The 56194-nt window shown below is 60.1% G+C and carries 58 protein-coding genes and 1 pseudogene; 30 read left to right on the forward strand and 29 right to left on the reverse strand.

Annotated elements, in window-relative coordinates; translation table 11 throughout:
• Positions 1–39 precede the first annotated feature (39 nt).
• Genes flhB through J9788_RS08625 form a run of 3 tightly spaced genes read left to right on the forward strand, consistent with a single transcriptional unit; the run spans position 40 to position 3666 of the window.
• Complete coding sequence (flhB, locus tag J9788_RS08615; protein ID WP_019452962.1) at positions 40–1191, forward strand: flagellar biosynthesis protein FlhB; 1152 nt, start codon at positions 40–42, stop codon at positions 1189–1191.
• The gene (flhA, locus tag J9788_RS08620; RefSeq protein ID WP_103085412.1) at positions 1184–3262 is read left to right on the forward strand and encodes a flagellar biosynthesis protein FlhA; all 2079 of its coding nucleotides are present in this window, start codon (positions 1184–1186) and stop codon (positions 3260–3262) included. The genes flhB and flhA overlap by 8 nt, the downstream gene beginning before the upstream one ends.
• Complete coding sequence (locus J9788_RS08625; protein WP_033643530.1) at positions 3262–3666, forward strand: flagellar protein FlhE; 405 nt, start codon at positions 3262–3264, stop codon at positions 3664–3666. Before flhA ends, J9788_RS08625 begins: the two co-directional genes overlap by 1 nt.
• Positions 3667–3668: 2 nt before the next feature.
• On the opposite strand, the gene J9788_RS08630 is transcribed toward J9788_RS08625, so the two are convergent.
• The 5 genes from J9788_RS08630 to flgA all read right to left on the reverse strand — a co-directional run bounded on the left by J9788_RS08630 (position 3669) and on the right by flgA (position 6137).
• Positions 3669–3971, reverse strand: a complete 303-nt coding sequence (locus J9788_RS08630; protein ID WP_182264260.1) for a DNA-binding transcriptional regulator — start codon at positions 3969–3971, stop codon at positions 3669–3671.
• Positions 3964–4338 carry a type II toxin-antitoxin system RelE/ParE family toxin gene (locus J9788_RS08635; protein ID WP_182264261.1) on the reverse strand — a complete coding sequence of 125 codons (375 nt, stop codon included), beginning with the start codon at positions 4336–4338 and terminating at the stop codon, positions 3964–3966. Before J9788_RS08635 ends, J9788_RS08630 begins: the two co-directional genes overlap by 8 nt.
• 230 nt (positions 4339–4568) lie before the next feature.
• Positions 4569–5003, reverse strand: coding sequence for a flagella synthesis protein FlgN (locus J9788_RS08640; protein ID WP_046896592.1), 435 nt, complete (start codon positions 5001–5003; stop codon positions 4569–4571).
• 40 nt (positions 5004–5043) lie between these two features.
• On the reverse strand, positions 5044–5355 hold the full coding sequence (gene flgM, locus J9788_RS08645; protein ID WP_004934832.1) for a flagellar biosynthesis anti-sigma factor FlgM: 312 nt from the start codon (positions 5353–5355) through the stop codon (positions 5044–5046).
• A 128-nt stretch (positions 5356–5483) separates the two neighbouring features.
• Positions 5484–6137: a flagellar basal body P-ring formation chaperone FlgA gene (flgA, locus tag J9788_RS08650; protein WP_182264262.1), complete on the reverse strand. Its 654-nt coding sequence runs from the start codon at positions 6135–6137 to the stop codon at positions 5484–5486.
• A gap of 160 nt (positions 6138–6297) precedes the next feature.
• Between flgA and flgB the strand changes: the two genes are divergently transcribed.
• From flgB to flgL, 11 genes are all read left to right on the forward strand, one after another.
• Complete coding sequence (flgB, locus tag J9788_RS08655) at positions 6298–6711, forward strand: flagellar basal body rod protein FlgB (RefSeq protein WP_033643526.1); 414 nt, start codon at positions 6298–6300, stop codon at positions 6709–6711.
• A 5-nt stretch (positions 6712–6716) separates the two neighbouring features.
• Positions 6717–7121 (forward strand): flagellar basal body rod protein FlgC, encoded by a 405-nt coding sequence (gene flgC / locus J9788_RS08660; protein ID WP_004934826.1) that lies wholly within the window; start codon positions 6717–6719, stop codon positions 7119–7121.
• A gap of 12 nt (positions 7122–7133) precedes the next feature.
• Positions 7134–7811 carry a flagellar hook assembly protein FlgD gene (gene flgD / locus J9788_RS08665; protein WP_046896594.1) on the forward strand — a complete coding sequence of 226 codons (678 nt, stop codon included), beginning with the start codon at positions 7134–7136 and terminating at the stop codon, positions 7809–7811.
• A gap of 54 nt (positions 7812–7865) precedes the next feature.
• Positions 7866–9089 (forward strand): flagellar hook protein FlgE, encoded by a 1224-nt coding sequence (gene flgE, locus J9788_RS08670; protein WP_182264263.1) that lies wholly within the window; start codon positions 7866–7868, stop codon positions 9087–9089.
• A gap of 12 nt (positions 9090–9101) precedes the next feature.
• On the forward strand, positions 9102–9857 hold the full coding sequence (locus tag J9788_RS08675; RefSeq protein ID WP_046896596.1) for a flagellar basal body rod protein FlgF: 756 nt from the start codon (positions 9102–9104) through the stop codon (positions 9855–9857).
• An 18-nt stretch (positions 9858–9875) separates the two neighbouring features.
• The gene (gene flgG / locus J9788_RS08680) at positions 9876–10658 is read left to right on the forward strand and encodes a flagellar basal-body rod protein FlgG (protein WP_004934819.1); all 783 of its coding nucleotides are present in this window, start codon (positions 9876–9878) and stop codon (positions 10656–10658) included.
• An 83-nt stretch (positions 10659–10741) separates the two neighbouring features.
• On the forward strand, positions 10742–11443 hold the full coding sequence (flgH, locus tag J9788_RS08685; protein WP_004934817.1) for a flagellar basal body L-ring protein FlgH: 702 nt from the start codon (positions 10742–10744) through the stop codon (positions 11441–11443).
• Between the two features lie 10 nt (positions 11444–11453).
• The gene (locus J9788_RS08690; protein ID WP_004934816.1) at positions 11454–12554 is read left to right on the forward strand and encodes a flagellar basal body P-ring protein FlgI; all 1101 of its coding nucleotides are present in this window, start codon (positions 11454–11456) and stop codon (positions 12552–12554) included.
• Positions 12554–13498 carry a flagellar assembly peptidoglycan hydrolase FlgJ gene (gene flgJ, locus J9788_RS08695; protein ID WP_033632749.1) on the forward strand — a complete coding sequence of 315 codons (945 nt, stop codon included), beginning with the start codon at positions 12554–12556 and terminating at the stop codon, positions 13496–13498. The genes J9788_RS08690 and flgJ overlap by 1 nt, the downstream gene beginning before the upstream one ends.
• A gap of 206 nt (positions 13499–13704) precedes the next feature.
• Entirely contained in the window at positions 13705–15354 is a 1650-nt protein-coding gene (gene flgK / locus J9788_RS08700) for a flagellar hook-associated protein FlgK (RefSeq protein WP_033643519.1), read from the forward strand.
• Positions 15355–15413: 59 nt separating this feature from the next.
• Entirely contained in the window at positions 15414–16373 is a 960-nt protein-coding gene (gene flgL / locus J9788_RS08705; protein ID WP_182264264.1) for a flagellar hook-associated protein FlgL, read from the forward strand.
• A 325-nt stretch (positions 16374–16698) separates the two neighbouring features.
• Here the strand turns inward: flgL and J9788_RS08710 are convergent, their stop codons facing one another.
• The 15 genes from J9788_RS08710 to fliF form a co-directional block, all read right to left on the reverse strand.
• Complete coding sequence (locus J9788_RS08710; RefSeq protein WP_241427853.1) at positions 16699–17025, reverse strand: hypothetical protein; 327 nt, start codon at positions 17023–17025, stop codon at positions 16699–16701.
• A gap of 279 nt (positions 17026–17304) precedes the next feature.
• The gene (sra, locus tag J9788_RS08715; protein ID WP_013813483.1) at positions 17305–17439 is read right to left on the reverse strand and encodes a stationary-phase-induced ribosome-associated protein; all 135 of its coding nucleotides are present in this window, start codon (positions 17437–17439) and stop codon (positions 17305–17307) included.
• Between the two features lie 355 nt (positions 17440–17794).
• Complete coding sequence (gene fliR, locus J9788_RS08720; protein ID WP_033632754.1) at positions 17795–18577, reverse strand: flagellar biosynthetic protein FliR; 783 nt, start codon at positions 18575–18577, stop codon at positions 17795–17797.
• A 2-nt stretch (positions 18578–18579) separates the two neighbouring features.
• Positions 18580–18849: a flagellar biosynthesis protein FliQ gene (gene fliQ, locus J9788_RS08725; RefSeq protein WP_004934803.1), complete on the reverse strand. Its 270-nt coding sequence runs from the start codon at positions 18847–18849 to the stop codon at positions 18580–18582.
• Positions 18850–18870: 21 nt separating this feature from the next.
• A complete protein-coding gene (gene fliP / locus J9788_RS08730) occupies positions 18871–19632 on the reverse strand; it encodes a flagellar type III secretion system pore protein FliP (protein WP_033632755.1) in 762 nt (253 codons plus the stop codon).
• A complete protein-coding gene (gene fliO / locus J9788_RS08735; RefSeq protein WP_033650868.1) occupies positions 19629–20033 on the reverse strand; it encodes a flagellar biosynthetic protein FliO in 405 nt (134 codons plus the stop codon). The genes fliP and fliO overlap by 4 nt, the downstream gene beginning before the upstream one ends.
• Positions 20033–20449 (reverse strand): flagellar motor switch protein FliN, encoded by a 417-nt coding sequence (gene fliN, locus J9788_RS08740; RefSeq protein ID WP_004934799.1) that lies wholly within the window; start codon positions 20447–20449, stop codon positions 20033–20035. The genes fliO and fliN overlap by 1 nt, the downstream gene beginning before the upstream one ends.
• Positions 20442–21446: a flagellar motor switch protein FliM gene (fliM, locus tag J9788_RS08745; RefSeq protein ID WP_004934798.1), complete on the reverse strand. Its 1005-nt coding sequence runs from the start codon at positions 21444–21446 to the stop codon at positions 20442–20444. The genes fliN and fliM overlap by 8 nt, the downstream gene beginning before the upstream one ends.
• Before the next feature lie 5 nt (positions 21447–21451).
• Positions 21452–21937, reverse strand: a complete 486-nt coding sequence (fliL, locus tag J9788_RS08750) for a flagellar basal body-associated protein FliL (RefSeq protein WP_182264266.1) — start codon at positions 21935–21937, stop codon at positions 21452–21454.
• A gap of 165 nt (positions 21938–22102) precedes the next feature.
• A complete protein-coding gene (locus J9788_RS08755) occupies positions 22103–23338 on the reverse strand; it encodes a flagellar hook-length control protein FliK (RefSeq protein ID WP_046896598.1) in 1236 nt (411 codons plus the stop codon).
• The gene (fliJ, locus tag J9788_RS08760; protein ID WP_033643513.1) at positions 23335–23781 is read right to left on the reverse strand and encodes a flagellar export protein FliJ; all 447 of its coding nucleotides are present in this window, start codon (positions 23779–23781) and stop codon (positions 23335–23337) included. The genes J9788_RS08755 and fliJ overlap by 4 nt, the downstream gene beginning before the upstream one ends.
• Before the next feature lie 20 nt (positions 23782–23801).
• Positions 23802–25163, reverse strand: coding sequence for a flagellar protein export ATPase FliI (fliI, locus tag J9788_RS08765; RefSeq protein WP_004934781.1), 1362 nt, complete (start codon positions 25161–25163; stop codon positions 23802–23804).
• Positions 25163–25867, reverse strand: coding sequence for a flagellar assembly protein FliH (gene fliH, locus J9788_RS08770; protein ID WP_182264267.1), 705 nt, complete (start codon positions 25865–25867; stop codon positions 25163–25165). The genes fliI and fliH overlap by 1 nt, the downstream gene beginning before the upstream one ends.
• Positions 25860–26852, reverse strand: coding sequence for a flagellar motor switch protein FliG (gene fliG / locus J9788_RS08775; RefSeq protein WP_004934775.1), 993 nt, complete (start codon positions 26850–26852; stop codon positions 25860–25862). The genes fliH and fliG overlap by 8 nt, the downstream gene beginning before the upstream one ends.
• Positions 26849–28543: a flagellar basal-body MS-ring/collar protein FliF gene (fliF, locus tag J9788_RS08780; protein WP_182264268.1), complete on the reverse strand. Its 1695-nt coding sequence runs from the start codon at positions 28541–28543 to the stop codon at positions 26849–26851. Before fliF ends, fliG begins: the two co-directional genes overlap by 4 nt.
• A 315-nt stretch (positions 28544–28858) precedes the next feature.
• On the opposite strand from fliF, the gene fliE reads away from it, so the two are divergent.
• Both fliE and J9788_RS08790 read left to right on the forward strand, forming a co-directional pair.
• Positions 28859–29173, forward strand: a complete 315-nt coding sequence (gene fliE, locus J9788_RS08785; RefSeq protein ID WP_046896601.1) for a flagellar hook-basal body complex protein FliE — start codon at positions 28859–28861, stop codon at positions 29171–29173.
• A gap of 79 nt (positions 29174–29252) precedes the next feature.
• Entirely contained in the window at positions 29253–29453 is a 201-nt protein-coding gene (locus tag J9788_RS08790) for a hypothetical protein (protein ID WP_046896602.1), read from the forward strand.
• A 169-nt stretch (positions 29454–29622) separates the two neighbouring features.
• Here the strand turns inward: J9788_RS08790 and J9788_RS08795 are convergent, their stop codons facing one another.
• Positions 29623–30222: an FMN-dependent NADH-azoreductase gene (locus J9788_RS08795; protein ID WP_046896603.1), complete on the reverse strand. Its 600-nt coding sequence runs from the start codon at positions 30220–30222 to the stop codon at positions 29623–29625.
• Between the two features lie 129 nt (positions 30223–30351).
• Between J9788_RS08795 and J9788_RS08800 the strand changes: the two genes are divergently transcribed.
• Positions 30352–31281, forward strand: a complete 930-nt coding sequence (locus tag J9788_RS08800) for a LysR family transcriptional regulator (protein ID WP_046896604.1) — start codon at positions 30352–30354, stop codon at positions 31279–31281.
• A gap of 476 nt (positions 31282–31757) precedes the next feature.
• Here J9788_RS08800 and J9788_RS08805 read toward each other — a convergent pair whose 3' ends face one another.
• The 4 genes from J9788_RS08805 to fliD form a co-directional block, all read right to left on the reverse strand.
• Positions 31758–32618 carry an AraC family transcriptional regulator gene (locus J9788_RS08805; protein WP_046896605.1) on the reverse strand — a complete coding sequence of 287 codons (861 nt, stop codon included), beginning with the start codon at positions 32616–32618 and terminating at the stop codon, positions 31758–31760.
• Positions 32619–32926: 308 nt separating this feature from the next.
• Positions 32927–33295, reverse strand: coding sequence for a flagella biosynthesis regulatory protein FliT (gene fliT, locus J9788_RS08810; RefSeq protein WP_033643504.1), 369 nt, complete (start codon positions 33293–33295; stop codon positions 32927–32929).
• Positions 33295–33705 carry a flagellar export chaperone FliS gene (gene fliS, locus J9788_RS08815; RefSeq protein WP_004934758.1) on the reverse strand — a complete coding sequence of 137 codons (411 nt, stop codon included), beginning with the start codon at positions 33703–33705 and terminating at the stop codon, positions 33295–33297. Before fliS ends, fliT begins: the two co-directional genes overlap by 1 nt.
• 26 nt (positions 33706–33731) lie before the next feature.
• Positions 33732–35132, reverse strand: a complete 1401-nt coding sequence (fliD, locus tag J9788_RS08820) for a flagellar filament capping protein FliD (protein WP_182264269.1) — start codon at positions 35130–35132, stop codon at positions 33732–33734.
• Between the two features lie 281 nt (positions 35133–35413).
• Here fliD and J9788_RS08825 point away from each other — a divergent pair, with 281 nt between their 5' ends.
• From J9788_RS08825 to tcyN, 7 genes are all read left to right on the forward strand, one after another.
• Entirely contained in the window at positions 35414–36463 is a 1050-nt protein-coding gene (locus J9788_RS08825; protein WP_046896607.1) for a flagellin FliC, read from the forward strand.
• 182 nt (positions 36464–36645) lie between these two features.
• Positions 36646–37368 carry an RNA polymerase sigma factor FliA gene (locus J9788_RS08830; RefSeq protein ID WP_004934752.1) on the forward strand — a complete coding sequence of 241 codons (723 nt, stop codon included), beginning with the start codon at positions 36646–36648 and terminating at the stop codon, positions 37366–37368.
• Positions 37369–37423: 55 nt separating this feature from the next.
• Positions 37424–37933, forward strand: coding sequence for a flagella biosynthesis regulatory protein FliZ (gene fliZ / locus J9788_RS08835; protein ID WP_033643501.1), 510 nt, complete (start codon positions 37424–37426; stop codon positions 37931–37933).
• 124 nt (positions 37934–38057) lie between these two features.
• On the forward strand, positions 38058–39050 hold the full coding sequence (locus tag J9788_RS08840) for a D-cysteine desulfhydrase (protein WP_094142797.1): 993 nt from the start codon (positions 38058–38060) through the stop codon (positions 39048–39050).
• 115 nt (positions 39051–39165) lie between these two features.
• Complete coding sequence (gene tcyJ / locus J9788_RS08845) at positions 39166–39966, forward strand: cystine ABC transporter substrate-binding protein (RefSeq protein ID WP_033650878.1); 801 nt, start codon at positions 39166–39168, stop codon at positions 39964–39966.
• Positions 39966–40628, forward strand: coding sequence for a cystine ABC transporter permease (tcyL, locus tag J9788_RS08850; RefSeq protein ID WP_033643498.1), 663 nt, complete (start codon positions 39966–39968; stop codon positions 40626–40628). The genes tcyJ and tcyL overlap by 1 nt, the downstream gene beginning before the upstream one ends.
• Before the next feature lie 3 nt (positions 40629–40631).
• A complete protein-coding gene (gene tcyN / locus J9788_RS08855; protein ID WP_015378232.1) occupies positions 40632–41384 on the forward strand; it encodes an L-cystine ABC transporter ATP-binding protein TcyN in 753 nt (250 codons plus the stop codon).
• Between the two features lie 29 nt (positions 41385–41413).
• On the opposite strand, the pseudogene J9788_RS25245 reads toward tcyN, so the two are convergent.
• Positions 41414–41512: pseudogene (locus J9788_RS25245) on the reverse strand (type II toxin-antitoxin system HicB family antitoxin); the annotation flags it as partial.
• A gap of 197 nt (positions 41513–41709) precedes the next feature.
• Positions 41710–45681 carry a trifunctional transcriptional regulator/proline dehydrogenase/L-glutamate gamma-semialdehyde dehydrogenase gene (gene putA / locus J9788_RS08860; RefSeq protein ID WP_046896608.1) on the reverse strand — a complete coding sequence of 1324 codons (3972 nt, stop codon included), beginning with the start codon at positions 45679–45681 and terminating at the stop codon, positions 41710–41712.
• A 571-nt stretch (positions 45682–46252) separates the two neighbouring features.
• Here putA and putP point away from each other — a divergent pair.
• The 6 genes from putP to lpxO all read left to right on the forward strand — a co-directional run bounded on the left by putP (position 46253) and on the right by lpxO (position 53938).
• Positions 46253–47737, forward strand: a complete 1485-nt coding sequence (putP, locus tag J9788_RS08865; protein WP_182264270.1) for a sodium/proline symporter PutP — start codon at positions 46253–46255, stop codon at positions 47735–47737.
• 245 nt (positions 47738–47982) lie between these two features.
• Positions 47983–48828 carry an iron uptake transporter permease EfeU gene (efeU, locus tag J9788_RS08870; RefSeq protein ID WP_182264271.1) on the forward strand — a complete coding sequence of 282 codons (846 nt, stop codon included), beginning with the start codon at positions 47983–47985 and terminating at the stop codon, positions 48826–48828.
• A gap of 20 nt (positions 48829–48848) precedes the next feature.
• On the forward strand, positions 48849–49985 hold the full coding sequence (efeO, locus tag J9788_RS08875; protein WP_182264272.1) for an iron uptake system protein EfeO: 1137 nt from the start codon (positions 48849–48851) through the stop codon (positions 49983–49985).
• A gap of 11 nt (positions 49986–49996) precedes the next feature.
• Positions 49997–51295, forward strand: a complete 1299-nt coding sequence (gene efeB, locus J9788_RS08880) for an iron uptake transporter deferrochelatase/peroxidase subunit (protein ID WP_182264273.1) — start codon at positions 49997–49999, stop codon at positions 51293–51295.
• Between the two features lie 717 nt (positions 51296–52012).
• Complete coding sequence (gene phoH, locus J9788_RS08885; protein WP_015378226.1) at positions 52013–52801, forward strand: phosphate starvation-inducible protein PhoH; 789 nt, start codon at positions 52013–52015, stop codon at positions 52799–52801.
• A 234-nt stretch (positions 52802–53035) separates the two neighbouring features.
• A complete protein-coding gene (gene lpxO, locus J9788_RS08890) occupies positions 53036–53938 on the forward strand; it encodes a lipid A hydroxylase LpxO (protein WP_015378219.1) in 903 nt (300 codons plus the stop codon).
• 36 nt (positions 53939–53974) lie between these two features.
• Here the strand turns inward: lpxO and chaA are convergent, their stop codons facing one another.
• Complete coding sequence (chaA, locus tag J9788_RS08895; protein ID WP_025303229.1) at positions 53975–55078, reverse strand: sodium-potassium/proton antiporter ChaA; 1104 nt, start codon at positions 55076–55078, stop codon at positions 53975–53977.
• Between the two features lie 292 nt (positions 55079–55370).
• Positions 55371–56189 (reverse strand): siderophore-interacting protein, encoded by an 819-nt coding sequence (locus J9788_RS08900; protein ID WP_182264274.1) that lies wholly within the window; start codon positions 56187–56189, stop codon positions 55371–55373.
• Positions 56190–56194 lie beyond the last annotated feature (5 nt).

The raw sequence follows: 56194 nt of genomic DNA on the forward strand, positions 1-56194 counted from the left end.
CCGCCATTCTTTACCCTCCCGACACAGGAACGGCGTTTCGTGGCTGAAGACAGCGATCTGGAAAAAAGCGAGGCCCCCACGCCCCACAGGCTGGAGAAGGCGCGTGAAGACGGCCAGATCCCGCGCTCGCGCGAGCTGACCTCGGTACTGATGCTGCTCTCGGGCCTCGCGATTATCCTGATGTCCGGCAGCAACATGGCGCAACAGCTGGCGGCGATGCTCACGCAAGGTCTGAACTTCGATCACGGCATGGTCAGCAACGATAAACAGATGCTGCGCCAATTGGGCATGTTGCTGCGCCAGGCGGTGCTGGCGCTGCTGCCGATCATGGCGGGGCTGGTGCTGGTGGCGCTCGCCGCGCCGATGTTGCTGGGGGGCATTTTGTTCAGCGGCAAGTCGATCAAGTTCGATTTGAAGCGGCTGAACCCGCTATCCGGGTTGAAGCGCATCTTTTCTACCCAGGTGCTGGCCGAGCTGCTGAAAGGGATCCTGAAAGCGACGCTGGTCGGTTGGGTGACCGGCCTCTATCTGTGGCACAACTGGGCGGCGATGCTGCATCTGATGACTCAGCAGCCGCTCGATGCGCTGGGCAACGCGCTGCAGATGATTCTGTTCTGCGGCTTTCTGGTGGTGCTGGGATTGACGCCGATGGTGGCGTTCGACGTGTTTTATCAGCTGTGGAGTCACTTCAAGAAGCTGAAGATGACCAAGCAGGATATTCGCGACGAGTTCAAAGACCAGGAAGGGGACCCGCACGTCAAGGGGCGCATTCGTCAGCAGCAGCGGGCGATCGCCCGGCGCCGCATGATGGCCGATGTGCCCAAGGCGGACGTGATCGTCACCAACCCGACGCACTACGCCGTCGCGTTGCAGTACAACGACAAAAAAATGAGCGCGCCGAAAGTGCTAGCCAAAGGGGCCGGCGAAATCGCCTTGCGCATTCGCGAACTCGGTGCGGAACACCGCATCCCGATGCTGGAGGCGCCGCCGCTGGCGCGCGCGCTGTATCGGCACAGCGAGATCGGACAACATATTCCGGCCACCCTGTATGCCGCGGTCGCCGAAGTGCTGGCCTGGGTGTACCAACTGCGCCGCTGGCGGCGCGAGGGCGGCCTGATCCCGAAAAAACCTGAACGTTTACCGGTGCCGGAAGCACTGGATTTTGCGAGAGAGAGTGACTCTGATGGCTAATTTGGCCTCCCTGCTTCGTTTGCCGGGCAATTTTAAAGATACGCAGTGGCAGGTGCTGGCCGGCCCGGTGCTGATCCTGCTGATTTTGTCGATGATGGTGTTGCCGCTGCCGGCGTTTATCCTCGACCTGCTGTTTACCTTCAACATCGCGCTGTCGATCATGGTGTTGCTGGTGGCGATGTTCACCCAGCGCACGCTCGAGTTCGCCGCTTTCCCGACCATCCTGCTGTTTTCCACATTGCTGCGTTTGTCGCTCAACGTCGCCTCGACGCGCATCATCTTGCTGGAAGGCCACACCGGTTCCGCCGCCGCCGGGCGCGTGGTGGAAGCCTTCGGCCACTTCCTGGTGGGGGGCAACTTCGCCATCGGCATCGTGGTGTTCATCATCCTGGTGCTGATCAACTTTATGGTCATCACCAAAGGTGCGGGGCGTATCGCCGAAGTGGGCGCGCGCTTCGTGCTGGACGGCATGCCGGGCAAACAGATGGCGATTGACGCCGATTTGAACGCCGGATTGATTGGCGAAGACGAGGCGAAGAAACGCCGCGCCGAAGTGACCCAGGAGGCCGATTTCTACGGCTCGATGGACGGCGCCAGTAAATTCGTGCGCGGCGACGCCATCGCCGGCCTGATGATCATGGTGCTGAACGTAGTCGGCGGCCTGTTGGTCGGCGTGGTGCAACACGGCATGGAGCTGGGGGCGGCGGCGGAAAGCTATACGCTGCTGACCATCGGTGACGGCCTGGTGGCGCAGATCCCGGCGTTGGTGATCTCCACCGCCGCCGGCGTTATCGTCACCCGCGTCGCGACCGATCAGGACGTCGGCGAGCAGATGGTGGGCCAGCTGTTCAACAATCCGCGCGTGATGTTGCTGAGCGCCGGGGTGCTGGGACTGTTGGGCCTGGTGCCGGGCATGCCGAACCTGGTGTTCCTGCTGTTTACCGCCGCTTTGCTGGGCCTGGCCTGGTGGCTGCGCGGCCGTGAACAACAGGCGCCGAAGACGGTAGAGGCGCCGGTGATGCCGGAGAATCCGCAGGCCGCCGAAGCCAGCTGGGCCGACGTGCAGTTGGAAGATCCGCTGGGCATGGAAGTGGGCTACCGGTTGATTCCGATGGTTGACTTTCAACAGAACGGCGAGCTGCTTGGGCGTATTCGCGGCATCCGCAAGAAATTCGCCCAGGACATGGGTTATCTGCCGCCGGTGGTGCACATTCGCGACAACCTGGAACTGCCGCCTGCCAGCTACCGCATCCTGATGAAAGGCGTCGAGATCGGCAGCGGTGAAGCGCAGCCGGGCCGCTGGCTGGCGATCAACCCCGGCAATGCCGTGGGCGAGCTGGCGGGAGACAAAACCGTCGATCCCGCCTTCGGGCTGGAAGCGGTGTGGATCGACAGCGCCTTGCGCGAGCAGGCGCAAATCCAGGGCTTTACCGTGGTGGAAGCCAGCACCGTGGTGGCGACGCACCTCAATCACCTGATAGGCCAGTTCGCCAGCGAGCTGTTCGGCCGCCAGGAGACCCAACAGCTGTTGGATCGCGTGTCGCAGGAGATGCCGAAGCTGACCGAAGACTTCGTGCCGGGCGTGGTGTCACTGACGACGTTGCACAAGGTGCTGCAAAATCTGCTGGCCGAGCGCGTGTCCATTCGCGATATGCGCACCATCGTCGAAACGCTGGCGGAGCATGCCCCGGCGCAGAGCGATCCTTATGAATTGACCACCGTGGTGCGGGTGGCGCTGGGCCGGGCGATCACGCAGCAGTGGTTCCCGGGCAACGGCGAGATTCAGGTTATCGGGCTAGATACCCAGCTGGAGCGCCTGTTGCTGCAGGCGTTGCAGGGCGGCGGCGGTCTGGAGCCGGGGCTGGCTGACCGTCTGCTGGAGCAGGCGCGTCAGGCGCTGCAACGGCAAGAGATGCTCAGCGCGCCACCGGTGCTGTTGGTTAACCATGCGCTGCGTCCTTTACTGGCGCGCTTCCTGCGTCGCAGCCTGCCGCAGCTCGTGGTGCTGTCCAACCTGGAGATCAACGACGATCGCCAGATTCGCATGACCTCGACCATTGGAGCCGCCTGATGAAACGCTGTCTGTCCTTGTTGTGTTTGCTGGCGCCGCTAGCCGCCGGCGCGGTGTCCGGCTCCTGGGTGGCTGAAGGGGCGGGGGTCACGCTGGAACAGGGCGGGATGCGCGATGAATCCGCCGGTTTGCGGCCGCCGAACGCGCTGCCGGATGCCAATGCGCGCATCACCAGCGTCAGCTGGCGCTACCGTTTGCTGGGGCCGGAGCCCGTGGGGCTGCAGGCCCAGCTCTGCACGGTAAACCGCTGCATTCCGCTCGGCGGCGGCAGCGGCAGCAGCATCGGTCTGCAGGGCGAGCCGGCCAATGCGGAATTGCGCTTTGTCTATTACGTGCAGTCGCAAGGCGGGCTGAATCCGCCGCTGCGGGTGATTGGCAATCAGGTGATCGTCAATTATCAGTAAGATCAGGCCAGAATTTGCAGGCCGTTGCGTTCCACCAGCGTCAGCAGTTTCATCGCGGCGGAGTTCGGTTGTGCTTCGCCGCGCTCCCATTTCTGCACCGCCTTTTTGCTGACGTTGAGATACAGCGCAAACACCGGCTGACTGACGTTTTCCCGTTCGCGCAGCGCGCGGATCTCGGCCGGCCCGAACTGCTTCACCGGCCGCAGGCACAGCATGTCGAAGGTGCGCATGGTCACGTCATCGACGAAACCGGCGTGATGCAGGCCCTGAACTTCCTGGTGGATCTCGGCAAGAATTTTACTCATCGCTTAGCCTCCGTAACTCCCTGTTGTTGACCAGCTGGTAGAGTCTGAATGGCGAATAATCCAGATACAGCGCAGCCAGATGTTTCAATCCCCGTAACTCATCCGTACTGATGTTTTCTCTCTCACTTTTGGCAAAGCCGCGCATAAAAAACAGGCGGTCTTCATCGCGAAAAACGATCAGTACCCGATAGCCGCCACGTTTGCCCGCACCAGCCCGAGCGATGCGCTTTTTGTATACGCAACCGCCAAGATTGGCGTCGTACAGCTGATGTTGCATCTCTCGCGCAGCTTTCACTATCGTGGCGTCGCTAATGCGCTCGCGTGCGGCAAAACCTTGAAAGGTTTTGGTGAGATAAATGTCGGCCATTCGCTCTCCCTGCGAATCTATACCCTCTAAGGGTATATTTCAAGTGATTTAAAAATAACCACAGGGTGACAAGCGGCCAAAGGGAAAGAAACAGCCAAATTCACGCCATGCGCAGCCTGGCGCAAAGCCTTAAGTGAATTCAAAGTGTGATAGGGATAAAATGCGACGGGATGCGCAGAAGCCGGTTAACGCATGCCCGGTGATAGGCTCACCGGGCGAAATGAGTCAGGTCAAACGCCGATTTTTCTGCCGAGCAGGCTGCCGGCGTGCGACTGGCCGTCCGGGCCATACAGCGATTTGTTGTTTTTGCTGAGGATGGCCAGCGCCTGAGCGTTATGGTCGATCTGCTGATTGAGCAGCAGGCCGTTGTGCTGGTTCTTTTCGCGCAGCGTTTGGCTTAGCAATTGAACGCGCTGCCAACGATCGGCCAGAGGGGTGTGGCTGGCATAGGGCGCGCGTTGCCCGCAGTTTTTTTCCTGCCCCAGGCGCTGTTGCTCGAGGTAGGCGACCGTCGCCAGCAGTTGGCTTTTGGCATCGGTTACGCGCTGCAAGGCCACGCCCGGCAGCTGGCCGGAGCATAACAGATCGTGCTCTTCTTCCAGCACGCCATTGAGCGTCTGCAGCGTTTCCAACAGTTTGTCCAGCAGTTGTGCCAGCTTTTCCATAGTGATGACTTATCCTTTACCGCTACCCGCCGCCGCGTTGTCAGTCGCGTCCGGCGATCCATTGAACATCGCTCTGCGCGTCTTGCAGCAGTGCGTCGGCGATTTTGCCGGCGTCCATCTTCAGTTCACCGTTGCGGATCGCCTGTTTGATGGCCTCGACCCGGCCCATATCGATATCCTGGGTGCCTGGCTGCATCAGGCGCGCCTGCGCCTCGCTCAGTTTGACCTGCGTGCCGCTGACGGCGGTTTCGGCCACGGCGGCCTTACGCGGCTGGAGCGGGTTGTCTGCCGGGGTTTCACGCGGTTGCACAGTGGAAACCGGCTGTAACCGCTGGGTGCGATCGATACTCATGGTCCATCTCCGTTTACGCCGTGACCGCTCTCGGCGACGACGCTGCAATGAAAGTGTTGCGGCCCTGGTGGCCAATAAAATGCTGCTTGATTTGTCTTATCGGCAAGGTTTGCGGAACCTTTACTTTTTTATAACGTAATGCGAATCGCGCCGTCGTTTCCGACCACGCCGCTGACGATTTGCCCGGACGCCATGCGCACGCGCACGCTGTCTTCGGCGGCGGCGTTGTTCATCGCCTTACCCGCGCCGCTGATGCTGAATCCTTCGCCCTGTGCATTGACCTGCACCGATTGCCCGGCCTTGATAATCCAAGCCCGGCGCAGCATGGCGAGGGTCAGCGGCTGGCCGGGGCTGATGTTGCGCAGGCTGACGGCGCCTAACGCTTTGCCCGCTTCGGTCAGCGCGCGCGGCGGCAGGGTATCGAGCCGACCTTCTTTCAACGTCAGGTCCGCCGCCGTCAACCGGCTGCCGGCGTTGATGCCGCGCGCCGAAACGAGATAGCGGCCGAACACCTGCACCTGCGTCTGGATAAAGCGCCGCTCCTGGCCACAGCGCGCCGAAATGCTGACGTTGCCGCCGATCCGCGCGTTGGGCGGCAGCGACAGCTGCGGCAGTTCGCAAGCGGGCCATTGGTTCGGCGGCGTGCGCACCCGCACTTTTACCTGTACCGGTTCGCCGCTGAACTTGCCTTGGATGAAGCTTTCGATTTGCGTCACCAGATCGCCGGCGCGCGCGTTCAGACTGCACAGCAGGCCGATAAGCAGCAGCATTTTACCTTTCATCGTCATCTTCTCAAGCTTCATCGGGATACGCGTAAGTGTACCCGCAGCGCGCGCAGGCTAAGCAGATAAATAGCGCCCCATTTTGCGTTTATTCCCGCGATAGGGTAGCGCGGAGGGCGTTTATGCTGTCGACTCCAAATTCTAACCTCGCGGAGGGAGCATGCTCGACAAACTGGACGCGGCTCTGCGCTTTGGCCAAGAGGCGCTGAACTTGCGCGCCCAGCGGCAGGAAATTCTGGCCGCCAACATCGCCAACGCAGACACACCGGGTTATCAGGCGCGGGATATCGATTTCGCCAGCCAATTGAACAAAGTGATGGAGCAGGGGCGCGTCAGCGGTAACGGCATGGCGCTCAACCTGACGGCGGCGCGCCATATCCCGGCGCAGACCCTGCAGCCGCCGCAGCTCGATCTGCTGTTCCGGGTGCCGGATCAGCCGTCGATGGACGGCAACACGGTGGACATGGATCGCGAACGCACCAACTTTGCCGATAACAGCCTGAAATATCAGACCGACCTGACGCTGCTCAACGGTCAGATCAAAGGGATGATGTCCGTACTGCAACAAGGATAAGGCGCATGTCTTTACTGAATATTTTTGATATCTCCGGCTCGGCGTTATCGGCGCAGTCTCAGCGCATGAACGTCAGCGCCAGCAACATGGCCAACGCCGACAGCGTGACCGGCCCGGACGGTGAACCTTACCGCGCCAAGCAGGTGGTATTCCAGGTCGCGGCGGCGCCGGGACAGCCGACCGGCGGTGTGCGCGTCGCCCAGGTGGTGGACGATCCGGCGCCCGAGCGCCTGGTGTATCAGCCGGGCAACCCGCTGGCGGACGCCAAGGGGTATGTGCGCATGCCGAACGTCGACGTAGTGGGGGAAATGGTCAACACCATCTCCGCTTCCCGCAGCTATCAGGCCAACGTCGAGGTGCTCAATACCACCAAGTCGATGATGATGAAAACCCTGACGCTGGGTCAGTAACCGGAGGTTCCCATGGCTATCGCCGCAACCACGAACGAGTCGTTGGACAACACCGTCATCGGTAACAACAGCAAAAATACCAACAGCCAGGATCTGCACAACAGCTTCCTGACGCTGCTGGTGGCGCAGTTGAAAAACCAGGATCCGACCAATCCGATGCAGAACAACGAACTGACCTCGCAGCTGGCGCAGATCAACACCGTTCAGGGCATCGAAAAACTCAACACCACGCTGGGGTCGATCTCCGGCCAGATCAACAGCAATCAGTCGCTGCAGGCCACCGCGCTGATCGGCCACGGCGTGATGGTGCCGGGCAGCAACATTCTGGTCGGCAGCAAAGACGGCAAAGTCAGCACCACGCCGTTCGGCGTGGAACTGGAGCGCGCCGCCGATCAGGTGACCGCCACCATCACCAACGCCAGTGGGCAGGTGGTGCGCACCATCGAAATCGGCGGTCTGACCGCCGGCGTACATGCCTTCACCTGGGACGGTTCGCTGGATGACGGCTCCACCGCCCCCGACGGCGCCTACAAAGTGGCGATTAACGCCAAAGGCAACGGCGAGCAGTTGGTGGCGCGCAGCCTGCACTTCGGCCTGGTGAACGGCGTGATCCGCGATGGCAACGGCGCCAAGCTGGATCTCGGTCTGGCGGGCAACGCCACCCTGGAAGACGTGCGACAGATCTTATAACCCTAAGCATCAGGCTCAATCGGACGATAGCCTGACCACTATTCGGAGAATAACATGGCTTTTTCTCAGGCAGTCAGCGGCTTGAACGCGGCAGCAACCAACCTGGACGTGATCGGTAACAACATCGCCAACTCCGCGACCGCGGGCTTCAAATCCGGCAGCGTCTCCTTTGCCGACATGTTCGCCGGTTCACAGGTCGGTCTGGGCGTTAAGGTGTCCGGCATCACCCAGAACTTCAAGGGCGGCACCACCACCGGCACCAGCCGCGCGCTGGATATCGCCATCAACGGCAACGGTTTCTTCCGCATGCAGGATAAAGATGGCGGCATATTCTATACCCGCAACGGCCAGTTCAAACTGGACGAGAACCGCAACCTGACCAACATGCAGGGCCTGCAGCTGACCGGCTATCCGGCGGCCGGTTCCCCGCCGACCATCCAGCAGGGCGCCAACCCGGTGCCGCTGAGCATTCCTGAAGGCATGATGAACGCCAAGGCGTCCACCTCCGGCGAGATGGTGACTAACCTGAAGTCCACCCATAAAGTGCCGGAGAACAAGACGTTCGATCCGACCAAGCAGGACAGCTACAACTACGTCAACACCATCACCGCCTACGACTCGCTGGGTAACGCGCACAACATCAATGCTTACTTTGTGAAGACCGAAGACAACAAGTGGCAGGTCTACACCCAGGACGGCAGCGCCGCGCCGGTTGACGCCGGCACCATGGAGTTCAGCACCAGCGGCAACCTGGTGAAAACCACCAGCACCAACGGCGCGCCGGGCGAGTTCAGCATGGTGATCCCGATGACCGCCAAAGACGGCGCGCCGGCGCAAAACTTCACCCTGAGCTTCGCCGGCAGCATGCAGCAGAACGTGGGCAGCGACTCGGTGAGCAAGGTGGCGCAGGACGGCTATGCCGCCGGTGAATACACCAACTTCCAAATCAACAACGACGGCACCGTCGTTGGGATCTACTCCAACCAGCAGACCCAGGTGCTGGGCCAGATCGTCATGGCCAACTTCTCCAACCCGGAAGGGCTGGCGTCGCAGGGTGATAACGTTTGGCAGGAAACCGGCGCGTCCGGCCAGCCGCGCGTCGGTCTGTCGGGCGGCGGCGGCTTCGGCAAGCTGACCAGCGGCGCGCTGGAATCTTCCAACGTCGATCTGAGCCAGGAGCTGGTGAACATGATCGTCGCACAGCGTAACTACCAGTCCAACGCCCAGACCATCAAGACGCAGGACTCCATTCTGCAGACGTTGGTTAGCCTGCGCTAATAGGGTCGAGTTATGGATCACGCGATTTATACCGCGATGGGCGCGGCGCGCCAAACGCTGGAGCAGCAGTCCATTACCGCCAACAACCTGGCCAACGCGTCGACGCCGGGCTTTCGCGCCCAGCTCGCCGCGCTGCGCGCGGTGCCGGTTGACGGCCCGAGCCTGGCGACGCGCACGTTGGTGACTGCCTCGACGCCGGGCGCTGACATGAGCCAGGGGGCGCTGAACTATACGGCGCGCCCGCTGGACGTGGCGCTGCAGCAGGACGGTTTCCTGGCGGTGAGCCTGCCGGGCGGTGGTGAAGCCTATACCCGCAACGGCAACATCCAGATCTCCTCCACCGGGCAGTTGACGGTGCAGGGGCTGCCGGTGATGGGCGACGGGGGGCCGATCGAGGTGCCGCCGTCGGCGGAGATCACCATCGCCGCCGACGGCACCATTTCGGCGCTGAATGCCGGCGATCCGCCGAACACCATCGCGCAGATCGGCCGCCTGAAGCTGGTGAAAGCCGACGCGCGCGAAGTGATGCGCGGTGACGACGGGCTGTTCCGCCTGACGCCGGAAACCCAACAGCTGCGCGGCAATCAGTTGCAAAACGATCCACAGGTGCGGGTAATGCCCGGGGTGCTGGAAGGCAGCAACGTCAAGCCGATGGAGACCATGGTCGACATGATCGCCAACGCCCGCCGTTTTGAAATGCAAATGAAGGTCATCCACAGCGTGGATGAAAACGAACAGCGTGCCAACTCACTGCTCTCAGTGAGCTAAGCAGCAAGGAAATAACCGATGATTCCATCCTTATGGATTGCCAAAACCGGTCTGGACGCGCAGCAGACCAACATGGACGTGATCGCCAACAACCTGGCGAACGTCAGCACCAACGGCTTCAAACGCCAGCGTGCGGTATTTGAAGATCTCCTGTACCAGACCATGCGTCAGCCGGGGGCGCAGTCCTCCGAGCAAACCACGCTGCCTTCCGGTCTGCAGATCGGCACCGGCGTGCGTCCGGTGGCGACCGAACGTCTGCACAGCCAGGGCAACCTGTCGCAGACCAACAACAGCAAAGACGTCGCCATCAAGGGACAGGGGTTCTTCCAGGTGATGCTGCCGGACGGCACCCAAGCCTACACGCGCGACGGCTCGTTCCAGATCGATCAGAACGGCCAGCTGGTCACCTCCAGCGGTTTCCAGGTGCAGCCGGCGATCACCATCCCGGCTAACGCGCTGTCCATTACCGTCGGCCGCGACGGCATCGTCAGCGTCACCCAGCAAGGGCAAACCGCCGCCCAGCAGGTGGGGCAACTGACGCTGACGACCTTTGTCAACGACAGCGGTCTGGAGAGCGTGGGCGAGAACCTGTATCAGGAAACCGAAAGCTCGGGCGCGCCGAACGAGAGCACGCCGGGGCTGAACGGCGCCGGTCTGCTGTATCAGGGCTACGTGGAGACCTCCAACGTTAACGTGGCGGAAGAGCTGGTCAACATGATCCAGACTCAGCGCGCTTACGAGATCAACAGCAAAGCGGTATCGACTTCCGATCAGATGCTGCAAAAGCTGACGCAACTGTAATCTGTCATTGACGGGCCCGGCTTGCCGCGCCCGTCATTCTCTTTCGTGAAACAAAGGCGATACCCGTGGTAACCACATATTCGATGGCAATCCTGCCGCGGCAGGGACAACGCTGGCTGGCGGGAATGGTGATGCTGACGCTGAGCGGCTGCGCTTATATTCCGCATAAACCGCTGGTGGACGGTGCGACCACGGCGCAGCCCGCGCCGGCCAGCGCGCCGATGCCGAACGGCTCGATCTTCCAGACGGTGCAGCCGATGAACTACGGCTATCAGCCGCTGTTCGAAGACCGCCGTCCGCGCAACGTCGGCGACACCCTGACCATCGTGCTGCAGGAAAACGTCAGCGCCAGCAAGAGCTCCTCCGCCAATGCCAGCCGCAACGGCGCCAGCAAGTTCGGCGTCGCCACCTCGCCGCGTTACCTTGACGGCCTGTTGGGCAATGCGCGCGCCGATATGGACATTTCCGGCGACAGCACCTTCGGCGGCAAGGGCGGCGCCAACGCCAACAACACCTTCAACGGCACCATTACGGTGACGGTCAACCAGGTGCTGGCCAACGGCAACCTGCACGTGGTGGGGGAAAAGCAGATCGCCATCAACCAGGGCACCGAATTCATTCGTTTCTCCGGCGTCGTCAACCCGCGCACCATCAGCGGCAACAACTCGGTCACCTCAACGCAGGTGGCGGACGCGCGGATCGAATACGTCGGCAATGGCTATATCAACGAGGCGCAGACCATGGGCTGGCTGCAGCGCTTCTTCTTAAATGTTTCACCGTTCTAAGGATTGACTGATGCTGAAAAAATGGTTTATCGCGCTGTGCGTCGGGCTGGTGTGCTTGCCGGCGGCGGCGGAGCGCATCCGCGATCTGGTGACGGTGCAGGGCGTGCGAGACAACGCCCTGATCGGCTACGGCCTGGTGGTAGGGCTGGATGGCTCCGGCGACCAGACCATGCAGACGCCGTTCACCACCCAAAGCCTGAGCAATATGCTGTCGCAGCTGGGCATCACCGTGCCGCCGGGCACCAACATGCAGCTGAAAAACGTGGCGGCGGTGATGGTGACCGCCAAACTGCCGCCGTTCTCGCGCGCCGGGCAGAACATCGACGTGGTGGTCTCATCAATGGGCAACGCCAAGAGCCTGCGCGGCGGCACCTTGCTGATGACGCCGCTGAAAGGCGTGGATAACCAGGTCTATGCGCTGGCGCAGGGCAACGTGCTGGTCGGCGGCGCGGGCGCGGCGGCCGGCGGCAGCAGCGTGCAGGTCAACCAGTTGGCGGGGGGGCGCATCAGCAACGGCGCCACCATCGAGCGCGAGCTGCCGACCACCTTCGGCAGCGGCGGCGTACTCAACCTGCAGCTGAACGACGAAGACTTCACGCTGGCGCAGCAGATCAGCGACGCCATCAACCGCCAACGCGGCGGCGGCACCGCGACGCCGCTCGACGCCCGCACCATTCAGGTGCTGGTGCCGCAGGGCAACAGCTCTCAGGTGCGTTTCCTGGCGGAGATTCAGAACATCACCGTCAACGTCGGCGCGATGGACGCCAAGGTGATCATCAACTCGCGCACCGGGTCGGTGGTGATGAACCGCGATGTGATCCTCGATTCCTGCGCCGTCGCCCAGGGCAACCTGTCGGTGGTGGTCGATCGGCAGAACACCGTCAGCCAACCGACGACGCCGTTCGGCGGCGGCCAGACGGTGGTGACGCCAAACACCCAGATCTCGGTGCAACAGCAGGGCGGGTCGCTGCAGAAGGTGAACGCCAGCGCCAACCTGAACAACGTCATTCGCGCGTTGAACGCGCTGGGCGCCACGCCGATCGATCTGATGTCGATCCTGCAGGCGATGCAGAGCGCCGGCTGCCTGCGCGCCAAGCTGGAAATCATCTGATGGCGGGCGATCTGATGGCGATGTCGGGCGCGGCCTATGACGCCCAGGCGCTGAACGGCCTGAAGCGCGACGCGGCGGCCGACCCGCAGGGCAACCTCAAGCAGGTGGCGCAGCAGGTGGAAGGCATGTTCGTGCAGATGATGCTGAAAAGCATGCGTTCCGCCTTGCCGCAGGACGGGGTGTTGAGCAGCGATCAAACGCGGCTCTATACCTCGATGTACGATCAGCAAATCGCCCAGCAGATGTCGCAAAAAGGGCTGGGGCTGGCCGACATGATGGTCAAGCAGATGAGCAACGCCAATACGGTGCCGAGCGAAACCGCGGGCTTGTCGCCGATGGCGCTGGACAACGAGGTGCTGCAAACGCTGCCGAACCAGGCGCTGGAGCAGATGGTGCGCCGGGCGATGCCGAAAGCCCCGCCGGCCGCCGCGCCGCTGTCGCTCAACAACGGCAACTTCGTCGCTCGTCTGTCGATACCGGCGAAGGTCGCCAGCCAGCAGAGCGGCATTCCGCATCAGCTGATCGTCGCGCAGGCGGCGCTGGAATCCGGCTGGGGGCAGCGCGAGATCCCAACCTCAGACGGCACGCCGAGCTACAACCTGTTCGGCATCAAGGCCGGCGGCAGCTGGAGCGGGCCGGTGACGGAGATCACCACCACCGAGTTCGAACAGGGCGCGGCGAAGAAGGTGAAGGCGAAGTTCCGCGTCTACGGCTCGTACGTCGAAGCGATCGCCGATTACGTCAAACTGCTGACCAACAACCCGCGCTACGCCGACGTGGCCGCCGCGCGCAGCCCGGAGCAGGCGGCGCATGCGCTGCAGCGCGCCGGGTACGCCACCGATCCCCAGTACGCCAGCAAGTTGGTCAGCGTGATTCAGCAGATGAAGAGCGCGGGGGAGCAGGCGGTGAAAGCTTACACCCACGATCTGAAAGATTTGTTCTAAATCCCCGTCATTCTTGACGCCGCTGCGGCGCCAATTATTTAGGGGATAGGCGGTAATGAAGGCTCGCTGGATGCTGACCGCGTTACCGCTTTTTTTCCTCAAGTTCTTCTCATTTTTGCCGATAACCGAAACAGGCTGAGCGAACAGGCTCAGCAGCTCAATTAAGAACCCTGTGGGCCACCGGCGCCGCAGCATAAGGAATTCCGATGTCCAATAGCTTAATCAATACCGCGATGAGCGGGCTGAATGCGGCTCAGGTGGCGCTCAGTACCGTCAGCAACAACATCTCCAACTACAACGTGGCGGGCTACAACCGTCAGACCGCGATCCTGGCGCAGAACGGCGGCATGGCCACCATGAGCGGCTTTATCGGCAACGGCGTGACCGTCACCAGCGTCAACCGCGAATACAACCAGTTCATCACCAACCAGCTGCGCGGCGCGCAAAGCGCGTTCGGGGCGCAAAACGCCTATTACGAGAAGATTTCGCAGATCGACAACCTGTTGGCGAGCAAGACCAACCCGCTGTCGACCAACATGCAGGATTTCTTCACCAACCTGCAGAACCTGGTGAGCAACGCCGGTGACGACGCCGCGCGCCAGACGGTGCTGGGCAAGGCCAACGGCCTGGTGAACCAGTTCAACAACACCGACAAATTCCTGCGCGACATGGACAACGGCGTCAATCAGCAGATCAGCGATACGGCGCAGCAGATCAACAGCTACGGCCAACAGATCGCCAAGCTGAACGACGAGATCACCCGTTTGCGCGGCAGCGCCGGCGGCGAACCGAATGCGTTGCTGGATCAGCGCGATCAGCTGGTCACCGAATTGAACCAGCTGGTGGGCGTACAGGTCACGCAACAGGACGGCGACGCCTATACCGTTTCCTTCGCCAACGGGTTGACCCTGGTGCAAGGCAGCAATACGTATCAGGTGGAAGCCGTGCCTTCCAGCAGCGATCCTTCCCGTCTGACCATCGGCTATAACCGCGGCAACGGCGCCAGCGAAGTGCCGGAAGGCCAGATCACCAGCGGCACGCTGAGCGGCGTGCTGAAATTCCGCAGCGAAACGCTGGACGGCGTGCGCAATCAGCTGGGCCAGTTGGCGCTGGCGATGGCGGACAGCTTTAACCAACAGCATCGCGCCGGCTTCGATCTGAACGGTGACGCGGGCGGCGACTTCTTCAGCTTCAGCGGCGGCCGGGTGGTGGATAACACCCGCAACACCGGCGACGCGTCGCTGTCGGTCTCTTACACCGATACCGGCAAGGTGAAGGCCAACGATTATCGCGTCGAGTTCGACGGCAGCAACTGGCAGGTCAGCCGTCTGCCGGACAACGTGAAAGTCAACGCGACGCCGGGCACCAGCGCCGACGGTAAACCGACGCTGAACTTCGACGGGTTGGAAGTGAGCATTGACGGCAATGCGCAGGCCAAAGACAGCTTCACCGTGAAACCGGTCAGCGACGTGGCGGGCAACCTGAAAGTGGCCATCACCGATTCGTCCAAGATCGCCGCCGCCGGTAAAGACGACAGCGGCCGCGGCGATAACGAGAACGCCAAGAAACTGCTGGATCTGCAAACCAAAAACCTGGTGGACGGCAAAGCGACCCTGAGCGGCGCTTACGCCGGCATCGTCAGCGGCGTCGGCAACCAGACCGCCGCCGCCAAGGCCATCGCCACGTCGCAGGCCAAAATCGTCACCCAACTGGGCGCGCAACAGCAGTCGATGTCCGGCGTCAACCTTGACGAAGAGTACGGTGAACTGCTGCGTTTCCAGCAGTACTACATGGCCAACGCGCAGGTGATTCAGACCGCCAGCTCGCTGTTCGACGCGCTGCTGAACATTCGTTGATTTCATTGTTAATCGGCGCCGATAACGGCACCGGTCGCTCAGAGTAAGGAACCCACAGCATGCGCATGAGTACCGGCATGATGTACCAACAAAACATGAACGGCATCACGGGCAACCAGTCGCTGTTCATGAAGGCCGCCGAGCAGCTTTCCTCCGGCAAGCGAGTGATCAACCCGTCCGACGATCCCTTGGCGGCGTCGCGCGCGGTGATGCTGTCGCAGTCGCAGGCGGAAAACAGTCAATACACGCTGGCGCGCACCTTCGCCCGTCAGAACGTGTCGATGGAAGAAACGGTATTGGCCGGCGCGACCTCCACCATCGCGGACATGAAGGCGTTGATCGTCAACGCCGGCGGCACCGAAAGCGATAACGATCGCCAGTCGCTGGCCACCCAGCTGCAGGGGTTGAAAGATCAGCTGCTGAACCAGGCCAACAGCACCGACGGCAACGGCCGCTATATGTTCGGCGGGTATGTGAACGACAAGGCGCCGTTCGTCGACAATGGCGGCACCGTCAGTTACCAGGGCGGCGACAAGACGGTTGAGCAGAAAGTGGACGCTAACCGCACCATGACCATCGGCCATACCGGCAACGCGGTGTTCATGTCGTTGACCAGCAATCCGAAGCCCGAGCCGGACGGCAGCGCGCCGGTCAGCAACATATTCGAGAGCATCGATATTGCGCTGAACGCGCTGAAAACCCCGCTGCAGGGCGCCGACGAGGCCACCAAGCAGCAGGTGAACGATGCGCTGGCGAAAGCCAACCGCGGTCTGGACAACTCCTACAACAACGTGCTGAGTGTGCGCGCCGAGCTGGGCAGCCAGCTGCAGGAGATGGATCAGTTGGACAGCATCGGTAAAGAGCGTGACATGACCAATCAGATCCAGATGAGCGCGCTGACGGATGCCGATCTGGCCGAGTCTATCTCGTCCTACTTCATGCAGCAGGCGGCGCTGCAGGCGTCGTATAAAACCTTCAGCGATATGCAGGGCATGTCGCTGTTCCAGATGAATCGTTAAGAGCAATACCCCGTTGCCTGACCGCGACGGGTTTCCCTTTAGTGCGCTTAGAAAACGCCTTCTCCGCCCCGCGGGGAGGGAGGCTTCTTGAAACCGGGCGCACTCGTTTGGCGCGTCGCTCGTTCTCCCACTACTGACTGAGTGACGCGCCTTTTTTTGTCTGCGTGTTCCCCATTCACCTTAAGCCTTAGCGGAAAGGCACGCCGCGATCGTTGCCGGACCCTTTAGTGCATTGACTGCCTATGTTGACGAAGGCTGAGGCCGGCGCCGCTCATCCGTTGCATTTCTGCTCTGGCCAGTTCTCTCAACATAGGTCGATCTCCTGTTAACGCGACTTGGCGTTATTTTTAGGGCTGTTGTTTTCGATTTGAGGCTTGCGGCTCTCATTGAACAGCCACCGTATTGGCGTATAGAGGCACTCGGCCAACTTCCATGAGCCAAATAAAGTAAACGGGATGATGACGAAACTATCGACGCCAGGCGGAAGAACAAATAATCCCCAGGAAAAGCCCAGCGTATTTAAAATAGTGCTCATGATCAAAAGGGCGATGCCGCTGATGAATAAATCACTCAGCTGGAATTTTATCTTCATATTTACACCGATTATATTTGAGCGAGGCTTGCAGCGTGCTGTCTGCAAGGTTTCTTCCAATATAACGCTGGGGGAGTAAGGTGAGAAATCGATTTTTCTTGTCAGTGAATAAATAAGGGGTGTGAGTAAATTAAATCATTAATACATTGTTTTTAAATTTAACGCGGCAGTCAGGGTGATGTGGCGCGTTATTTCCTTCCTAAGAATAAAGTACACCGGCACGGTTTGCCGGCGAGTGATGAGTGTGGGTCCCGGGCTGCCGATGCGGCGCCGCGTCGAATGACGTTGCAGAAGCCGGATAGGGGGCAACCCGGAATTTTTGCTACAGGTCCTGCGCGATTATTTCTTTTTCTTCACCACTTTCCATTTTCCGCCATCGCTGGTCTCGGTGAAGGAAACTCTAAACTTGTTGCTTTTCCAGTGGGTCAAACCGAATAATCGGCGTGCCTTGCGGTTGCTTTTTGCTTTAATCATGATGTCGCTCCTGTAGTTAGCAAAGGTCGATGCTGCGCCCTGCAGCCGGCAGGCTGCCGGACGCATTTATTCAGGGTGTAAGTTATCTGCCGCGCATTTGACTCTGCGTGGCTGCGTTATTTTATTTTTCTCTAATCAATAAGTTTATATTATCGCCGCGGGTGACTGACGGGGTGCGGGCGATATTTTTTCTACCGGGTCTATTTTAGGTCGGGGTTTTATTTATTCAAGCCGCCGGAGACATTTGAACCTTAATCCGGATAAAAGACGTTTCTCAGGCTTTTGTCCCAAGAAAACGGTTTTATTGCCATTTTGTCTCAGGCGGAAGAGGGGGAAAGGAAGGGGCCGCAGGGGCTCAGAAGGTCATGCCGCCGATCACCGCCGCCAGTCGATCGAAGATTTCACCGAACAGGTGCTCACAGAACGGCGCCAACATCGGCATCATCATGCCCAGCGTCATGATGCCGAAGGTCATGGTGACCGGGAAACCGATCACGAAGACCGACAGCTGCGGCGTCATGCGGTTGAGCAGGCCGAGCGCCATGTTGAGCGTTAACAGCAGGCAGATCAGCGGCAGCGCCAGCATCATGCCATTGATGAAGATCAGCGAGCCGACCTGAGTCAACACCAGGAAGCCGTTGCCGTTCAGCGGCTGCGTTTGGATCGGCAGGGTGTGGAAGCTGTCCGCCAGCAGCGAAATCAGCCACAGATGGCCGTCAAAGCTGAGGAACAGCAACATCGCCAGCAGGTTGAGCAGGCGCGCCAGCACTGGCATGTTCGGGCCGCCGCTGGGATCGAAGAAGGTGGCGAACGACAGTCCCATCTGCATGCCGATCACTTCCCCCGCCAGGCGCACCGCCGCGAAGGCGAACTGCATGGTTAACCCCAGCGCCACGCCGATCAGAATCTGCTGAATCGCCAGCCACAGGCCGGCGGCGGAGAAGATGGGGATATTGCTGGCGGGCAGCGTCGGCGCAATCAGGATGACGATCAGCCCGCCAAGGCCGATTTTGACCTTTTTGCTGATTTGCTTTTCGCTGAATATCGGCGCGGTGCTGATCAGCGCCAGAATGCGCAGCAGCGGCCAAAAGTAGTGGCTGAGCCAGACGGTGAGCTGGGCGCTGTCGAAGGTGAGCACGGTCAGCCGATCAGGGTAGGCAGGTTGCTGAACAGGGTGCGCATATAGTCCAGCAACAGATTCAACATCCAGGGACCGGCGATGATGATGGTGGCCACCACCGCCAGAATTTTAGGGATGAACGACAGCGTCATTTCGTTGATCTGGGTGGCGGCCTGCAGCAGGCTGACGACCAGGCCGCTGATCAGCGCCGCCAGCAGCAGCGGGGCGGCCAGCGCCAGCGCGACTTTCATCGCTTCGGTGCCGAGCGCCATAACCGATTCAGGTGTCATCTCGCTTTCTCCGGTCAGGGGTTACGAATAGAAGCTCTGCGCCAGCGAGCCGAGCAGCAGCTGCCAGCCATCGACCAGCACGAACAGCATCAGCTTGAACGGCAGCGAGATGGTGGCGGGCGGCACCATCATCATCCCCAGCGCCATCAGCACGCTGGCGACCACCAGGTCGATAATCAGGAACGGAATGAACACCGTAAAGCCGATCTGGAAGGCGGTTTTCAGTTCGCTGGTGACGTAGGCGGGCAGCAGGATGCGCATCGGCACCGCTTCCGGGCCGGCCAGCGGCGGCTGATTGGCCAGTCTGGCGTACAGCGCGAGATCGGTTTCGCGCGTTTGCCGCAGCATGAATTCGCGCAGCGGCTGCGCGCCTTTATCCAGCGCGACTTCCAGCCCGATTTTGTCCTGGCTGAACGGCAGATAGGCATCCTGATAAACCTTGTCGAACACCGGCGACATGATGAAGAAGGTCAGGAACAGCGCCAGCCCCAGCATCACCTGGTTCGGCGGCGCCGACGGCGTGCCCAGCGCGTTGCGCAGCAGGCCGAGCACGATGATGATGCGGGTGAAGCTGGTCATCATCAGCAGCATGGCCGGCAGGAAGGTCAGCGAGGTCAACAGCACCAGCGTCTGCACCGGCAGCGACCAGCTCTGGCCGCCGTTGGCCAGCGGCTGGCTGATCAGCCCCGGCAGTTGCGCGAAAGCCGCCGGGCTGATGAACAGCAGGGCGGCAGGGAGCCAAACCGCCGGGCGGCGGACGAGGGTATGAAGAGTCGAGGTCATGCCGATTTTTCCGGGCGTTTCAGAACTTTTTGCATCAGTTGGCGGAAGTCCGCCGGCGTCGCCGCGTCGGCTTCGCCTGCGTCTTTCGGCGGAGCGGGCAGGGTGTGCAGCGGGGTGATCTGCTGGGCGGTGACGCCCAATACCAGCAGGGTGTCGTCGACTTCCACCACCACCACGCGCTCGCGCTGTCCGACCTGGCAACTGGCGCGCAGGTTAAGCAGTTTGTTGTTGCGCGCCTGCGGGGCGAAACCCAGCCGACGGAACAGCCAACCGGCCAGCAGGATCAGCAGCAGAATGCCGCCGAGCGCGCTGCTGACCTGCATCAACACCGAACCGGCCGGCAGGGCCGGCGCGGCGGGCGGTTGGGTGCTTTGGACGGTAACGGGCGCCGCGGCGGTCATCAGCGGCTCAGTCGACGCATGCGTTCGGATGGGGTGATGATGTCGGTGATGCGCACGCCGAACTTGTCGGCCACCACCACCACTTCACCTTGCGCGATCAGGTAACCGTTGATCAGGATATCCAGCGGTTCGCCGGCCAGGCCGTCCAGCGCCACCACCGAGCCTTGCGACAGGCGCAGCAGCTCTTTGATGGTCATCTTGGTGCGCCCCAGTTCCACGGTCAGCTTGACCGGAATATCCAGGATCAGGTCGATATCCTGCAGGCTGCCGAGCGCATCCTGAGCTTCCAGCGACTTGAACACCCCTTCGGTGCTCGCGCCGGATTTCTCTGAAGACTGCTGCTCGTTAAACGCATCAGCCCACAGATCGTCTACGGATTCCTTTCCTTCGCCAGACGGTTGCTTAGGATCACTCATTGGGCTGTTCCTCACTCAGAGCATTCAAAATAGGGTTAATCAAATGTTCAACACGCAGGGCGTATTGCCCGTTTAACGTGCCGTATTGGCTGGTCAGAACCGGTACGCCGTCCACATGGGCGATCAGGCGTTCCGGCTTGTCTATCGGTAATACATCGCCCGGTTGCAGCTTCAGGACTTTCGACAGTCGCATCGGGATATCGACGAAGTTGGCGATCAGCTCCAGTTCGGAGTGCTGCACCTGCTTCACCAGCGTTTCGCGCCAGTGGCTGTCTTCCTGCCGCGAATTTTCCAGCGGCGGGTTGGTCAACAGCTCGCGCAGCGGTTCGATCATCGCGAATGGAATGCAGATGTTGAACTCGCCGGTCAGCGCGCCGATCTCCACCTGGAACGGCGTGGTGACCACGATGTCGTTCGGCGAGGTGGTGATGTTGGTGAACTTCACCTGCATTTCTGCGCGCACGTACTCCACGTCGATCTTGTAGATGGCGCTCCAGGCGTCGCCGTAGGCGTCCAGCGCCAGGCGCAGCATGCGCTTGATCACCCGCTGTTCGGTCGGAGTGAACTCGCGGCCTTCGACCTTGGTCGGGAAGCGGCCGTCGCCGCCGAACAGGTTGTCGACGGCGATGAACACCAGGCTCGGCGCGAACACGAATAGGGCGGTGCCGCGCAGCGGGTTCAGATGCACCAGGTTCAGGTTGGTCGGCACCGGCAGGTTGCGGGCGAACTCGTGATACGGCTGGATTTTGATCGGGCCGACGGTAATGTCCGGGCTGCGGCGCAGCAGGTTGAACAACCCCATGCGGAACTGCCGGGCAAAACGTTCGTTGATGATTTCCAGCGCGTGCAGACGCTCGCGCACCACGCGGCGCTGGGTGTTCGGATCGTAAGGCTTGACCTCGCTCTCTTTGCCGACCACCGCTTCGGGTTCGTCACCCGCGCTGTCGCCGTTGAGCAAGGCGTCGATCTCTGCCTGTGAAAGAATGCTATCGCCCATAGTGATTACCGCAGTATGAAGGCGGTGAACAGCACGTCGCTGACCACCTGCTTCGGTTGTCCCTTAACCAGCGGCGGGCTGAGCACATCCTTAATCTGCGCCACCAACTGTTGCTTCCCTTGTTCATTGGCCAGCTGGCTCGCTTCCTGGCGGGAAAGCAGCATCAGCAGACGGCTGCGCACTTCCGGCAGAAAATCGTTCAGCTGACGGCGGGTACTTTCGTCCGGCAGACGCAGCGTGAGGCCGATGTACAGCACGCGATCCGGATTGTTGTCCGGCGTCACCAGATTGACGGTAAAGGTGTCGAGCGGCATGAACACCGGCGCCGCCGGCGGTTGTTCTTTGACGGCGGCCGGTTCGGCACCGTTTTTATGCTGTTGCAGCAGCCACCAGCTGTAACCCGCGGCGCCACAGGCGACGATGCTGATCAATACCAGCAGGATGACCAGAAGGGGGCGTTTCGGTGCTGCCGGAAGGGAGTTCTGAGACATAGCCAAATCTAATTCCTGTTGTTCCACCCGAGGCCTGCGAGGCGGCGGGCATAGCGCGCGGCAAAGCCGCACGCATGACATGTAAAGGTATTATCGCGTCTATTACGGCGTGCAATAGCCTGAATAAACGCGCAAATGGGTGCCAGCTTGGGCGTTTGCAGCGGCTCAGGCGAAAATATCGACGCCGTTGACCGCGCTGGCCATGCGCTGCAACGCCACCGGCGCGCTGACGCCGTCGGCGGCCGCAGCCTCGCCGCCATGATGTTCAGCATAGCTGGAACGCCCCTGGCCATTGGAAGCCTGCTGCTGCGCCTGTTGCCATTGCGGGGTGGACTCGCCCCCCACGCTGCTCTGCCCCAGGTTGATGCCGCTCTCGGCCAGCGCGTGACGCAGCTGCGGCATCGCCGCTTCCACCGCCGCGCGCACCTGACCGTGGGCGGAGGCAATGTGCAATTGCGCCTGCTGATCGTCCAGTTTCAACGTGATCTGCAAAGCGCCCAGCTCCTGCGGGTGCAGGCGCAGCTCGGCGCTTTGCTGGCCGTTGCGGTGGAACATCAGCACCTGTTGGTTCAACGCCTGCTGCCATTCCGGGCTGCCCAGCTGCGCGTTGAGCTGCGGCGCGGGCGGCGCTGTCACCAGCGCGCCGGCCGGGGCGGCCGTTTGCGTTGGGCTGGCGGCGGCCAGGGCGACGGCGTGATTGAGCGTCGTCGGTTGCTGCGTATCGCTCGCCGGCAGCGGTTGAGCGGCACTGGCGCGCTCGCCGCCGGTCGGCTGCGGGAGCGCCGCCGTGGCGGTATCGCCGTCCGGAGCCGGGGTTTTAGCGTTGGTCACCGTCGTGGCGGCTGACGCCGACGAGCGCGCGGCGGTTTTATCGCCGGCTGCCGCGATGTTCAGCAGGCCGTTGCCGTGCTGCAGCGCAGTCGCATCGTCAGCGTTTTCCACCGGCAGCGGCCGCTGGCCGTCGGCCGGTAGAGTCTGGGCGACGATCGCGGCCGGCAGCATGGCGTACAGCGCCTGCAGCGTCGCGGCATCCAGCTCTTTGGCCGCGGCGATCGGCGGCTGCGCCGGTTTATCGCCGGCGACGGGGACGGGCGCGTCGGCCTCGGGGCGTTCAGATGAAAGCGCATCGGCTGAGATTGCCGGGTTCTGCAGCAGGCCGCCGCGCTCGCCGAAGGCGGCCAGCAGTTGATTGAGCTGGTTGCGGCTCAGGGCCGGGGCGCGTTCATCGTCCGCGCTCAGTGCGACCGGCGGCTGTTTGCCATCGGCTGCGGGCGCGAAACGCGCGCCGAGCAGCTGAGCGAATGCCGTCGACAGTTGGCTCTCATCCAGCGCCGACGTCAGTTCGGCCAGGCCGCCGGCATCGCCGGGTAAGGTCAGGCCGGGCAGGGCGTTCAGATTCATGGGTTGATATTCCTTTGTGCACTGCGTTGAGCGAACTCATCCATCAGTTTTTGATCCCGTTTATTCTCCTGCTGCTGCTCCGCATTTAAGGCGCGGGTATGCAGGGTCTCGAAGGCGTTCAGCCGCTGTTGTTTGTCTTGCCATTGCTTCACCGCATGATCCACTTTCTGCCCCCACTGCAGCAGCTGCTGGCGGTGCTGGTCGATGGCCTGTTCCAGCGTGCCGATAAACTGCTGGTAATTTTGCCAGCGTGAGCTGTCCATGCCGTCGCAGAGCGTATGATTCAGCTTCTGGCGGTATTCGTCCTGATAGTTGAGCAGCATCGACAGCTGTTGCTCCGCCGCCTGCTGCGCCTGCCGAACCTGGCCCAGCTGTTGCGCGGCTTGTTCCACCGCGTCCTGCGCCAGATCGCGCAGGGTAATCAGGGGTGACTGTGATTTCATCGCTCTGCGCCTCTGTGACGTTAAACAATCAACTGCTGCAGCTGTTGACAGGCTTCATCATAGCCGCTGCGTTCAAAGATGCCCTGTTGCAGGTACGCCTCCATCTGCGGGTACAGCGTCATCGCTTTGTCCAGCAACGGATCGCTGCCGGCCGCGTAGGCGCCGACGCTGATCAGATCGCGGTTGCGCTGATAGCTGGCCAGCATCTGTTTGAAGGTGCGAACCCGGCGATAATGCTCTTCGTCGATCAGCGACGTCATGGCGCGGCTGATTGACGCTTCGATGTCGATAGCCGGGTAGTGGCCGGCCTCCGCCAGGCGTCGGGACAGCACCACGTGGCCATCGAGGATGGCGCGCGCCGAGTCGGCGATCGGGTCTTGCTGATCGTCCCCCTCGGTCAACACGGTGTAGAAGGCGGTGATGGAACCGCCGCCGCTGATGCCGTTGCCCGCGCGTTCCACCAGCGCAGGCAGTTTGGCGAAGACCGAAGGCGGATAACCTTTGGTCGCCGGCGGTTCGCCGATGGCCAGGGCTATCTCACGCTGCGCCATGGCGTAGCGGGTGAGGGAATCCATGATCAGCAACACGTGCTGCCCGCGATCGCGGAAATCTTCGGCGATGCGGGTGGCGTAGGCCGCCCCCTGCATGCGCAGCAGCGGCGATACGTCCGCCGGCGCGGCGATCACCACCGAGCGCGCCCGGCCTTCGGCGCCGAGAATGTTCTCGATAAAGTCTTTGACCTCGCGACCACGTTCGCCGATCAGGCCAACGACGATCACATCCGCCTGGGTGTAACGGGCCATCATGCCGAGCAGCACGCTCTTGCCGACGCCGGAACCGGCGAACAGGCCCATGCGCTGGCCGCGACCGACGGTCAGCAGACCGTTGATGGTGCGCACTCCCACGTCCAGCACCTGCTCGATCGGCGTGCGCTGCAAGGGGTTGAACGGCGCGGTGATCAGCGGCGCGCGGTAACCGGTTTCCGGGGAGGGCAGGCCGTCGAGCGGTTTGGCGCTGCCGTCCAGCACGCGCCCCAGCAGCGCCGGGCCGAGCGGCAGCTGTTTGCCGGCGCTTTGGCCTTCCGGCGCAATGCGGGCGTAAACCCGCGCGCCCGGCACGATGCCTTCCACTTCTTCCAACGGCATCAGGAACAGCCGCTGGCCGTTGAAACCGACCACTTCGCTTTCCACTTCCTGCACCTCACCGGCGTCGTGCCGTTCGATGAGGCAGGTCGCGCCGAGCGGCAACTGCAGCCCGGTGGCTTCCAGCACCAGCCCGGTGGCACGGGTCAGGCGGCCGTAGCGGCGTACCGTCGGCGCGCGGGCGATGCGCTTTTCCAGCGTATCCAGAGAGCTCAGCCAGCGGCCGAGACGCGCGGTCATCAGACTTCTCCCGGTGCCGCCAGGCGACACAGTTCATGCCAGCGCGTCGCCAGGCTGGCGTCGAGATCGCCTTCTTCGGCGCTGACCTTGCAGCCGCCCGGGTGCAGTTCGCCGTCCGCCAGCAGGCGCCAGCCGTGCAGACTGAGGGTGACCCCCAGCTGCTGCTCGACGCGTTGGTAGTCGTCCGGGTGGACCCGCAGCTGCGGCTTGCCGTTGAACATCGGCTCCTGCTGAATCAGCTGTTGGATCTGCGCGAGCAGGGCGGTGCCGTCGCACACCGGCGGCTGGCCCAGCACCTGTTTGGCGGCGGTCAACGCCAGCTGCATCAGCCGCGAAGCGATCACGCTGTCGAGCGCGTCCAACGTGTGCTGGAATTCGGTGACCAACTGCTGCCAGTGGGCGGTCAGCGGCTGTTGCTGCTGCTGCGCTTCCAGCAGCCCTTGTTGACGGCCTTCTTCCAGACCGGACTGAAAACCGGCCTCATAGCCTTTTTGCTGGCCGTCGGCATAGCCCAGCTGCTGGCCCTGTTGCTCGGCCTGCAGCCGCAGCGTCGCCAACTGCTGTTGCAATTCGGCCTGCGCGTCCGGCGACGGATCGCTGTGTTCGAGATCCGCCAGCGGCGGCAGTTCGAACGCCGGTTTCTGTTCGCCCAAATCGTTGAGCGACCAGGGCTGCCAGGGCAGGGTGTTAATGCGATCAGACATAGGTGTCCTCGCCGCCGCCGATGATCATTTCGCCGGTTTCCGCCAGGCGTCTCACCACCAACAGGATGGCTTTCTGCTCGTTCTCCACCTGCGACATGCGCACCGGGCCACGGTTGGCCAGATCGTCGCGCAGGATGTCGGCGGCACGTTGCGACATGTTCTTGAGGAACTTCTCGCGCAGCGGCTGTTCGGCGCCTTTCAGCGCGATCAGCAGCGACTCGCCTTCCACTTCCTGCAGCAGGCGCTGGATGCTGCGATCGTCGACTTCCACCAGGTTTTCGAACAGGAACATCTCGTCGATGATCTTCTGCGCCAGCTCGCCGTCGTATTCGCGCATCGCATCGATGACCGCTTCTTCCTGCTGGGTTTTCATCAGGTTGATGATCTCGGCGGCGGTGCGCACCCCGCCCATTTTGCTGCGTTTGAGGTTCTGGCCGTCGAGCAGGTTGTTCAGCACCTCGGTCAGTTCCGCCAACGCCGCCGGCTGCACGCCGCCGAAGGTGGCGATACGCAGCATCACGTCGTTGCGCAGGCGTTCGTCGAACAGGGCCAGAATATCCGCTGCCTGGCCGCGTTTGAGGTGCACCAGAATGGTGGCGATGATCTGCGGGTGTTCGTCGCGGATCAGGTCGGCGGCGCTCTGCGGCTCCATAAAGTTGAGCGTTTCCATGCCGGTGGTGGTCTCGCGCGATTCGAGAATGTCTTCCAACAGGCTGGCGGCGCGCTCTTCGCCCAGCGCCTTGACCAGCACCGAACGCAGATAGTCGCTGGCGTTCACGCTCAGCGCCGCGTATTGCTCGGCGTCGTCTTCAAACTCGGTCAGTATTTCGCCGAGCTGTTTGTGCGACACCTGGCTCATGCCTGCCATGGTGCCGCTCAGCAGCTGTACTTCGCGCGAGGAGAGGTGTTTGAACACCTCCGCCGCGCGATCTTCACCCAGCGTCATCAGCAAGATGGCGCTTTTGTCGGTTCCGGTCAGGCTCATATCTCGTTACTCATCCATTGGCGGATTACCAGAGCGACCACGCGCGGGTCTTTGTCAGCCAGATCGCGGATCCGCTGGCTCTGGACTTCTGCGCTGACGCGCTGCTGCGATTTACGACGCTGCGCCAGCTCCTCGTTGCTCGGTTTGCTGCTGTCGACCGCTTTGGCGGCAGGCGCGTTGGCGGCGGCGAGGGCGGCCTGTTGCGCCGCCTGGCGCTGTTGCAGCTGCGGCCGCACCAGTTTGCGCCACAGCAGCCAGGCAACCAGCAGCACCAGCAGATAACGGCCGGCGTCGATCAGACGATCGATGAACGACTGACTTTGCCAGAACGGCAGTTCACCGCCGGTCACCTGAGCGTCGGTAAACGGCGTGTTGACCACGTTCAGGGTATCGCCACGGCTGCTGGAGTAGCCCATCGCTTCACGCACCAGCGCTTCGATCTGCGCCAGCTGTTCTTTGCTCATCGGCTGCGGTTTGCCGTCTTTATCCGCGCCGAGGTAGTTGACCACCACGGCGACCGACAGACGCTGCACGGTGCCGGCTTTTTGCTGGGTATGACGGATGGTGCGATCGAGCTCGTAGTTGGTGGTCGCGTCGCGACGGGTATTTTGCGGCACGCCGCTGGCCGCCGCGCTGCGGGTGGTCGCGGCGTTTTGCGCGGTGGCGTTGGCGTTATTGCCCGCCGCCGGCTTGGCGGTTTCAATCGGCGCCGTAGGCGGAGCGCTCGGTTGGTTGGACAGCGCGCCCGGCACGCCGCCGACCTGCGGCCCGCCGATCTGCTCGCTCAGGCTGGTTTGCTGTGAGCGGATGGCGGCTTTATCCGGCTGCTGGTTAGGTTGGTACTGTTCATCGGTTTGTTCGCGCGTGGCGAAGTCGATCTGCGCCGTGACCTGCGCACGCACGTTGGCGCTGCCGACCACCGGGGCGAGGATCGCTTCGATGCGGCGCTGGAAGCCGTTTTCGACTTCGTTGGCGTATTTCAGCTGCGAAGCGTTGAGATCGCGCCCGGTGCCGTCGGACTGGGTCAGCAGGCGGCCAGCCTGATCGACCACGGTCACGTTGCCCGGCGGCAGACCGGCGACGCTGCTCGACACCATATAAACGATGGCGTTGATCTGGCCGTCGTCCAGCGCACGGCCGGGTTGCAGGGTCAGCGTTACCGAGGCGGAAGGGGATTTTTGTTCGCGCACGAACAGTGAAGGTTTAGGCAGCGCCAGGTGAACGCGGGCGTTTTGCACCGGTCCCAGCGATTCGATAGTGCGCGACAGCTCGCCCTCGAGGGCGCGCTGATAGTTAATCTGCTCGCTGAACTGGCTGATGCCGAATTTTTCCTGATCCAGCAGTTCGAAGCCGACGGCGCCGCCTTTCGGCAGCCCCTGCTGCGCGAGGCGCAAACGGGTTTCATGCACCTTTTCCGCCGGGATCAGCAGCGCTGCGCCATTCTCGGCGAAGCGATAAGGGATATTCATCTGCGTCAGCTGGGTGACGATGGCGCCACCGTCGCGGTCGTTCAGATTGCTGTACAGCACGCGGTAGTCGGGGCTTTTCACCCACAACAGCAGTGCGACGACGATCGCGATCGCGGCGGAAGCGGCGACCAGCAACGGAATTTTCGGGTTGGCGCGCAGACGGTTCCAGATGGCCTGCAGGCCGTTGTCGCGGCTTTCGCCGGCGGTTATCGAAGCACTCATTTTAGGTCTCGTCCTTCAATGGCGCTCACGATCCCGTACGGGCCGCTGAGCAGCTCCCTGCCAGGCTGATGAACGGTATGGTTTGCGTTGTGTGACAAAACAGACTCCCTGATACACATATCTTCTAAATAGCGGCGCTCCCATTTCTGGGCAGGCCATTATTCGCCTTATCAGACAATTCCGATTGCCCGATAAGCCGGGTTTTTTGCAGTTAATTAACCGCTTTAGGTCCGAAAACGCTGTGCTAGGGTGTGCATCATTGGAGAAGTACAGGGTGAAAACGTCACCCGGCGAGACGAGAGGATTGAGGACCAGATGGCGATTCAGGGCATTGAAGGGGTTCTGCAGCAGATGCAGACCATGGCGGTTCAGGCCGGCAAGATGGGGCAAAATGTGGCGCCGCAGGGCGTCAGCTTCGCCAGCGAACTGACTGCGGCGCTCGGCAAGATCAGCGATACCCAGCAGACGGCGCGCAAACAGGCGCAGGACTTTGAGCTGGGCGTGCCGGGCATCAGCCTGAACGATGTGATGGTCGATCTGCAGAAATCGTCGGTGTCTTTGCAACTGGGCGTCCAGGTGCGCAACAAGCTGGTGGCGGCCTACCAGGACATCATGAATATGCCGGTGTGATGAACGTACCGTCCATTTTTCAGTGAAATTTCGCTCGGCGCTGTTAGCCTATGGCGAAGGTTATAGGAGGGATAGGATAATGTGTAAATCGCTGTGCCTTGCTCTGGCCATGATGGCGTTGTCTGGATGCGCCGGCCAGAATGATGACTATTCATCGGCGCAAAAAACGGCGCCTCATCAGGATGCCGGCAAAGAGTGGAAGGCGTTTGTCGCGCCGCTGTCGGTGAAGACACAGTCGCCCGGTGAGCGTGAAATGAAACGCGCCGCCCGGCAATACTGAAGCCGTGACGCCAGTCGATGGACAAAAAAAGCCAGCTATCGAAATAGCTGGCTGAAGGTGCGATAAAACATTTGTGTAATGTAGGAGCCTCGACGCCCGCTCGAAGTGGCGCCGACGCGGTTATCATATTTGTTATGTTATAACAAATCAATGCCGTTGTACGTTTACCTCAGCCAGCCAATTCTGCAATCCGCTCGTGAGCATTCGCCAACCCCTGGTCGCGGCCGTGCGGTTTCATGTCCAGCCCTTCGGCATAGATGAATTGCACGTCGCCGATCCCCATCAGCCCCAGCACCGAGCGCAGGTAGGGCGTTACGGCGTCGGTCGGATGCCCGGCGTGCATGCCGCCGCGTGAACTGAAGACCACCGCATCGACGCCTTCCACCAGCCCCACCGGGTAGGTGGCGGTATAGTTGAAGGTCATCCGGGCGCGGGCCACCAGATCGAACCAGTTTTTCAGCTGAGTCGGAACGTTGAGGTTGTACATCGGCGCCCCGATCAGTAACAGGTCGCTCTCTTTCAGTTCGGCAATCAGTTGATCGGAGAGCGCTATCGTGGCTTTGGCGCGCGGGCTGACATTTTCCGCGCCGCGCAGCGCGCTGAACAGCTCGCCGTCCAACACCGGCAGATCCAGCGCCGTCAGATCGTGTTCGACGATCCGATCGTCGTATCCTTTCGCTTTGCGCGCCGCCAGATAGCGGTCAATCAGGTTATTGGTCTGCGAGTCATTTCCCATAATGCTGGATTTGAGTGCCAGTATTTTTTTCATGCTGTTGTCCTCTGACGGTAATCTGTGGTTTTCACCGGGGACTCCGGAATGACTGCAGGTTATCATTGCTTAAGGTTCACCAGTGGTGATAGGTTTTCACCTAATTGATTCCATATTGGCAACATTAAGATGAAAAGCGATCTGAGTGCGCTGCCGGCCTTTGTTGCCGTAGCGGAAGGCGGCAGTTTCGCCGCCGCCGCAGAGAAACTGCATCTGACGCGTTCTGCGGTCAGCAAAATCGTGTCGCGTCTGGAGGCGCGGCTGGGCGTGATGCTGTTTATGCGCACCACGCGCAGCCTGAGCCTGACGGACGAAGGCGCGCTGTACTATGAACACTGTCGACAGGCATTGGCGAACGTTCAGGCGGCGGAAAACCAGCTCGACAGCGGCAAGATGCAGGTCAGCGGCCGGCTCAGAGTCTCGGTGCCGGTGCTGTTCGGCCACCTGTGCATTGCGCCCTTGTTGACGGCGCTGGCGAATGAGCATCCGTTATTGACGCTGGAAATCTCATTCAGCGACCGCAGGATCGATCTCGTCGACGAGGGATTCGATCTGGCGGTGCGCATCGGCGAACTGGCGGACAGCGGCAGTTTGGTTGCCCGACGTTTGGGCGAACATGGCATGCTCCTGTGCGCGTCGCCCGACTACGTGCGGCGCTGCGGCGAGCCGAGCACGGCGGAAGCGTTAAGCCGGCATCAGGCGGTGGGGTATCTGCACGCCGGCGCCGTGCTGCCGTGGCAGCTGCGTGGCGAAAACGGTGAGCTGCAATCGTTCAGCCCCCCGACCAAGATGATGATGGATGATATGCAGGGGATCGTCGATGCGATATCCGCCGGCGCCGGCATTGCCTGGCTGCCGGAGTGGCTGGTGCGCGAGCGGCTGATGGCGGGAACGTTGGTGGAGATCATGCGCGGTGAGTCCAACCTCAGTTTCCCGGTCAACGTGGTGTGGCCCTATATGCCTTACCAGCCGCTCAAGGTGCGGCTGGCGGTGGACAAACTGGTGGCTGAGCTGCCCGCAAAATTGGCGCTTGTGCCACCGCCGTTATCGCAGCGGTAATCGCCGCGTCGCAACCGACAGGAAATGGGAGCAATGTTCCGAATAGAGGGGCGAACATTGTGCTGTCAGGCTTATTGAATGTGCCGGTGAGCGTTTATTATGGCCTTATTAGTAGGGTTATTATTCGAGGCAGGTCAATGAGCAGTAAAAGCGAATCCAGATGGCGTCTGATCAGTATTTTAATGCTGGTGGTTTTAGCCACGTTAATTGGCGTGTTGGTCAAACTGGATTGAAGTCTGACCAGGCGATAAAAAACCTGGCCGTTTTATTGTGCGGCCAGTAAACGCATCATGTCTTCTTCATACAGTAAGGCTAGCAGCCACAGCCCCAACAACATTATTGCCAGAGAAAATAATCGCTTTTCATTGCGCATCGTTTAATTCGCTTTCGGCGGATGGACGTGGCTTAGCGTATCTCAGCGTTGTTACAACCGTTAGGGACTTGTGTTAAATAAAGCCATTTTGTTGCGCGTCTATTTATGTTTCTCCGGCGACCATCGTCTCAACGCCCTGAGAGCCGGGTTCCATAATCCTTTGGTGGCCGCGAATGGCGGTAGGCGCAAAACCGAAGCGTTTGCGAAAACGTTCGGCGAAACGCGACGCGCTTTCATAACCCACATGCTGCGCGATGGCGGAAATCGGCCAGTCGGTCGATTGCAGCAGGGCCAGCGCGCTGCTCATCCGGACGTCGATCATCAGGTTGCGCAACGCGGTGTTTTCCATCGACAGCTTGCGGCGCAACATCACTTCACTCATCGACAGGCTCTCCGCGACTTTGGCCGCCGTCCAAATGCTGTGCGGATCGGTCGCCAGGCAGCGACGCACGCGTTGCGTCAGATCCTTGGCTTCGTTGTGAATAAAGCGAATGCCGAATTGGGCCAGCCACAGCAGAATTTCCAGCATTTTGTGCCGCACGATGATGGTGGGAAAGCGTTGCCGCAGCGTCAGCGCCAGGCCGGTGGTTTCAAAACTGTGCTTTAGGGCGCAGGGCAGGTTGCGCAGCGCCAGGACGGCATCGAACGGCATCGCCGCCGGCGTTTCCTCGGCCGGAGGTTGGACGGTGAGCAACAGGGGATCGCAGGTCAGCAGTTGGCAACTGAATACGCCGTCTTCGGACGGGCCGTTAATAATGTCCACCGTTTGCCCGCCGTCGATAATCAACAGCTCGCCGGGATGAGCGACCACTTCGTGTTGTTGCCAGCGTACGCGCTTATGGCCTTGTTGTATCAGATACAGATGTGGTTGCTCAAAATAGACTGAAGGGAATAATAATTCAGTATACTGAATGATGTGCGCTGAGGCGCCAATTCCAGGACAGAGATTAATTGTACGTTCCATCGATATTCATTTCGCAGCCATTATCTGGGAATATCTTTACGCTTTGATCCGCGCTGGAGCAACATTTTTCCATGGGCCGTGAAACACAGCGGCGAGTTTTATCTATCAAAAATCAATTTCCTGATGAACAGAAAACGTCCGTGTCGGGATGATGTTTATCCATTAAAGTGAGAGCCAGGCTCGAAGCGCGCATTTTACCAATTACCCATAAACTGAATAATTCAAATGCCATAGATTAATATCCTAACGTAACCCGAGGGTAATAGCGCATAGTGCTATTTAATCCATTTTCGTCAGTATTGTCGATCTTATCGGACCTGTGGCTCTCCCAGCAGCAGCGCGCGGTCATGAAACTGGCCGTAGGTGTTGTTGACCACGTTTTGGCGCGTTGACTGTTCAATAAGCGTTTTCAGCTCATCCATCCGTTGCTGCAACAGACGTTTGAGCTCGGTTTCGTTGTCGAGGATCTGTTGCAGCTTATTGCGCAACATCTCCTGCAACGCCATGGACGGGCCGGCTTGCCCGGTAAAGGCGGCGGTTTTTTCCACCGCCGTCACGTAGGCGAATTCAAGCTCGACGAGCTCTTCCCAGCGCCCGGTTTGCGCCAGCGCGATCATCTGGCTGCTCAGGGTGTAAATTTGTTGATAAGCGGCTAACAGCTGCTGTTGACGTTCCATTACACGGCGTCCTGCGAAGGTTGGTAGTTAGGGCCGATCTGGCGCCAGGCGTCGGCGATGTTTTCCAGCAGTTTGACCACCTCGGCAATCGCCGCTTCGTCGTTGTGCAGATTGGCCTGCATCAGGCGACGCTTCATATAGTCGTATAACGCCGCCAGATTTTCGGCGATCTCGCCGCCCTGCTGAGGATCGAGGCCGCTTTTCAGGCCGTTGTCGATGATGTTGATGGCTTTGGACAGCGCCATGCCCTTGCCGGCGATATCGCCCTGGTTCATCAGGATGCGTGCGCGAAGCAGGGCGCTGAGCGCCCCGTCGAACAACATCACGATTAACTGGTGCGGGCTGGCGCTCATGGCGCCGCTTTCCAGACTGACCTGTGCATAGGCCTGAGTGCCGCTACGGTTATACATGCTGTTTTCTTTGCCTTGTTAAAGGGTTATTTGAACTGTTGAGCCAAATAGTTACTGGTGCCGTTCATTTTCGACATCATGGTATCCAGCTGAACGAACTGTTGTTTATAACGATCGATGGTGTTTTGAATGCTGGCCGTGACCGTGGTGATCTGGCTGTTCAGGCGATCGAGGTTAGTGTTGATGCTTTTGGTCGAGTTCTCGATGATGCCGCCGGATTTGATGTAGCTCTGGATCTCGTTGTGGATCTCGGTGGCCATGCCGGTGTCTTTGCCGTTACCGACGAAGAAGTTGCTGACCTGATCCGGCTTTTCATCCATCGCTTTCTTCAGCTTGGCGCTGTCGATTTCCAGCTTGCCGGTTTTGGTGTTGGTAGAGATGCCGAGGTTGCCCAGACCTTTTAATTCCGGATTGTCCTGGGCGGCGCTCAGCGCGCTTTTGATCGACGACTGAATGCCGCGCAGGGTGTTGTCGCCCAGCAGCGGGCCGTTGGTTGGGTTTGGCGCTTCGCCGGTTTTCACCGGGGTGAACTTGGACAATGCGTTGAAGGTGTCCAGCAGCGAGTTATAGCTGTCGACCCACTCTTTGATCTTGTCGGTGGTGCCGGCGGTGTTGGTGCTGATCACCAGGTGTTGCGGTTCATCGGTTTTGGTTTTGGTTTTCAGATCGATGGTGACGCCCTGCAGAGCATCGCTGATCGAGTTGGTGCTGCGTTTGATGGCCGTGCCGTTCACCATCAGCTCCGCATCCTGCGGCGCGACCGTCTGCTTCATGGCGGTGGTGGTGCCGCGGGTGGCGTTGTAGTTCAGGATATCCCCCAGTTGGTCGTCATTGTCGACCTGGAGGGAGATCTTGTTGTTTTCGCCGGTGGTGGAAGAGCTGATCGCCAGCTGGTAGTCGTTGTCGCCGACGCGCATGATGCTGGCGGTGACGCCGGCTTTGGCGCCGTTGATGGCGTCGCGCAGCTCAACCAGCGAGGTTTGATCGTCGCTCAGCGGGATTTTGGTGGCTTTCGGCGGGTTGCCGGCGGTGATGGTCAGGGAGCGGTCTGACACGCCTTCAGCGCCTAACTTAGCGCCCTGGTCGCTGACTTTCGCCTGCGTGGTCAGGGTTTGCGCCTGCGCCAGTTTGTTCACTTCCACCACGTAGTTGCCCGGCACCGCCTTGGCGTTGGTGGTGATCTTGAAGGCGTCGTGTTCGGTGGCGGTGGTGGCCTTGAAGAAGTCCTCTTTCGCCATCTCTTTGCTGAGATTGTCGAATTTTTCCAGCGCGCCCTTCAGCGTACCGTAACCGGTCAGCTGGGCGTTGTAGCTGGATTGCTTGGTGGTGTAAGGGGTCAGACGCTGTTGTTCCGCTTTGGTCAGCTTATCCAGCAAGCCATTGAGGTCGAGTCCTGAGCCGAGACCTAATGAACTGATCGTTGCCATGAGTAATTCTCCTTGATTATGACTTTATTCGCTTTACGCGTTATCGGCCCAGTGGTGAAAAAGTTTACCGAAAAAAACAAAAAAACGATGGCGCAATAGAGGAGGGAAAAAGCGCGTTATTTCCGCCATTGCAACGGGCGCAAAAAATTTTAAAAAATTGCTAAAGGTTGTTAGGGGAGGGCCGATACCTGAGGGGACGGTGGTTGACGCCGTGGGCAAACAAGCCCGAACCTTTTAACCGTGTTGCGAAGAACGCAACTGACTCGTAAGGAAAGCAAACAATGGCACAAGTAATCAACACTAACAGCCTGTCTCTGATGGCGCAGAACAACCTGAACAAATCTCAGTCTTCTCTGGGCACTGCGATTGAGCGTCTGTCTTCCGGTCTGCGTATCAACAGCGCGAAAGACGATGCTGCGGGTCAGGCTATCTCCAACCGTTTCACCGCTAACATCAAAGGCCTGACTCAGGCTTCTCGTAACGCCAACGACGGTATCTCTCTGGCGCAGACCACTGAAGGCGCACTGAACGAAGTTAACGACAACCTGCAGAACATCCGTCGTCTGACCGTACAGGCGCAGAACGGTTCCAACTCCACCAGCGACCTGAAATCCATCCAGGACGAAATCACTCAGCGTCTGTCTGAAATCAACCGTATCTCCGAGCAGACTGACTTCAACGGCGTGAAAGTGCTGAGCAGCGATCAGAAACTGACCATCCAGGTTGGCGCTAACGACGGTGAAACTATCGATATCGACCTGAAAAAAATCGACGCTAAGCAACTGGGTCTGGACACCTTCAACGTGACCGACAAAGGTCCATCTGTTGGCGCAGCAGTCGCTAACGGCACCGTAATTAAAGCTGACAGCGGCGCGGACGTGACTTATGACCCAGCTAAATCCACTCTGGCTGCAGGCAAAGAGCTGGTTACCGGTAAAGATAAAGACGGTAAAGCAGTAAACTACGTGCAGACTACCGCTGCTGACGGCGCTAAAACCTACAAAGAAGCAAAAATCGCCGATGACGGTAAAGTGACCGAAGGCGCTGACGTTACCATCAAAAACCCACTGGATACCCTGGACAAAGCGCTGGCACAGGTTGACGGCCTGCGTTCTTCTCTGGGTGCGGTACAGAACCGTTTCGATTCTGTTATCAACAACCTGAACAGCACCGTGAACAACCTGGCCGCTTCTCAGTCCCGTATTCAGGATGCTGACTACGCGACCGAAGTGTCCAACATGAGCCGTGCCAACATCCTGCAACAGGCTGGCACCTCTGTTCTGGCACAGGCTAACCAGTCTACTCAGAACGTTCTGTCCCTGCTGCGTTAATCGTCTCTCCCGATTAACTGTCGCAAAGAAACCCCGCTTCGGCGGGGTTTTTTTATGCTCGCGCACCGCGCGGTTATTACATGGCGCAAATAAAGCCTGTTTTGTGCGACTGTTCAGCCGATTGGCATTTCGCCCCCTAAGCATAATAGCGCTGACTCTCTTATCCGCAGGTTTAAGACATAGTGAGCGATCTGTATACCGCCGAAGGCGTGATGGACAAAAATTCTCTCTGGCTGCGCTACGTCCCGTTAGTGCGCCACGAGGCGCTGCGCCTGCAGGTCAGGTTGCCCGCCAGCGTGGAGCTCGACGATTTGCTGCAGGCTGGGGGAATCGGGTTATTGAACGCCGTTGAGCGTTATGACGCCCTACAGGGAACCGCCTTTACCACCTATGCGGTGCAGCGCATTCGCGGCGCTATGCTCGACGAGCTGCGCAGCCGTGACTGGGTGCCGCGCAGCGTGCGGCGCCATGCACGCGAGGTCGCGCAGGTGATGCGGCAACTGGAACAGCGTTATGGCCGGCCGGCGAGCGAGACGGAAGTGGCGCAGACGCTGAATATCTCGCTGGATGAGTACCGTCAAATTCTGTTGGACACCAATAACAGCCAGCTTTTCTCCTACGACGAATGGCGCGAGGAGCATGGCGAGAACGCGGAACCGATGCTGGAAGGGCATGAAGAGGCCAACCCGCTGCATCACCTGTTGGAAGGCAGCCTGCGCCAGCGAGTGATCGACGCCATCGAGGCGTTGCCGGAGCGCGAAAAAATGGTGCTGACGCTGTATTACCAGGAAGAGTTGAACCTCAAGGAGATCGGCGCCGTGCTGGACGTCGGGGAATCCCGCGTCAGTCAACTGCACAGTCAGGCGATCAAACGGCTGCGCGCGCGGCTGGCGAACGATACCTGACGGCGGCTCGCCGCCCCTCAACTCGAAGACTCATGCGACAATCGGACTGCCCCTTATGCCAGGAATACTGTTGAAGAAACGGCCGCTTAGCCGTTACCTGAAAGATTACAAGCACAGCCAGACCCATTGCTCCCAGTGCGGTAAATTGTTGGACCGCATGGCGCTGGTGTTTCGCGGCAAGATAATTAATAAAGAAGCCATCGCGCGCATGGATCAGCCGATCGACGATGCGGTCTGGCAAAACGTGCAGCATGAGCTGACCGCGCTGTGCCGCTTTTGCAGCGAGATTTCCTGCAACAGCCACCCGAGCTATTTCGACATCATGGCGTTCAAGCAGTATCTGTTCGAACAGACCGAGATGAGCCACAGCACCATTCGCGAGTATGTGGTGCGGCTGCGCCGGCTGGACGAAATGCTGGTGGCGCGTAATTACCCGGCGGACAAGTTCGCCAACTGCGCCAGCCATCAGCGCATTATCGACGATCTGCCTACCGCGGCGCACAACAACTACCGCATTGCGCTGCGCAAATACGATCAGTATCTCGCCTGGCAGCGCAGCTACTGAGATTTTCCCCGGCCGCTGGGCCGGGGTCTGCGGATCCCCCCGTGATAAAGGATGATTATTCAGTTCACATCTGCTAAATCTATCGGTTATCAGATGTTGATACTCGATTCCCTGGGGGGAAGTAGTGAACCTGCAACAACAACTGGCGCAATTTCCGCGTCTGGATCTGGTTGGCGTCGCCACGCCGCTGGAAAAACTGTCCCGTCTCTCCGATTATCTCGGCCGTGAAATCTACCTTAAACGTGACGATGTCACCCCTATGGCCATGGGCGGCAACAAGCTGAGAAAGCTTGAGTTTCTGGCTGCCGATGCGCTGAGGCAAGGCGCCGATACGCTGGTTACCGCCGGCGCCATTCAATCCAACCACGTGCGCCAGACGGCGGCGGTGGCGGCGAAACTGGGCCTGCACTGTGTCGCGCTGCTGGAAAACCCTATCGATACCCGCGCGGAAAACTACCTGACCAACGGCAACCGCCTGTTGCTCGGCTTGTTCAACGCCGAAGTGGTGATGTGCGAAGCGCTGCACGATCCGCAGCAGCAGCTGGCGGAGCTGGCGACGCGCCTTGAGGCGCAGGGCTTCCGGCCTTACGTGGTGCCGGTGGGCGGCTCCAATGCGCTGGGCGCGCTGGGATACGTACAGTGCGCATTGGAAATCGCCGAACAGAGCCAACGTAGCAACGTGGCGTTCAGTTCGGTGGTGGTGGCATCCGGCAGCGCAGGCACCCACGCCGGGCTGGCGGTGGGGCTGCAACAGCTGCTGCCCGACACCGAGTTGATCGGCGTGACGGTCTCACGCACCGTGATCGATCAGTTGCCGAAGGTGGAACAAATCCAGAAAGCCCTGGCCTGTTCGCTGAATATCGACGAACTGGCGCCGATCGCGCTGTGGGACGATTACTTCGCACCGCAGTACGGCATGCCGAATGAAGAAGGCATGGCGGCGGTGCAGCTGCTGGCGCAGCAAGAGGGGGTATTGCTGGATCCGGTATATACCGGCAAAGCGATGGCCGGTTTGATCGACGGCATCGCCCAGCGGCGTTTCCGCGACGAAGGGCCCATCCTGTTCGTTCACACCGGCGGTGCGCCGGCGCTGTTCGCCTACCATCCGCAGGTGTAAATGCCGCTTGTTATTCCATTTTGAACTATATTTATAAAGTTATATTCCTTTATGCGGGCGGTCGCACTGTTAAAGTGCTGATATCAAAAAAGATAAATAACATACAGGGGTGTTTATGATGTTTGCGAAAGTTCGTCGTCAATGGTTGTTGGGCGTGGTGGGTATTGCGTTGGCCGCCGGTGTGACGACGCAAACCTACGCCGCCGATAACCTGCTGCAGCAGGTGAAACAGCGCGGCACGCTGATCGTTGGGCTGGAAGGCACCTATCCGCCGTTCAGCTTCCAGGGTGAAGACGGCAAATTGACCGGTTTCGAAGTGGATTTCGCCAACGCGTTGGCGCAACATCTGGGCGTGAAAGCCAAGCTGAACCCGACCAAGTGGGACGGCATGCTGGCGTCGCTGGAGTCAAAACGCATCGACGTGGTGATCAACCAGGTGACAATCTCCGATGAGCGCAAGAAGAAATATGACTTCTCCACCCCTTATACCGTTTCCGGCATTCAGGCGCTGGTGAAAAAGGGCAACGAAGGCACGATCACCAAGCCGGAAGACCTGAAGGGCAAGAAGGTCGGCGTTGGCCTGGGCACCAACTATGAGCAATGGCTGCGTGCGAACGTGCAGGGTGTAGACGTGCGCACTTACGACGATGATCCGACCAAGTATCAGGATCTGCGCGTCGGCCGTATCAACGCCATTCTGGTGGACCGCCTGGCGGCGCTGGATCTGGTGAAGAAAACCGGCGATACGCTGGCGGTGGCCGGCCCGGCATTCTCCCGCCAGGAGTCCGGCGTGGCGCTGCGCAAGAATAACCCAGAGCTGCTGGCCGCGATTGACCAGGCGATCGCCGAGATGCAAAAAGACGGCACGCTGGCGAAGATCTCCGAGAAATGGTTTGGCGCGGACGTAACTAAATAATGCACGAAAGTATTCAACTGGCGCTGGATTCAGCGCCATTTTTATTGAAGGGCGCAATATTGACGCTCCAGCTCAGCCTGGGCGGTATGGCGTTCGGCCTGTTGCTGGGTTTTCTGCTGGCGCTGATGCGTCTTTCGCCGCTTTGGCCGCTGTCGTGGCTGTCGCGCATTTACGTATCGCTGTTCCGCGGCACGCCGCTGATCGCCCAGCTGTTTATGATCTATTACGGTCTGCCGCAGTTCGGCGTTGAATTCGATCCTTTCCCGGCGGCGCTGATTGGCCTGTCGCTCAATACCGCCGCTTACACCTCAGAAACGCTGCGCGCGGCGATTTCGTCGATCGATAAAGGTCAGTGGGAAGCCGCCGCCAGCATCGGCATGACCCGTTGGCAAACCCTGCGCCGGGTGATCTTGCCGCAGGCGGCGCGCACCGCCTTGCCGCCGCTGGGCAACAGTTTTATCGGCCTGGTGAAAGACACTTCGCTGGCCGCCACCATTCAGGTGCCGGAATTGTTCCGCCAGGCGCAGCTGATCACCTCGCGCACGCTGGAAGTGTTCACCATGTACCTGGCGGCATCGCTGATTTACTGGGTGATGGCGACCCTGCTTTCCGCACTGCAAAACCGTCTGGAAGCCCACGTTAATCGCCAGGATCAGGAGTAGCGCATGAGTGCCATTGAAGTTAAACAATTGACCAAGCAGTTCAAGGGTCAGACGGTGCTGCATGGAATCGATCTGGCGGTGGACGCCGGCGAAGTGGTGGCGATCATCGGGCCGAGCGGTTCGGGGAAAACCACCTTGTTGCGCTGCATCAACCTGCTGGAGGAGCCGGATTCCGGCACCATCCGCGTCGGCGATATCCTGATCGACGGCAGCAAGCCGCTGAGCAAACAGAAGAATCAGGTGCGCGCGCTGCGTCAGCAGGTCGGCTTCGTGTTCCAGAATTTCAACCTGTTCCCACACCGTTCGGTGCTGGAAAACATCATTGAAGGGCCGGTTATCGTTAAAGGCGAGGCGAAAGCCAGCGCCGAACAGCGCGCTCGCGCGTTGCTGGCCAAAGTGGGCCTGAGCGGCAAAGAGGCGGCTTATCCGCGTCGGCTGTCCGGCGGGCAGCAGCAGCGGGTGGCTATCGCGCGCGCGCTGGCGATGCAGCCGGAGGTGATTTTGTTCGACGAGCCTACGTCGGCGCTCGATCCCGAGCTGGTGGGGGAAGTGCTCAATACCATGCGCTCACTGGCGGAAGAGAAACGCACCATGGTGATCGTCACCCATGAGATGAGCTTCGCTCGCGACGTGGCCGATCGAGTTATCTTTATGGATCACGGCCGCATCGTCGAACAGGGCCCGGCCAAAGCGCTGTTCGCCAATCCGCAGCATCAGCGTACCCAGCAATTCCTCGACAAGTTCCGGAATCAATAAGGCGGCGGGGGCGTTTCCCCCGACCGCATTCACTCCGCTTTCAACCATTCGTTTCGCGCTGCGGCGGCGAGAAATCCGCTGCGGCTGCCGTATCCCGGATAGTGCCGAACCCGAGAGTCAATGCGTCTCGTAGCGCTTTGATGCGGCCTTCAAGCAGAGTAATCCGTCTGTGTTGTTATCGTCCATGAGGCGACACATCCTTATGCAAGGATAACAAGACGCTACCGGTTGAGCGGGCTGCGGACAATAAAAAACCCTGCACTCGTGCAGGGTTTGCGTAGCGGTAAGCCCATCAGGCTGCAACGCGTGCAGCCTTGAGGATGCGTTAACCGATGGTCATCAGGCTGGCGTTACCGCCGGCGGCGGCGGTGTTGACGCTCAGGGAACGTTCGATCAGCAGGCGTTCCAACAAGATGTTGGTTTCACCGTGGGCGAAGCCCTGTACCGAGACGATGGCGCCGCCGCGCTGGGCGATCTGCTCGCACAGGGTGCGCAGCTGGTCGGCATCGCCGTGGTAGATGGCGGCGTCGAACTCGACCTTGTCCTGCTGCCAGTCTTTGCTGAAGGCGATGCGCGCCTGCACATCGTTCGGCAAGCGGCGGAACAGATTACGTTGCAGTTCCGCTTCCGGCCACAGCGCGCAGCTGCCAACCGCCAGCACGGCGGCCAGTTGGATCAGCGCGTCGGTTTCGTTATCCGCCAGGCACAGCACGCGTTCACGCGGCAGCAGGGCATAGGTATTGCGCTCGCCGGTCGGGCCCGGCAGCGGACGTACGGTGCCGCCCTGGCCCAGTTCCGCATAGCGTTGCGCCAATGCCGCCAGTTCGCCTTGTTGGCTGGTGACCGCCCACTTCTCCAGCGATTGCAGCGCGCCCAGCAGCTGCGGCCGCGCGGTGGCTTCCATCGGGCGCTCTTCGTCCTGACGGTGCAGCGTACGTTGCAGCGCGTCGTCCGGACGGTTGGCCAGCAGACGGTACAGGTACAGCGGGCCGCCGGCTTTCGGGCCGGTGCCCGACAGGCCTTCGCCGCCGAACGGCTGTACGCCGACCACTGCGCCGACCATGTTGCGGTTGACGTACAGGTTGCCGACCTTGGCGCGTTCGGTCACCCGGGCGATGGTTTCATCGATACGGGTGTGAATGCCCAGCGTCAGGCCATAACCGGCGGCGTTGATCTGATCGACCAGCGCGTCCAGATTGTTGCGCTGGAAGCGCACCACGTGCAGCACCGGGCCGAAGATCTCTTTCTGCAGCTCGTCGAAGCTGTCGAGCTCGATCAGCGTCGGCTTGATGAAGGTGCCGCGCGCCCACTCTTTTTCATCCTGCGCGCTGCCTTTGGCGGCCTGGTACACCTTGCGGCCTTTTGCGCGCATCGCCTGGATGTGGCGTTCGATGCCGGTTTTGGCTTCGGCGTCGATCACCGGGCCCACGTCGGTAGACAGGCGTTCCGGGTTGCCCATGCGGCATTCGGCCATCGCGCCGCGCAGCATTTGCAGCGTGTGCTCGGCCACGTCTTCCTGAATGCACAGGATACGCAGCGCGGAGCAACGCTGGCCGGCGCTGTCGAAGGCGGAGGCCACCACGTCGGTCACCACCTGTTCGGTCAGGGCGGAGGAGTCGACGATCATGGCGTTCAGGCCGCCGGTTTCGGCGATCAGTGGCGTCGGGCGGCCTTGCGGATCCAGACGGCCGGCGATGCTGCGCTGCAGAATGCCGGCGACGTCGGTGGAGCCGGTAAACATCACGCCGCGGACGCGGGCGTCGTTAACCAGCGTTGAGCCGACGGTTTCACCCTGGCCCGGCAGCAGCTGCAGCACGCCTTGCGGAATGCCGGCTTCCAGCAGGATACGCACCGCCTGCGCGGCCACCAGCGGCGTTTGCTCGGCCGGTTTGGCCAGCACGCTGTTGCCCGCCGCCAGCGCGGCGGCGATTTGGCCGGTGAAGATCGCCAGCGGGAAGTTCCACGGGCTGATGCAGACCACCGGGCCCAGCGGGCGGTGGCTGTCGTTGGCGAAATCGTCGCGCACCTGGCCGGCGTAGTAGTGCAGGAAATCGACCGCTTCACGCACTTCGGCGATGGCGTTGTTGAAGGTTTTACCCGCTTCGCGCACCAGAATGCCCAGCAGGCTTTGCAGCTGGCTTTCCATCAGCTCGGCGGCGCGTTCGAGGATCGCGGCGCGCTCCGTCGGCGGTGTCGCGAACCAGATTGGGCCGGCGGCCGCGGCGGCGTCGAGCGCGCGGCTGACTTCGCCTTCGGTGGCTTCACGCACGTAGCCGACCACATCGCCCGGCTCGGCCGGGTTAATCACCGGCTGTTCGACGCCCTGATCCAACTCGGCGTCGATGATCGGTTCCGCGCGCCATGGATGGCTGGCGCTGGTGAGCAGGGCGCTGGACAGCGAAGCCAGACGCTGTTCGTTGGACAGATCCAGACCGCTGGAGTTGGTGCGCTTCTCGCCGTACAGCTCGCGCGGCAGCGGGATGCGCGGATGCGGCAGGCCAATTTGACCTTCGCTGGCCGCCAGCGCTTCCACGGCGCTGACCGGATCGGCCACCAGCTCGTCGAGTGGCAGGGTGGCGTCGGCGATGCGGTTGACGAACGAGGTATTGGCGCCGTTTTCCAACAGGCGGCGCACCAGGTAAGCCAGCAGCGTTTCATGGGTGCCGACCGGCGCGTAGATGCGGCAAGGGCGGTTCAGTTTGCCGTCGGCCACTTTGCCCACCACCTGTTCGTACAGCGGTTCACCCATGCCGTGCAGGCACTGGAACTCATACTGACCAGGGTAGTAGTTGTTGCCGGCCAGGTGATAAATGGCGCTCAGCGTATGGGCGTTGTGGGTCGCGAACTGCGGATAGATCAGGTTCGGCACCGACAGCAGCTTGCGGGCGCAGGCCAGATAGGAAACGTCGGTGTACACCTTGCGGGTGTATACCGGGTAGCCTTCCAGGCCGTCCATCTGGGCGCGTTTGATTTCGCTGTCCCAGTAGGCGCCTTTCACCAGACGTATCATCAGGCGACGGCGGCTGCGTTGCGCCATGTCGATCACTGCGTCGATGGCGAACGGACAACGTTTCTGGTAGGCCTGAATCACGAAGCCGATACCGTTCCAGCCGGCCAACTGCGGTTCGAAGCACAGCTTCTCGAGCAGATCGAGCGAGATCTCCAGACGGTCGGCCTCTTCGGCGTCGATATTGATGCCGATATCGTACTGGCGTGCCTGCAGGGTCAGCGACAGCAGGCGCGGGTAAAGCTCTTCCATCACGCGTTCGTACTGCGCGCGGCTGTAGCGCGGGTGCAGGGCGGATAGCTTGATGGAGATGCCGGGGCCTTCATAGATGCCGCGGCCGTTGGAGGCTTTGCCGATGGCGTGGATCGCCTGCTGATAGGAAACCAGGTAGGCCTGGGCGTCGGCTTCGGTCAGGGCGGCTTCCCCCAGCATGTCGTAGGAGTAGCGGAAGCCTTTTTCTTCCAGCTTGCGCGCGTTGGCCAGCGCTTCGGCGATGGTTTCGCCGGTCACGAACTGTTCGCCCATCAGGCGCATCGCCATGTCCACGCCTTTGCGGATCAGCGGCTCGCCACTCTTGCTGATAATGCGGTTCAGCGAGCGGGACAGATTGGCTTCGTTATGGGTCGACACCAGCTTGCCGGTAAACAGCAGGCCCCAGGTGGCGGCGTTGACGAACAGCGACGGGCTGCGCCCCAGGTGCGAGTGCCAGTTGCCGTTGCTGATCTTGTCGCGGATCAGGGCATCGCGGGTCGGTTTGTCCGGAATGCGCAGCAGCGCTTCCGCCAGGCACATCAGCGCCACGCCTTCCTGCGAGGAGAGGGAGAACTCTTGCAGCAGGCCTTGCACCATGCCGGCGCGGCCGTTTGCACTTTTTTGGTTACGCAACTTCTCGGCAATGCCATAGGCCATTTTGTGAGTAGCCTGTGCAAGATCGGCGGGTAATCGCGCCTGTTCGAGCAACATCGGCACCGCTTCGGTCTCCGGGCGGCGATACGCGGCGGTGATGGCGGCGCGGGTCACCGACTGCGGCAGAATTTGTTCGGCGAAATCGAGGAATGGCTGGTGTGACTCTTCCTGCGCTTGCGGCATAATGTCGTCCGCTTCAGGCTGGCCCGCTGCGGCCAGCGCTGGAATTTCAGGAATATCGGTACCGCTCTCGAGACGCTCGAGGTAATTAAAGATGGCCTGCTTGATGAGCCAGTGCGGCGTGCGATCGATGCGCTGCGCGGCGCTCTTGATCCGGTCGCGTGTTGCCTCGTCGAGTTTCACGCCCATTGTGGTAGTGCCCATGCCTGTCCAACTCCTGTGTTTAGAACCTATCCCATCAGGCTAGACAAACAGCAGGCCGGAAAGCCTGTTGGGATAGGTTCGTGAGATGTGTGGTGTTAAGAATGCAGACAATATCCTGCATGTTGCAACTTTGTGCAACCTTGTTAAATCAGGCGGATGAGCGAAGTGTGAGTTTCATCGATTTTTTAACACGGGCAGTTGGCACGAATGTTGCGTTATTGAGCGAACGCGGCGGGGTTAATGATGCCGCAGACGCTTTACCTTGCGGTATATAAGGGTAATGACAGGGTGCAACTCATTTTGCTTGTCGTGAGTGCAACCTTTGAACCCGGTAAATGTGACGCAGGGTAAACTTTGTGTAACTTTGTTGTTAAATATCTTGTTGGTTGATGAAAGGCTCATCTAGGATAACCGACGGTCAACAATTACGGGCAGAAACTATTTTACCTGCACTTGCTCGCAGGCTGCGCCACGTTCCGGCGCGGCGGCCAGTGAAATGCATTGCGCGTGGGTTTACCGGCGCCGGCTTGGCCGGAGCGAAACGCGAATAATAATGAAAGTGGAGAATTAAATGACAATGAGCACACCTATGCTGGTGACCTTCCTGGTATACATTTTCGGGATGGTGCTGATCGGCCTGCTTGCCTACCGGGCAACCAATAACTTTGATGACTATATTCTCGGCGGCCGCAGTCTGGGCAGCGTGGTGACCGCGCTGTCCGCCGGCGCTTCCGACATGAGCGGCTGGCTGTTGATGGGCCTGCCGGGCGCCATCTTCCTCTCCGGCATCTCCGAAAGCTGGATCGCCATCGGCCTGACCGTCGGCGCTTACCTGAACTGGAAGCTGGTGGCAGGAAGGCTGCGCGTGCATACCGAAGCCAACAACAATGCCCTGACGCTGCCGGATTATTTCACCAGCCGTTTTGAAGACAACAGCAAGCTGCTGCGGGTGATCTCGGCCATCGTCATCCTGGTGTTCTTCACCATTTACTGCGCCTCCGGCATCGTGGCCGGCGCGCGTCTGTTCGAAAGCACCTTCGGCATGAGCTACGAAACCGCCCTGTGGGCCGGCGCCGCGGCGACCATCCTGTACACCTTCATCGGCGGTTTCCTGGCGGTGAGCTGGACCGACACCGTGCAGGCCAGCCTGATGATTTTCGCGCTGATCCTGACCCCGGTGATCGTGATCTTCGCCGTCGGCGGCATCGATACCTCGATGCTGGTGATCCAGGCGCAGAACCCGGCCAACCTCGATATGCTGAAGGGGCTGAACTTCGTCGCCATCCTGTCGCTGCTGGGGTGGGGCCTGGGCTACTTTGGCCAGCCGCACATCCTGGCGCGTTTCATGGCGGCGGATTCTCACCGCACCATCCGCAGCGCGCGCCGCATCAGCATGACCTGGATGATCCTGTGCCTGGCCGGCACCATCGCCGTCGGTTTCTTCGGCATCGCTTACTTTGCCAACAACCCTGATCAGGCCGGCAACGTGTCGCAGAACGGCGAGCGCGTGTTCATCGAGCTGGCGATGCTGCTGTTCAACCCATGGGTGGCGGGCGTGCTGCTGTCGGCGATTTTGGCGGCGGTTATGAGTACCCTGAGCTGCCAGCTGCTGGTCTGTTCCAGCGCAATCACCGAAGATCTGTATAAAGCGTTCCTGCGCAAAGGCGCCAGCCAGCGTGAACTGGTGTGGGTCGGCCGCGTCATGGTGCTGGTGGTGGCGTTGGTCGCCATCGCGCTGGCGGCCAACCCGGAGAACCGCGTGCTGGGCCTGGTGAGCTACGCCTGGGCCGGTTTCGGCGCCGCCTTCGGTCCGGTTGTGCTGATCTCGGTGATGTGGTCGCGCATGACCCGCAACGGCGCGCTGGCCGGCATGTTGGTCGGCGCGGTGACGGTTATCGTCTGGAAACAGTACGCATGGCTGGGCCTGTACGAAATCATCCCGGGCTTCATCCTGGGCTGCCTGGCCATTGTGGTGGTGAGCCTGATGGGCCGCCAGCCGTCTTCCACCATGACCGAACGTTTCGATCAGGCGGAAGCCGAGTACAAAACGGTATAACGCCGTTCACTGTCAGTCAGCAAGGGGCGCTCAGAGCGCCCCTTCTTTTTGCCTGTTCGTCACTGTCATTCAGCTGTAACACCTGGCGACATTTGATTAGAAAAAATCACGCTTGTGCCTCTTGTATTTCTTCTTGGCAGAATGATAATCACTCTCGTTGTATTTTACGTTTCTTTACATACTCGCCGCGGCTCATTGTGAGCCGGTTTTCTCTGTCGCCGCGGTCTTTTCAGGGGTGATTATTCATGTTCGTTCCCTTTCTTATCATGTTCCGTGAGGGGCTGGAGGCTGCGCTGATCGTCAGCCTGATCGCCAGCTACCTGAAGCGCACGCAGCGCAGCCAATGGTTGGGCGCGGTGTGGATCGGCGTGATTGTCGCGGCGGCGCTGTGTCTGGCGCTCGGCATCTTCATCAATGAGACCACCGGCGAGTTCCCGCAGAAACAGCAGGAGCTGTTCGAAGGCATCGTGGCGGGGGTGGCGGTGCTGATCCTCACCTATATGGTGTTCTGGATGCGCAAAGTCTCCAGGTCGGTCAAGGTGCATCTGGAAGGGGCGATCGATCAGGCGCTCAGCGCCGGTAAAGGACAGGGTTGGGCGCTGGTGGCGATGGTGTTCTTCGCCGTGGCGCGCGAAGGGCTGGAGTCGGTGTTCTTCCTGCTGGCGGCGTTTCAGCAAGACGTGGGCGCCGCAGCGCCGATCGGCGCGGTGCTTGGCCTGGTCGCCGCCATTGTGCTGGGCATGATGATTTACTGGGGCGGGGTGAAGCTGCATCTGGCCAAATTCTTCAAATGGACCAGCCTGTTCATTCTGTTCGTCGCCGCCGGGCTGGCCGCCGGGGCGATCCGCGCCTTCCACGAAGCCGGTCTGTGGAACCACTTTCAGGACATCACCTTCGATTTCAGCAGCACCCTGTCGACCCATTCGCTGTTCGGCACCCTGCTGGAAGGCATTCTCGGTTATCAGGAAGCGCCGACGGTCAGCGAAGTGGCGGTCTACTTCCTGTATTTGATCCCGGCGCTGATTTTCTTCTTTCTGCCGCAGCGCGCGGCGCCGGCAGCGGCCCCGGCGCAACGTAAAATCAATCATTAATGTTTAATAGGGAATCTCGTATGTCTACTCCGTTATTTCGCCGCAAGGCGTTGCACGCAGCATTACTGGCTATCCCGGCGTTTGCGCTGAGCATCGACGCCTTGGCGGCGGAGGTGCCGCAGGTCAAGGTCACGGTCAACGACAAGCAGTGCGAACCGATGCAGCTGACGGTGCCGGCCGGCAAAACGCAGTTTGTGGTGCACAACACCAGCCAGAAAAACGTCGAATGGGAAATCCTGAAAGGGGTGATGGTGGTGGAAGAGCGCGAGAACATCGCGCCGGGCTTTACCCAGAAAATGACCGCCACGCTGGAAGCGGGCGAATATGACATGACCTGCGGGCTGCTGAGCAATCCGAAAGGCAAACTGACTGTCACCGCAGCGGCCGGCGGCGCCACCGACGGCAAGCCGAACGCGCTGGACCTGGTCGGCCCGATCGCCGAATACAAGGTCTACGTCACCAAAGAGGTCGATGGGTTGGTGAAACAGACCAAGCTGTTCACCGACGCGGTGAAGGCCGGCAACGTGGAACAAGCGCGCAAGCTGTATGCGCCGACCCGCCAGCACTATGAGCGCATCGAGCCGATCGCCGAGCTGTTCTCCGATCTGGACGGCAGCATCGACGCCCGCGAAGACGACTACGAGAAGAAATCGGCGGATCCGAACTTCACCGGCTTCCACCGTCTGGAGAAGGCGCTGTTTGCCGACAATTCCACCAAAGACATGGGTGCCTACGCCGATCGCCTGTACCACGATACCGTAGAGCTGCAAAAGCGCGTGAGTGAACTGACCTTCCCGCCGAGCAAGGTGGTGGGTGGCGCAGCTGGGCTGATCGAAGAGGTGGCGGCCAGCAAGATCAGCGGTGAAGAAGACCGTTACAGCCGCACCGATTTGTGGGACTTCCAGGCCAACGTCGACGGCGCGCAAAAGATAGTCAATCTGCTGCGCCCGCTGCTGGTTAAGGCCAATAAACCGCTGTTGGACAAAATTGACGCCAACTTCAAAACCGTGGACACCATTTTGGCGAAGTACCAAACCAAAGAGGGTTATGAGTCCTATGAGAAGCTGACCGATGCCGATCGCAATGCGTTGAAAGGGCCGATCACCACGCTGGCGGAAGATCTTTCCCAACTGCGTGGCGTATTGGGTCTGGACTGAGGCATACGGTTATGAGCAACAAGGCAGGCCCGAATAACGGGCCGCATCCGCAATCGCAGGGGGCGGCATCGCCTTCGCGGCGCCGTTTGCTGCAAGGGTTGGGGCTGGGCGCGCTGGCACTGGGCGGCAGCCGCCTGGCGCAGGCGGCGGGTAACGCGGCGGAGCCGTTGGCGATGCCGCAGGATGAGCGCTGGCAGAAACAGCCGTTTTATGGCCGCCATCAGGCTGGGGTGCTGACCCCGCAACAGGCGGCGATGATGCTGGTGGCGTTCGACGTGCTGGCGACCAGCAAAGCGGATCTGGAGCGTCTGTTTAGGCTGCTGACCGATCGCATCGCTTTCCTGACCCATGGCGGCAAGGCGCCGGAGGTGGATGCCAAGCTACCGCCGCTCGATTCCGGCATCATGGGGCCGGAGATTTACCCGGACAATCTGACCGTCACCGTCTCGGTCGGTGCCTCGCTGTTCGACGAGCGCTTTGGCCTGCAGGCGCACAAGCCGCTGCGGTTGCAGAAGATGACACGCTTCCCCAACGATGCGTTGGACGCCGGGCTGTGCCATGGTGATCTGCTGCTGCAGATCTGCGCCAACACCAATGAAACGGTGATTCACGCACTGCGCGACGTCATCAAGCATTCGCCGGATCTGCTCAGCGTGCGCTGGAAACGGGAAGGGTTTATCTCCGCGCATGCGGCGCGCAGCAAAGGCAAAGAGACGCCGATTAACCTGTTGGGCTTCAAAGACGGCACCGCTAACCCGAAAACCGACGACAAGCCGCTGATGGATAAGGTGGTATGGGTCGGTGACAACGTCGGCGAGCCGGCGTGGACGGCGGGCGGCAGCTATCAGGCCGCGCGCATTATTCGTTTCCGCGTCGAGTTTTGGGATCGCACGCCGCTGCAGGAGCAGGAAACCATTTTCGGCCGCGAGAAGCACAGCGGGGCGCCGCTGGGCATGAAGCATGAACATGACGAGCCGAATTACGCGAACGATCCCGACGGCAAGGTGATCCCGATGGACGCGCACATTCGCTTGGCTAACCCACGCACGCCGGAAAGCCAAAGCAATCTGATGCTGCGACGCGGCTACAGCTATTCGCTTGGCGTCTCCAATGCCGGCCAGCTGGAAATGGGGCTGCTGTTCGTCTGCTATCAGGCCGATCTGGAGAAAGGCTTCCTGACGGTGCAAAAAAGGCTGAACGGCGAAGCGCTGGAGGAATACATCAAGCCGATTGGCGGTGGGTATTTCTTCGTGCTGCCGGGCGTGAAAGAACGCGGCGATTATTTGGCCAGCGGCTTGCTCAAGGCCTGAACCCGAAATGACGAGGCGGGTTCGCCTGCCTCGTTTTACTTTGTTTTGCCTGCCGTACGGAAGATTGAGCGTCAAAAGTCAATTCGACACCTGGCCTATGGATTAAAAAGTGCGTACCGCCCGCGATTTCGGGTTGTGCAAAATTTAATCAGGAAACCAAAGTGTCATTCGCGGTTTTTAATTGTAATTCATTGAAATTTATATGTTAAAATTTTTTATGGAATGACGTGTCGCACGTGATATAGTGTTTTAGCGATAACTAAAAACAAAACATATAAAATTTTTTTACATTTTAGTAACGCGACAGGATTGAATGTCATTATACTGTAATCATCTGGCGGTAGTTTTCACACGGTGCACAGCTTGAAGCTGTAAATATCACTGCGGGGATCGCTAATGGTAAAGTCCTTGGTTGGGCTGGAAAGAAAAAATAACACATCTCCCCTGATTTCTCGTTGTAACGAGGGTTCTCTCTCCGACTCTCTTTTACCGGCAACTCCGCACTCTTATCGCTACCGAATCTCACCACTTTTTACTCCACGTTTATTGATGCAGTCCGCGTTGTCCCGTGAAGCAACGGCGCTTAAACGTTGCCGTCAATTCACATTGTCCCTTGGCTCTTATTGGCTCGGAGGAGGCCAAAACCTAATACGTGTGTGAAACATAATCGCGCGGCCTGGCCGTTGCGGTAGGTGAAACAAACTGTAAGGTGCCACTATGGGTAGACAGAAAGCAGTGATCAAAGCACGTCGTGAAGCGAAACGCGTTATTCGTCGTGACGCTCGTAGTCATCGCCAGCTGGAAGAAGAGTCTGTGACCTCGCTGGTGCAAATGGGGGGAGTCGAGTCTATCGGCATGGCGCGAGACAAGCGCGATAGCTCACCCATCGAGGCTAGAACCGAAGCTCAGGGTCATTACTTATCAGCCATAGAGAATAAGCAGCTGATCTTCGCCACCGGCGAAGCCGGCTGCGGCAAAACATTTATCAGCGCCGCCAAGGCGGCGGAGGCGCTGATCCATAAAGAGGTGGATCGGATTATCGTTACCCGTCCTGTTTTGCAGGCGGATGAAGACCTCGGTTTCTTGCCGGGGGATATCTCCGAGAAGTTCGCCCCTTATTTCCGCCCGGTGTATGACATTCTGGTGCGCCGTTTGGGCTCTTCCTTTATGCAGTACTGCCTGCGGCCGGAAATCGGCAAGGTAGAGATTGCGCCGTTCGCTTATATGCGCGGACGCACCTTCGAAAATGCGGTCGTTATCCTGGATGAAGCCCAGAACGTGACCGCCAGCCAGATGAAAATGTTCCTGACCCGCCTGGGAGAAAACGTGACGGTTATCGTTAACGGCGACGTGACCCAGTGCGACCTGCCGCGCGGCGTAAAATCCGGCCTCAGCGATGCCCTGGAGCGCTTCGAAGAGGACGAGATGATCGGCGTCATCCGCTTTGAAAAACAGGACTGCGTACGCTCCGCTTTGTGCCAGCGCACGCTCAACGCTTACAGTTAACCTATCCGCTAATGGAAAGGCCGCTTCGGCGGCCTTTTTCTTGCCCCCCATTTCCCCTCTCGTTTAACCTTTGTGTAAATTATTGTGGTTTTCTGTATAGATTTTCGTTGAGTTAGCGTTAATGATTAATGGGTTCCAGATTGGCGCGCAGTTTGCGTGCGCCGCCAAAAGGACATTTTCTGGGGTGTGCGCCGCGCGGCGCATTGAGTGTGGGTTCCTTGCTGCGATTCAAACATGAAATACATCATTCTGCTTTTGCTTATTTTATGCGTCGTCTATGTGCATTACCGCGGACGGGTGCGCTACAACGTGTGGCGTCAGCTGTCTGACCATTCCACCTTTACCGCACCGCTGAACGTCTTCATGTATCTGTTTTCTCGTGTGCCGACTACGCCGTACCTGAAGCCGGAGCAGTTCCCTGAGCTGGCGGTACTGCGGGAGAACTGGGAAACCATCCGCGACGAAGGACAGAAGCTGATGGAGATCCAGCAGATCAAAGCGTCCGATCAATTCAACGATGCCGGTTTCAACTCGTTCTTCAAGACCGGTTGGAAACGCTTTTATCTGAAATGGTATGAAGACAGCCATCCTTCCGCCATGACCCTGTGCCCGCAGACCACGGAACTGCTGCGCAGCCTGCCTTCGGTCAAGGCGGCGATGTTCGCCGAACTGCCGGACGGCAGCCGTTTGCCGCGTCACCGCGACCCTTACGCCGGTTCGCTGCGTTATCACCTGGGGTTGATTACCCCCAACGATGACCGCTGCTTCATTGAGGTGGACGGTGAGCGCTACAGCTGGCGCGACGGTGAAGGGGTGATGTTCGATGAAACCTATCTGCACTACGCGGAAAATCAGAGCGGGCAGAATCGTCTGATCCTGTTCTGCGACATCGAACGGCCGATGCGCTACCGCTGGGCACAGGCGGTGAATCACTGGCTGGGGCGCAACCTGATGAGCGCCGCCACCGCGCCGAATGAAGAGGGCGATCGCACCGGCGGCGTCAACAAGATGTTCAAATACATCTATGCGATACGCCGGGTGGGGAAACGCCTGAAGGCCTGGAACCGCACCGGTTATTACATCATCAAGTGGATTTTGTTCGGGGGGATCGCCGCGGCGATATTCTTCTCGGTATAACGAAGGCAGGGGCGCACAGAGTGCGCCCCTTTTTGATCAGGCGAAGATAGTCATCATGTAGGCGGCGAACAGTGCCAGGTGGGCGGTGCCGTTCAGCACGTTGGTGCGGCCGGTCGAGAACGACAGCTGGCACAGCAGCAACACCGTCAACATCACCACGATATGCGGCGTTTGCAGGCCGAAGATCAGCGTCTGCCCGGTCAGAGTAGCGATGATGGTCACCGCCGGCACCGTCAGGGAGATGGTCGCCAGCACCGAACCGAAGAACAGGTTCATGGCGCGTTGCACCTGATTGTTCAACACGGCGCGTAGCGCGCCCAACCCTTCCGGCGACAGGATCAACAGCGCCACCAGGAAACCGGTGAACTGCGCGGGTGCATTCATCTTGGTCAGCAGGCCTTCCAGCGGATTGGCGTTGAACTTGGTGACGGCGATAACCGCGATCAGGTGCACGATGAGCCAGGCGGCGTGCCAGGCGCTGCTGTGCGAAGAGGGCTTGCCGTGGTGCGGATCGCCATCGTCGTCTTCATGCTCGTACACGAACAGGCTCTGGTGGGTTTTGGTCTGGATCACCAGGAACACGCCATACATGGCGGCGGAGATCAACGCCACCAGCAGCGCTTGCCCGGTGCTGAAGTTGCCGCCTGGCAGCGCGCTCGGGAACACCAGCACGATCACCGCCAGCGGGAAAATCGCCATCAGATACTGTTTGATGCCGCCCAGGTTGACGTACTGGGTGGCGAACTTGCGCCCGCCGAGCAGCAGCGCAAAGCCGACCAGGCCGGCGGAAACGATCATGATGATGGAGTACAGCGTGTCGCGCATCAGCGCCGGCGCGGCGTCGCCGGTGGCCATCAGCGCGGAAATCAGGCTGACTTCGAGGATCACGACGGACAAACTGAGGATCAGCGAGCCGTAGGGTTCGCCCAATCGGTGAGCCAGCACGTCGGCGTGGCGCACCACGCTGAAGGCGCTGCTGAGGATCCCCACCAGCGCGAGAATATTGATGCCGACGATCAGCGGAAAGTTATCGGTGCTGCCCCAAAGATTTAACACCACCAGCGCGGCGATAGGGAAGATCAGCGAGTATTCGGTGTGGCGAGATTTGGTGGATCGGCCAGGATCGTGTTGCGACTTCATGAGGGTGGCACTCCTTCTCAAACAGCGTAGCCCGTCAGCGCCGGTCGCCGTGATACGGCAACGTTGCGTTTCCAGTAGGTATTTTATATTAGGATACACCCGCGGCGCCGGTGTGATGTTGTTTTATCTGAGAAAGCAATTGCTTGCTTATGTGATCAGGGTAGCAAAAAAACCGCACGGGGTGCGGTTTTATTTACTTACTTTTACGCAATAATGCCAATTTTTAGCGTTAGATTTGAGAAAAGTCGTGTTTACTTGTTTAGCTCGTGGTTAATCAAGGAAAATGAGACCGTCAGTCGTCAATGTTATCCATGATTTCATGCCGTTTATTGTGGTAACCCTCTTCATTTAGCCCCTCACGCCAGTAAGGTACGGCATAAAGACGATTACGATCGCATTGACGTTCGCGACGTAGGTAGCGGCGCAGCTCTACCACCAGGCGATCTTCACCGGCGAGCCAGAAGTGGCTTTCGCCCTGCGGCAGGGACTGCGCGCGGAACCGAGCGACTAACTCGTCGGTCTTCTCCGTGCCGCCGACGACCCAATTGACCTCAACGCCGGCGGGTTTCTTCAGGTCAATGACGTCAGCGTTGCTGTCGACGCGGACGAAAGCGCGTCCGGCACTGTGTGGCGGCAGGTTTTCCAGCAGTGCGGCCAGCGCAGGCAGTGAGGAAGGATCGCCCGCCAGGCAGTAGAAGTCGGCGGCCGGCAGCATCGGTTTGGGGCCGCCCGGGTTGCTGATGCCGATTTTATCGCCGGCTTTCGCCTGGCGTGCAAAGTCCACCGCCGGGCCCTGATGGTCATGAATGGCGAACTCGATGTCCACTTCCGCCAGTTCCGGGCGCACGGCGCGGATGGAATAGGTACGCACGATCGGGCGCACGGCGTCTGCAGCCCAACGCGGGCCGTTTTCGGTCAGCGTCGGCAGGTCCGGCTGCGTCTGGCCGGCGAGCGGCAAAAAGACTTTGATGTGTGCAGCGGCGGCATTGGCCGGGTAGTAACGCAGATCGGGAGCGGTAAAGGTAATGCGGCGCAGGTGCGGCGTAATGTCCTGTACGCGGCTGACGGCGATCAGGTAGGGGGCGCGTGAGCGAGGGGCTTCGGTAGTCACGGGAT

The sequence above is a fragment of the Serratia sp. X10 genome, from assembly GCF_017811775.1.
Lineage (GTDB): Bacteria > Pseudomonadota > Gammaproteobacteria > Enterobacterales > Enterobacteriaceae > Serratia > Serratia ureilytica.

Excerpts from the sequence above, each read along its gene's own strand:
- putP (WP_182264270.1), top strand. The coding sequence starts at position 46,253 with ATGACAATGAGCACACCTATGCTGGTGACCTTCCTGGTATACATTTTC.
- J9788_RS08635 (WP_182264261.1), bottom strand. The coding sequence starts at position 4,338 with ATGGCCGACATTTATCTCACCAAAACCTTTCAAGGTTTTGCCGCACGC.
- flgJ (WP_033632749.1), top strand. The coding sequence starts at position 12,554 with ATGGCGGGCGATCTGATGGCGATGTCGGGCGCGGCCTATGACGCCCAG.
- flgH (WP_004934817.1), top strand. The coding sequence starts at position 10,742 with ATGGCAATCCTGCCGCGGCAGGGACAACGCTGGCTGGCGGGAATGGTG.
- J9788_RS08825 (WP_046896607.1), top strand. The coding sequence starts at position 35,414 with ATGGCACAAGTAATCAACACTAACAGCCTGTCTCTGATGGCGCAGAAC.
- fliI (WP_004934781.1), bottom strand. The coding sequence starts at position 25,163 with ATGACCGCGCGTCTCGGCCGCTGGCTGAGCTCTCTGGATACGCTGGAA.
- flgA (WP_182264262.1), bottom strand. The coding sequence starts at position 6,137 with ATGAAAGGTAAAATGCTGCTGCTTATCGGCCTGCTGTGCAGTCTGAAC.
- fliL (WP_182264266.1), bottom strand. The coding sequence starts at position 21,937 with ATGTCTCAGAACTCCCTTCCGGCAGCACCGAAACGCCCCCTTCTGGTC.
- fliM (WP_004934798.1), bottom strand. The coding sequence starts at position 21,446 with ATGGGCGATAGCATTCTTTCACAGGCAGAGATCGACGCCTTGCTCAAC.
- sra (WP_013813483.1), bottom strand. The coding sequence starts at position 17,439 with ATGATTAAAGCAAAAAGCAACCGCAAGGCACGCCGATTATTCGGTTTG.
- fliS (WP_004934758.1), bottom strand. The coding sequence starts at position 33,705 with ATGTATAACCGTAGCGGCACTCAGGCCTATGCACAGGTCAGTCTGGAA.
- J9788_RS08625 (WP_033643530.1), top strand. The coding sequence starts at position 3,262 with ATGAAACGCTGTCTGTCCTTGTTGTGTTTGCTGGCGCCGCTAGCCGCC.
- tcyN (WP_015378232.1), top strand. The coding sequence starts at position 40,632 with ATGAGTGCCATTGAAGTTAAACAATTGACCAAGCAGTTCAAGGGTCAG.
- J9788_RS08790 (WP_046896602.1), top strand. The coding sequence starts at position 29,253 with ATGTGTAAATCGCTGTGCCTTGCTCTGGCCATGATGGCGTTGTCTGGA.
- J9788_RS08640 (WP_046896592.1), bottom strand. The coding sequence starts at position 5,003 with ATGGAAAAGCTGGCACAACTGCTGGACAAACTGTTGGAAACGCTGCAG.
- J9788_RS08690 (WP_004934816.1), top strand. The coding sequence starts at position 11,454 with ATGCTGAAAAAATGGTTTATCGCGCTGTGCGTCGGGCTGGTGTGCTTG.
- putA (WP_046896608.1), bottom strand. The coding sequence starts at position 45,681 with ATGGGCACTACCACAATGGGCGTGAAACTCGACGAGGCAACACGCGAC.
- fliJ (WP_033643513.1), bottom strand. The coding sequence starts at position 23,781 with ATGAAATCACAGTCACCCCTGATTACCCTGCGCGATCTGGCGCAGGAC.
- flgK (WP_033643519.1), top strand. The coding sequence starts at position 13,705 with ATGTCCAATAGCTTAATCAATACCGCGATGAGCGGGCTGAATGCGGCT.
- efeU (WP_182264271.1), top strand. The coding sequence starts at position 47,983 with ATGTTCGTTCCCTTTCTTATCATGTTCCGTGAGGGGCTGGAGGCTGCG.
- flgL (WP_182264264.1), top strand. The coding sequence starts at position 15,414 with ATGCGCATGAGTACCGGCATGATGTACCAACAAAACATGAACGGCATC.
- chaA (WP_025303229.1), bottom strand. The coding sequence starts at position 55,078 with ATGAAGTCGCAACACGATCCTGGCCGATCCACCAAATCTCGCCACACC.
- fliQ (WP_004934803.1), bottom strand. The coding sequence starts at position 18,849 with ATGACACCTGAATCGGTTATGGCGCTCGGCACCGAAGCGATGAAAGTC.
- fliT (WP_033643504.1), bottom strand. The coding sequence starts at position 33,295 with ATGGAACGTCAACAGCAGCTGTTAGCCGCTTATCAACAAATTTACACC.
- J9788_RS08755 (WP_046896598.1), bottom strand. The coding sequence starts at position 23,338 with ATGAATCTGAACGCCCTGCCCGGCCTGACCTTACCCGGCGATGCCGGC.
- flgD (WP_046896594.1), top strand. The coding sequence starts at position 7,134 with ATGGCTATCGCCGCAACCACGAACGAGTCGTTGGACAACACCGTCATC.
- lpxO (WP_015378219.1), top strand. The coding sequence starts at position 53,036 with ATGAAATACATCATTCTGCTTTTGCTTATTTTATGCGTCGTCTATGTG.
- fliG (WP_004934775.1), bottom strand. The coding sequence starts at position 26,852 with ATGAGCCTGACCGGAACCGACAAAAGCGCCATCTTGCTGATGACGCTG.
- fliZ (WP_033643501.1), top strand. The coding sequence starts at position 37,424 with ATGCCAGGAATACTGTTGAAGAAACGGCCGCTTAGCCGTTACCTGAAA.
- flgE (WP_182264263.1), top strand. The coding sequence starts at position 7,866 with ATGGCTTTTTCTCAGGCAGTCAGCGGCTTGAACGCGGCAGCAACCAAC.
- J9788_RS08630 (WP_182264260.1), bottom strand. The coding sequence starts at position 3,971 with ATGAGTAAAATTCTTGCCGAGATCCACCAGGAAGTTCAGGGCCTGCAT.
- flgB (WP_033643526.1), top strand. The coding sequence starts at position 6,298 with ATGCTCGACAAACTGGACGCGGCTCTGCGCTTTGGCCAAGAGGCGCTG.
- fliN (WP_004934799.1), bottom strand. The coding sequence starts at position 20,449 with ATGAGTGATCCTAAGCAACCGTCTGGCGAAGGAAAGGAATCCGTAGAC.
- fliD (WP_182264269.1), bottom strand. The coding sequence starts at position 35,132 with ATGGCAACGATCAGTTCATTAGGTCTCGGCTCAGGACTCGACCTCAAT.
- efeO (WP_182264272.1), top strand. The coding sequence starts at position 48,849 with ATGTCTACTCCGTTATTTCGCCGCAAGGCGTTGCACGCAGCATTACTG.
- fliF (WP_182264268.1), bottom strand. The coding sequence starts at position 28,543 with ATGAGTGCTTCGATAACCGCCGGCGAAAGCCGCGACAACGGCCTGCAG.
- flgG (WP_004934819.1), top strand. The coding sequence starts at position 9,876 with ATGATTCCATCCTTATGGATTGCCAAAACCGGTCTGGACGCGCAGCAG.
- flhA (WP_103085412.1), top strand. The coding sequence starts at position 1,184 with ATGGCTAATTTGGCCTCCCTGCTTCGTTTGCCGGGCAATTTTAAAGAT.
- J9788_RS08675 (WP_046896596.1), top strand. The coding sequence starts at position 9,102 with ATGGATCACGCGATTTATACCGCGATGGGCGCGGCGCGCCAAACGCTG.
- flgM (WP_004934832.1), bottom strand. The coding sequence starts at position 5,355 with ATGAGTATCGATCGCACCCAGCGGTTACAGCCGGTTTCCACTGTGCAA.
- J9788_RS08800 (WP_046896604.1), top strand. The coding sequence starts at position 30,352 with ATGAAAAGCGATCTGAGTGCGCTGCCGGCCTTTGTTGCCGTAGCGGAA.
- J9788_RS08795 (WP_046896603.1), bottom strand. The coding sequence starts at position 30,222 with ATGAAAAAAATACTGGCACTCAAATCCAGCATTATGGGAAATGACTCG.
- fliE (WP_046896601.1), top strand. The coding sequence starts at position 28,859 with ATGGCGATTCAGGGCATTGAAGGGGTTCTGCAGCAGATGCAGACCATG.
- J9788_RS08805 (WP_046896605.1), bottom strand. The coding sequence starts at position 32,618 with ATGGAACGTACAATTAATCTCTGTCCTGGAATTGGCGCCTCAGCGCAC.
- tcyJ (WP_033650878.1), top strand. The coding sequence starts at position 39,166 with ATGATGTTTGCGAAAGTTCGTCGTCAATGGTTGTTGGGCGTGGTGGGT.
- efeB (WP_182264273.1), top strand. The coding sequence starts at position 49,997 with ATGAGCAACAAGGCAGGCCCGAATAACGGGCCGCATCCGCAATCGCAG.
- fliO (WP_033650868.1), bottom strand. The coding sequence starts at position 20,033 with ATGACCGCCGCGGCGCCCGTTACCGTCCAAAGCACCCAACCGCCCGCC.
- fliP (WP_033632755.1), bottom strand. The coding sequence starts at position 19,632 with ATGACCTCGACTCTTCATACCCTCGTCCGCCGCCCGGCGGTTTGGCTC.
- fliH (WP_182264267.1), bottom strand. The coding sequence starts at position 25,867 with ATGTCTGATCGCATTAACACCCTGCCCTGGCAGCCCTGGTCGCTCAAC.
- flgC (WP_004934826.1), top strand. The coding sequence starts at position 6,717 with ATGTCTTTACTGAATATTTTTGATATCTCCGGCTCGGCGTTATCGGCG.
- tcyL (WP_033643498.1), top strand. The coding sequence starts at position 39,966 with ATGCACGAAAGTATTCAACTGGCGCTGGATTCAGCGCCATTTTTATTG.
- phoH (WP_015378226.1), top strand. The coding sequence starts at position 52,013 with ATGGGTAGACAGAAAGCAGTGATCAAAGCACGTCGTGAAGCGAAACGC.